Source organism: Pseudomonas sp. SDO5522_S412, assembly GCF_054071215.1.
This window is the reverse complement of sequence record NZ_JBSVWQ010000029.1, coordinates 1-49,223: the sequence shown is the minus strand read 5'-3', so window position 1 is coordinate 49,223 and position 49,223 is coordinate 1. Positions and strand designations below refer to the sequence as shown.

45 protein-coding genes are annotated in these 49,223 nt (G+C 61.2%); 16 read left to right on the top strand and 29 right to left on the bottom strand.

Annotated features, from left to right (window positions below; translation table 11 throughout):
• Nucleotides 1–101 precede the first annotated feature (101 nt).
• The 11 genes from ACW9I6_RS09715 to ACW9I6_RS09665 all read right to left on the bottom strand — a co-directional run bounded on the left by ACW9I6_RS09715 (nucleotide 102) and on the right by ACW9I6_RS09665 (nucleotide 11,155).
• Entirely contained in the window at nucleotides 102–1,079 is a 978-nt protein-coding gene (locus ACW9I6_RS09715) for a LysR family transcriptional regulator (protein ID WP_457339229.1), read from the bottom strand.
• Nucleotides 1,080–1,129: 50 nt separating this feature from the next.
• A complete protein-coding gene (locus tag ACW9I6_RS09710) occupies nucleotides 1,130–2,065 on the bottom strand; it encodes a peptidylprolyl isomerase (protein ID WP_457339228.1) in 936 nt (311 codons plus the stop codon).
• Nucleotides 2,062–2,544 carry a YbjN domain-containing protein gene (locus ACW9I6_RS09705; protein WP_134326873.1) on the bottom strand — a complete coding sequence of 161 codons (483 nt, stop codon included), beginning with the start codon at nucleotides 2,542–2,544 and terminating at the stop codon, nucleotides 2,062–2,064. The genes ACW9I6_RS09710 and ACW9I6_RS09705 overlap by 4 nt, the downstream gene beginning before the upstream one ends.
• A 20-nt stretch (nucleotides 2,545–2,564) precedes the next feature.
• Nucleotides 2,565–3,191 (bottom strand): hypothetical protein, encoded by a 627-nt coding sequence (locus ACW9I6_RS09700; RefSeq protein ID WP_008430322.1) that lies wholly within the window; start codon nucleotides 3,189–3,191, stop codon nucleotides 2,565–2,567.
• Nucleotides 3,192–3,208: 17 nt separating this feature from the next.
• Nucleotides 3,209–4,906 carry a putative porin gene (locus tag ACW9I6_RS09695; protein WP_177028761.1) on the bottom strand — a complete coding sequence of 566 codons (1,698 nt, stop codon included), beginning with the start codon at nucleotides 4,904–4,906 and terminating at the stop codon, nucleotides 3,209–3,211.
• Between the two features lie 41 nt (nucleotides 4,907–4,947).
• Complete coding sequence (locus ACW9I6_RS09690; RefSeq protein ID WP_457339227.1) at nucleotides 4,948–5,655, bottom strand: energy transducer TonB family protein; 708 nt, start codon at nucleotides 5,653–5,655, stop codon at nucleotides 4,948–4,950.
• Nucleotides 5,656–5,658: 3 nt separating this feature from the next.
• Entirely contained in the window at nucleotides 5,659–6,084 is a 426-nt protein-coding gene (locus tag ACW9I6_RS09685; RefSeq protein WP_003211540.1) for an ExbD/TolR family protein, read from the bottom strand.
• Nucleotides 6,085–6,095: 11 nt separating this feature from the next.
• Nucleotides 6,096–7,895, bottom strand: coding sequence for a DUF2341 domain-containing protein (locus ACW9I6_RS09680; protein WP_457339226.1), 1,800 nt, complete (start codon nucleotides 7,893–7,895; stop codon nucleotides 6,096–6,098).
• A 24-nt stretch (nucleotides 7,896–7,919) separates the two neighbouring features.
• Complete coding sequence (locus ACW9I6_RS09675; protein WP_008430334.1) at nucleotides 7,920–9,518, bottom strand: ShlB/FhaC/HecB family hemolysin secretion/activation protein; 1,599 nt, start codon at nucleotides 9,516–9,518, stop codon at nucleotides 7,920–7,922.
• Nucleotides 9,519–9,577: 59 nt separating this feature from the next.
• Entirely contained in the window at nucleotides 9,578–10,171 is a 594-nt protein-coding gene (locus tag ACW9I6_RS09670; protein ID WP_087694077.1) for a transposase, read from the bottom strand.
• A 519-nt stretch (nucleotides 10,172–10,690) separates the two neighbouring features.
• Nucleotides 10,691–11,155 carry an Lrp/AsnC family transcriptional regulator gene (locus tag ACW9I6_RS09665; protein ID WP_032899475.1) on the bottom strand — a complete coding sequence of 155 codons (465 nt, stop codon included), beginning with the start codon at nucleotides 11,153–11,155 and terminating at the stop codon, nucleotides 10,691–10,693.
• Between the two features lie 159 nt (nucleotides 11,156–11,314).
• Here ACW9I6_RS09665 and ACW9I6_RS09660 point away from each other — a divergent pair, with 159 nt between their 5' ends.
• The 4 genes from ACW9I6_RS09660 to dkgB all read left to right on the top strand — a co-directional run bounded on the left by ACW9I6_RS09660 (nucleotide 11,315) and on the right by dkgB (nucleotide 17,647).
• Complete coding sequence (locus ACW9I6_RS09660; RefSeq protein ID WP_178965288.1) at nucleotides 11,315–13,141, top strand: tyrosinase family protein; 1,827 nt, start codon at nucleotides 11,315–11,317, stop codon at nucleotides 13,139–13,141.
• Nucleotides 13,138–14,874 carry a hypothetical protein gene (locus ACW9I6_RS09655; protein ID WP_102606333.1) on the top strand — a complete coding sequence of 579 codons (1,737 nt, stop codon included), beginning with the start codon at nucleotides 13,138–13,140 and terminating at the stop codon, nucleotides 14,872–14,874. The genes ACW9I6_RS09660 and ACW9I6_RS09655 overlap by 4 nt, the downstream gene beginning before the upstream one ends.
• A 65-nt stretch (nucleotides 14,875–14,939) precedes the next feature.
• Nucleotides 14,940–16,550 carry a hypothetical protein gene (locus ACW9I6_RS09650; protein ID WP_457339225.1) on the top strand — a complete coding sequence of 537 codons (1,611 nt, stop codon included), beginning with the start codon at nucleotides 14,940–14,942 and terminating at the stop codon, nucleotides 16,548–16,550.
• Between the two features lie 293 nt (nucleotides 16,551–16,843).
• Nucleotides 16,844–17,647: a 2,5-didehydrogluconate reductase DkgB gene (gene dkgB / locus ACW9I6_RS09645; RefSeq protein ID WP_003211554.1), complete on the top strand. Its 804-nt coding sequence runs from the start codon at nucleotides 16,844–16,846 to the stop codon at nucleotides 17,645–17,647.
• On the opposite strand, the gene ACW9I6_RS09640 is transcribed toward dkgB, so the two are convergent.
• The 6 genes from ACW9I6_RS09640 to ACW9I6_RS09615 all read right to left on the bottom strand — a co-directional run bounded on the left by ACW9I6_RS09640 (nucleotide 17,644) and on the right by ACW9I6_RS09615 (nucleotide 25,022).
• Nucleotides 17,644–18,075, bottom strand: coding sequence for an ANTAR domain-containing protein (locus ACW9I6_RS09640; RefSeq protein WP_177019722.1), 432 nt, complete (start codon nucleotides 18,073–18,075; stop codon nucleotides 17,644–17,646). The two genes, dkgB and ACW9I6_RS09640, sit on opposite strands and share 4 nt — an antisense overlap.
• A gap of 135 nt (nucleotides 18,076–18,210) precedes the next feature.
• Nucleotides 18,211–21,846 (bottom strand): transporter substrate-binding domain-containing protein, encoded by a 3,636-nt coding sequence (locus ACW9I6_RS09635; protein ID WP_457339224.1) that lies wholly within the window; start codon nucleotides 21,844–21,846, stop codon nucleotides 18,211–18,213.
• Nucleotide 21,847: 1 nt separating this feature from the next.
• A complete protein-coding gene (locus ACW9I6_RS09630) occupies nucleotides 21,848–22,474 on the bottom strand; it encodes a response regulator transcription factor (protein ID WP_003211560.1) in 627 nt (208 codons plus the stop codon).
• Nucleotides 22,475–22,767: 293 nt separating this feature from the next.
• Complete coding sequence (locus ACW9I6_RS09625) at nucleotides 22,768–23,484, bottom strand: MgtC/SapB family protein (protein WP_003211562.1); 717 nt, start codon at nucleotides 23,482–23,484, stop codon at nucleotides 22,768–22,770.
• A 581-nt stretch (nucleotides 23,485–24,065) separates the two neighbouring features.
• Nucleotides 24,066–24,668 carry a GNAT family N-acetyltransferase gene (locus ACW9I6_RS09620; RefSeq protein ID WP_457339223.1) on the bottom strand — a complete coding sequence of 201 codons (603 nt, stop codon included), beginning with the start codon at nucleotides 24,666–24,668 and terminating at the stop codon, nucleotides 24,066–24,068.
• Nucleotides 24,669–24,680: 12 nt separating this feature from the next.
• On the bottom strand, nucleotides 24,681–25,022 hold the full coding sequence (locus tag ACW9I6_RS09615) for an FKBP-type peptidyl-prolyl cis-trans isomerase (RefSeq protein WP_003211564.1): 342 nt from the start codon (nucleotides 25,020–25,022) through the stop codon (nucleotides 24,681–24,683).
• Between the two features lie 234 nt (nucleotides 25,023–25,256).
• Here ACW9I6_RS09615 and ACW9I6_RS09610 point away from each other — a divergent pair, with 234 nt between their 5' ends.
• The 3 genes from ACW9I6_RS09610 (at nucleotide 25,257) to ACW9I6_RS09600 (ending at nucleotide 29,421) form a co-directional block, all read left to right on the top strand.
• The gene (locus ACW9I6_RS09610) at nucleotides 25,257–27,221 is read left to right on the top strand and encodes a flavin monoamine oxidase family protein (RefSeq protein ID WP_457339222.1); all 1,965 of its coding nucleotides are present in this window, start codon (nucleotides 25,257–25,259) and stop codon (nucleotides 27,219–27,221) included.
• A gap of 134 nt (nucleotides 27,222–27,355) precedes the next feature.
• Complete coding sequence (locus ACW9I6_RS09605; protein WP_032899456.1) at nucleotides 27,356–28,243, top strand: nitrilase family protein; 888 nt, start codon at nucleotides 27,356–27,358, stop codon at nucleotides 28,241–28,243.
• 14 nt (nucleotides 28,244–28,257) lie between these two features.
• On the top strand, nucleotides 28,258–29,421 hold the full coding sequence (locus ACW9I6_RS09600) for a hypothetical protein (protein WP_166742172.1): 1,164 nt from the start codon (nucleotides 28,258–28,260) through the stop codon (nucleotides 29,419–29,421).
• A gap of 39 nt (nucleotides 29,422–29,460) precedes the next feature.
• Here ACW9I6_RS09600 and ACW9I6_RS09595 read toward each other — a convergent pair whose 3' ends face one another.
• The 8 genes from ACW9I6_RS09595 to ACW9I6_RS09560 form a co-directional block, all read right to left on the bottom strand.
• Nucleotides 29,461–30,081, bottom strand: a complete 621-nt coding sequence (locus ACW9I6_RS09595) for a transglycosylase SLT domain-containing protein (protein WP_023658938.1) — start codon at nucleotides 30,079–30,081, stop codon at nucleotides 29,461–29,463.
• Between the two features lie 232 nt (nucleotides 30,082–30,313).
• Nucleotides 30,314–30,769 (bottom strand): RidA family protein, encoded by a 456-nt coding sequence (locus ACW9I6_RS09590; RefSeq protein WP_003211568.1) that lies wholly within the window; start codon nucleotides 30,767–30,769, stop codon nucleotides 30,314–30,316.
• Nucleotides 30,766–31,650 (bottom strand): PhzF family phenazine biosynthesis protein, encoded by an 885-nt coding sequence (locus ACW9I6_RS09585; RefSeq protein WP_102604867.1) that lies wholly within the window; start codon nucleotides 31,648–31,650, stop codon nucleotides 30,766–30,768. The genes ACW9I6_RS09590 and ACW9I6_RS09585 overlap by 4 nt, the downstream gene beginning before the upstream one ends.
• The gene (locus ACW9I6_RS09580; protein WP_008435866.1) at nucleotides 31,647–32,687 is read right to left on the bottom strand and encodes an ABC transporter substrate-binding protein; all 1,041 of its coding nucleotides are present in this window, start codon (nucleotides 32,685–32,687) and stop codon (nucleotides 31,647–31,649) included. The genes ACW9I6_RS09585 and ACW9I6_RS09580 overlap by 4 nt, the downstream gene beginning before the upstream one ends.
• 25 nt (nucleotides 32,688–32,712) lie before the next feature.
• Nucleotides 32,713–33,477 carry an ABC transporter permease gene (locus ACW9I6_RS09575; RefSeq protein WP_008435867.1) on the bottom strand — a complete coding sequence of 255 codons (765 nt, stop codon included), beginning with the start codon at nucleotides 33,475–33,477 and terminating at the stop codon, nucleotides 32,713–32,715.
• Nucleotides 33,474–34,292 (bottom strand): ABC transporter ATP-binding protein, encoded by an 819-nt coding sequence (locus tag ACW9I6_RS09570; RefSeq protein WP_003211576.1) that lies wholly within the window; start codon nucleotides 34,290–34,292, stop codon nucleotides 33,474–33,476. The genes ACW9I6_RS09575 and ACW9I6_RS09570 overlap by 4 nt, the downstream gene beginning before the upstream one ends.
• Nucleotides 34,293–34,425: 133 nt before the next feature.
• Nucleotides 34,426–35,229 (bottom strand): AraC family transcriptional regulator, encoded by an 804-nt coding sequence (locus ACW9I6_RS09565; RefSeq protein ID WP_003211578.1) that lies wholly within the window; start codon nucleotides 35,227–35,229, stop codon nucleotides 34,426–34,428.
• Between the two features lie 194 nt (nucleotides 35,230–35,423).
• Complete coding sequence (locus ACW9I6_RS09560; RefSeq protein ID WP_008435869.1) at nucleotides 35,424–36,392, bottom strand: hypothetical protein; 969 nt, start codon at nucleotides 36,390–36,392, stop codon at nucleotides 35,424–35,426.
• A gap of 175 nt (nucleotides 36,393–36,567) precedes the next feature.
• Between ACW9I6_RS09560 and ACW9I6_RS09555 the strand changes: the two genes are divergently transcribed.
• The 3 genes from ACW9I6_RS09555 to ACW9I6_RS09545 all read left to right on the top strand — a co-directional run bounded on the left by ACW9I6_RS09555 (nucleotide 36,568) and on the right by ACW9I6_RS09545 (nucleotide 38,729).
• Entirely contained in the window at nucleotides 36,568–38,064 is a 1,497-nt protein-coding gene (locus ACW9I6_RS09555; RefSeq protein WP_087694084.1) for a PAS domain S-box protein, read from the top strand.
• Nucleotides 38,065–38,196: 132 nt separating this feature from the next.
• The gene (locus tag ACW9I6_RS09550; protein ID WP_003211583.1) at nucleotides 38,197–38,448 is read left to right on the top strand and encodes a CsbD family protein; all 252 of its coding nucleotides are present in this window, start codon (nucleotides 38,197–38,199) and stop codon (nucleotides 38,446–38,448) included.
• Between the two features lie 11 nt (nucleotides 38,449–38,459).
• Nucleotides 38,460–38,729, top strand: a complete 270-nt coding sequence (locus ACW9I6_RS09545) for a DUF1652 domain-containing protein (protein ID WP_003211585.1) — start codon at nucleotides 38,460–38,462, stop codon at nucleotides 38,727–38,729.
• Nucleotides 38,730–38,819: 90 nt separating this feature from the next.
• Here the strand turns inward: ACW9I6_RS09545 and ACW9I6_RS09540 are convergent, their stop codons facing one another.
• Nucleotides 38,820–40,013 carry an MFS transporter gene (locus ACW9I6_RS09540; RefSeq protein ID WP_102369374.1) on the bottom strand — a complete coding sequence of 398 codons (1,194 nt, stop codon included), beginning with the start codon at nucleotides 40,011–40,013 and terminating at the stop codon, nucleotides 38,820–38,822.
• Between the two features lie 153 nt (nucleotides 40,014–40,166).
• A complete protein-coding gene (locus tag ACW9I6_RS09535) occupies nucleotides 40,167–40,475 on the bottom strand; it encodes an RcnB family protein (protein ID WP_003211589.1) in 309 nt (102 codons plus the stop codon).
• A 160-nt stretch (nucleotides 40,476–40,635) separates the two neighbouring features.
• Between ACW9I6_RS09535 and ACW9I6_RS09530 the strand changes: the two genes are divergently transcribed.
• A complete protein-coding gene (locus ACW9I6_RS09530) occupies nucleotides 40,636–40,986 on the top strand; it encodes a LemA family protein (protein WP_003211591.1) in 351 nt (116 codons plus the stop codon).
• Nucleotides 40,987–40,997: 11 nt separating this feature from the next.
• Here the strand turns inward: ACW9I6_RS09530 and ACW9I6_RS09525 are convergent, their stop codons facing one another.
• Entirely contained in the window at nucleotides 40,998–41,375 is a 378-nt protein-coding gene (locus tag ACW9I6_RS09525) for a nuclear transport factor 2 family protein (RefSeq protein WP_457339221.1), read from the bottom strand.
• 72 nt (nucleotides 41,376–41,447) lie between these two features.
• On the opposite strand from ACW9I6_RS09525, the gene ACW9I6_RS09520 reads away from it, so the two are divergent.
• From ACW9I6_RS09520 to ACW9I6_RS09505, 4 genes are all read left to right on the top strand, one after another.
• Entirely contained in the window at nucleotides 41,448–42,005 is a 558-nt protein-coding gene (locus ACW9I6_RS09520; protein ID WP_003211595.1) for a helix-turn-helix domain-containing protein, read from the top strand.
• A gap of 11 nt (nucleotides 42,006–42,016) precedes the next feature.
• Entirely contained in the window at nucleotides 42,017–43,363 is a 1,347-nt protein-coding gene (locus tag ACW9I6_RS09515) for a glutamine synthetase family protein (protein ID WP_008435874.1), read from the top strand.
• 50 nt (nucleotides 43,364–43,413) lie between these two features.
• On the top strand, nucleotides 43,414–44,511 hold the full coding sequence (locus ACW9I6_RS09510; RefSeq protein ID WP_178912940.1) for a DNA alkylation repair protein: 1,098 nt from the start codon (nucleotides 43,414–43,416) through the stop codon (nucleotides 44,509–44,511).
• A 150-nt stretch (nucleotides 44,512–44,661) separates the two neighbouring features.
• Entirely contained in the window at nucleotides 44,662–46,521 is a 1,860-nt protein-coding gene (locus ACW9I6_RS09505) for a DUF3857 domain-containing transglutaminase family protein (protein ID WP_457339220.1), read from the top strand.
• Here the strand turns inward: ACW9I6_RS09505 and ACW9I6_RS09500 are convergent.
• Nucleotides 46,518–47,408: a LysR family transcriptional regulator gene (locus tag ACW9I6_RS09500; RefSeq protein WP_003211603.1), complete on the bottom strand. Its 891-nt coding sequence runs from the start codon at nucleotides 47,406–47,408 to the stop codon at nucleotides 46,518–46,520. The genes ACW9I6_RS09505 and ACW9I6_RS09500 overlap by 4 nt on opposite strands.
• Before the next feature lie 129 nt (nucleotides 47,409–47,537).
• Here ACW9I6_RS09500 and ACW9I6_RS09495 point away from each other — a divergent pair, with 129 nt between their 5' ends.
• Nucleotides 47,538–49,181 carry a GMC family oxidoreductase gene (locus ACW9I6_RS09495; protein ID WP_003211605.1) on the top strand — a complete coding sequence of 548 codons (1,644 nt, stop codon included), beginning with the start codon at nucleotides 47,538–47,540 and terminating at the stop codon, nucleotides 49,179–49,181.
• Nucleotides 49,182–49,223: the final 42 nt, after the last annotated feature.

The following is a 49,223-nucleotide window of genomic DNA, read 5'->3' as shown; positions in this document are numbered from 1 at the left end:
CTTTTGGTTACTTTTGGGGCGTTTGCCAAAAGTGACCCGCTGTAAGAGCGGAACCATAGGTGGCCGTTACCGCAGCAACGGATATGTACTCAATCAATCAATCAATCAAACCACTCCCCCCGCTCAAGAAACGTATTCCGAATCATCTCCACCACCCACCCCACCTCCAGCGGATGCCGCACATCAGCACTCACCCCCATCCAGACCTGCCGCTGCATCCCCTCCAGAAATACCCCATCCAACGCCGTCAACCCACGATCAAAACAACTCATGTACCGCGGCAACAACCCAATACACGCACTGCACCGAATCATCTCCAGCATCAGCGGATACGCTTCCACCCGCACCACCCCCGCCAGCCGCTGCTCCACCAGGCTATTCCACGGCCGCAGCGCCTCCACCTGCCGGTCCGGCTGCCACTGCACCAACATATAATCCGCAAGGTCTTCAATGCTGTCCGGCCGCACCGCCAACCGCGAATACCGCTTGGCAATATGCGGCGAATAATCCAACCGCGCCAACACCTCTGGCGCCCCAATGGCAAAACTCGGCCCCGCCCCCGGCGAATCCATCCCCGACAACCACACCACCACATCCGCATCCAGCGCCTGCAACCCCAACTCGCTGTCGATGGAAATGATCTCCAGCCGCACACTCGCATTGCGCCGCAACAGCGCAATCAGGTCCCGCCCCAGAATGTCATGCAGGATCGACTCGGCAACCGCCAGCCGAATCAACGGTTGCTCCAGCACCGGCAAGCGTCGCTCATGCGCCAGGGCAATCAACTGCGCCTGCAACTGCTGCCCTTCACGACTCAGGGCCAGGACATTGCCCTGATAGCTGAACAGCGAACGCCGCAGTTGCTCTTCCAGCTGCGCCAGGCGCTTGCGCAACTGCGTGGCCTTGATGTTGAGGCTGCGAGCCGCCTGCATGAAACACCCACAGCGGGCGCTGATCAGGAAATACTGCGCCACCTCGGGCTCGATCGCGGCCGCCAGGGCCAGCCAGGCCTCGCGGGATTCGGTCGACGCACGATAAGGCGCGACGCCGCGGGGTACAGCCGGTTCAACAAATACCATGGGAGACTCCCTGTCTGTGGGTACTGTGCATCCAATGCGGTGATACGGTTTTACTCCAGCACCTTGTTCAGCTCGGCGCCGTCGATACTCAAGGTCGCGGTATTGAGCATGCCTTCCAGGTAGGCCTTGGCAATCTGCTCCTGGCGTTGCGCACGCAAGGCCTCGGTCAGGCGGCCACGCAGTTCATCCAGCGTGGCCGTGCGCGCCGGTTGTTGCCCAGTGAGTTTGAGCACGTGAAAACCCGCCGCACTCTGCACCGGCTCCGACACCCCGCCCGTCTTGAGCCGCGCCACCACACCGCGCATTTCAGGCACCAATTGCTGCAATGGCTGCATCCCGGAATCGCCACCGCGCCGGGCGCTGTCGGGGTCCTGGGAATACTGGCTGGCCAGGGCGGCAAACTCGCCTGGCGAGGCCTGCGCCTTGCGGCTCAACTCCTGGGCCTGGCGGCGCACATTGTCGACGGTTTGCGGGTCGCTCACGGCCAGGAAAATCTGGCTGACCTGGTACAACGGCGGCGTCACCCATTGTGCCTTGCCGCTGTCATAGGCTTGCTGCAATTCGGCGGCGCTGGGGTAATCCGTCGGCACCTGGCTGACGGACAACATGTAGTCGCGAAACACGATCTGCTCGGTGGCGGCGCGGGTCTGTTGCTCCACCTCCGGGCGCTGCCGCCAGCCCTGGGCATCGGCCTGTTCAAGCACAGCCTTTTGCGCCAGGCGTGAACGCAGCCAGGTTTCCAGGGCACTGCGGTTGCCACGCAACTGCTCGCGGGTTTCCGCCGGCAAGGCGGCCAACACCGACGCGAGTTCGGCGAGGTCGATCTGCTGGTTGCCCAGGCGCGCCACCGCCGGCCCGTCCTTCACGGCCACCGGCGCCGGCTGCTGGGCTGCGACCGGGTCACTGCCCGGCCGCAGGCTCAACCCCACCGCGACCGCCAGCACCACCAGGGCGCCAGCGCCGACCACCAGGGCTGGTTTCTTCACAGTGCAGGCGCCTCTTCGCGCGCGTCGACAGCAGGCGCGGACCCGGCCTGGAGCTGGGCGGCTTGCTGGCTGTATTCACGCAGGTAGACGATGAATTCCTGCAGCAGGCGGTCCCACAATTCCAGCTGATTGCGCAAGTACGGCGCACCCACGCCGGCGGCCACCACGTCCATCTCCATCAGCAGGAACTCACCCTGCAACGACAACCGCGCAAAACGTCGGGAAGCGTTCCAGACCTGGGCCAGCCCCTCGGGCAATTCGCCCTGCACCCGCAGCGCGCAGCTGTAGGTGAAGTCCACGTAGCTGCCCTGCTCTGCCGCCGGGTTGCCGAAACGCACGGCGAAGCCGATGCCCTGGCTTGCGCTGAGCAATTGCACGATGCCGTTCTGCTCGGTCTGGTTGACCCGGTAGCCGGCTTCCTGCAGCAGCTCGGTCAAGGCTTGCGGGGTCACGCTGGTGATCAGTTGTACGTCGCTCATAGGGGTCTCTTCCTTGTCGATCAATGATTAGTGACGGTCTGTGGAGCATCGAACCGATTAAGGTAAAGGCCGTCACCAAAACCCTGGGCGAGTTCCTCGAACTTGACCCGGGTGCTGCTGGCGAACGGTTGGCGGATGCTCATCACGTCGGCCACGTCGATTTTTTCGTAGGCCGTCAGCAACTGCTGGGCCACGTCGTACATCTGTTGATTCTTGACTGAACATTGCTGCACTTGTGTGTCACGTTCCGTGAGTTGCGCCTGCAAGCGTGCGCGCTCGGTTTCTTTGCCCCGGGCGATTACCAGCAAGTCTTCATAGGCTTTCTTGAACTTGCCCACCTGCTCATTGCTCGCGGCCACCTGGGCCTGGGCCTGGCTGTGCAGGCTCTGTTGCTGGCCCACCAGTTGCTCGGCCACGCCACGGGTCTTTTCCAGTTCGGCGGTCAGTTGCTTGACCTGCGCCTGGGCCTGCTTGGCCTGGGTTTCGGCGGCGATGCGTGCGGCACTGGCCTGGGCCTGCTCGCTTTGCAGCGCCTGCAACTGCTGGGTGGTGCTGCGCAGCTGAGTGCGCAGGCGCTCCTCCATGCCTTCAGCCGAAGCGCCGGTGGTGACGAGCAGTAGAAGCAGGCCGCAAATTCGCGTGTTCATGAGCTTTCTCCGGCGCATCAGAAGCGCGTGTTGAGTTCCAGTTGCATGACATCCACTTCAAACGGCGCGCCATACACTTCGGAGGCGCTGAGCCAACGGGCACTGGCGTAGATGTTCTTGTCGAGGCCGTAGTTGGCGCCGATGAAATAGCCCTTGGCGTTGGTGCCGCCGAGGTGGAACGAGGAGTCGTTGAAGCCGTCCGGCAAGGCATCCGGCTGGATGTATTTGTAGCCGGCCAGCACGTTCCAATCGCCCTTCTTGCGCATCTCCAGCGCACTGCCGAGGGTGAACTGCACCAGCAGCGCATTGCCGCCACTTTCAAACTGGCCGTCGCTGTTGAGGTTGTTGACGATCTGGCCTTCGCTGCGCTTGAGCATCTCGCCCTTGTCGTAGGCCAGGTTGTGGATGAAGTTGGTCTGGCTGCGCAGCTTGAGGTCTTCCGGCAGCTCGCTGTCCCAGGCCAGGTTGAGGTCCAGCACATTGAACTTGGAGGCCAGGCCGACGAATTGCGGTTGCGGGGTCAGGCCAGGCGTTGCCGGGTTGGGGGTGATGTCTCGCAGCAGGAACACGCTGTTGCCCTTCTGCATGAAGGCCAGACGCGTGCCATCGGTATCGCACGCCGGCTGGCCGGCCCACGGCGAGCAAGGGCTGGAGCGTTCGCCCTGGATATCGCCGAAGTGGTAGTAGGCCATCGAGCCCTTCAGGCTGTTGCTGCGGTTGATCTTCCAGTCGGCGCCGATCTGCCCGCCGAACAGCCATTTGTTTTCGCTCTCGTCCTTGTCGAAGCCGTTGGTGGTGGCGGTGTCGGGACTGTATTCCACCGGGAACGCGCCGAGGGTGCCGAACAGGCCCCAGTCGCTGTTGAGCTTGTGGTTGAAGATCGCCGCCACACCGTCGAAGTTGAGGTCGCCGGAATACATCATGTCGGTGGAATAGAACGGGTTGGCAAAACGTCCGGCGGTCAGGGTCATGTAGTCGGTGGTCTTCCAGGTGAGGTAGCCCTGGTCGAGCCAGATGTCTTTCTTGCCGAAGCCGCCGCCCAGGGTCTGGGTGGTGGACACCGGGTTGTTGTCGTTGCCGGTGCCGAGGCGGATGCCGGCGGTCCATTCCGGCGAGATAACGGCTTTCATGCCCAGGCGGGCGCGCAGGCGGAACAGGTTCTCGCGGTCTTCGCGGGTGTTGAGCAGCGGCGGCAATTTGGTGTTGGTGTTCTTGTTCACGTCGTAGGGGCCGCTGTCGTTGAGCTTGGCGTAATCGACGATTTCATTGCTGTTGTTGCCCGAGAAATAGCGCGACTCATCCCGCAGGCGAATATCGCCGTCGAAGCTGATGCGCGAGACCCACTCCGGGAACGTGTTGGGCTGGGCCCAGTTTTCCTGCTTGGCGGTGGCCATGACCTCGGCCTTGACCTGGTCGCGAATCTGGTCGCGCACCGCTGCCGGCACGTACTGCACCCGCACATCGCCGGGGGCCGCAGTTGGACCTGCCGCTACTGCCGTGGCGGTGCTGGCCTGACGTGCCTGCTGAGCCTCTTTTTCAGCCTGGGCGATCAGCCCGTCGGCCTGTTCCTGCTTGAGCACACCTTGCTGCACCAGCAGGCGGATCAGGTTGATCGTGGCGTTTTCCGAAGGCGCGGCGGCGGCCGTCGCCTGGCCGACCAGGGTCGCGATGACCATGCCGACCGCCAGGGTCAATCGATTCACGTGGGAAATCATCTGCACACAACTCCTGTAGAAAACTGCAAAAAAGGGTTCGATCAATCCGGGCGCCGGCCCTTGAGGGACAGGCGTACCGGCAGGGTCATTGAGGCGGGTGTGCGTTCCTTCAGCCGCGGTGTGGCACGCAATGCGGCCAGCACCTGGGCGTCGGTGTCGGCGTCGCCGCTGGACTTGGCCAGCTCCACGCGCGTCACCTCGCCGTCTGCGCTCAGCCACAGGTCGGCCTGCACCGTGTAGGCCTTCTTGCGCAGCTCCGGGTCTTCCCGCAGCAGGCGCTGGAACACCCCGGCCAGGTACTGCTTGAACGTCCCGGTGCCGAGCCCGCCACCACCGGAACCGGCCATGCCGCCGCCCTTGCCGGCACCGATGTTGAAACCGTCGGTACCGGACTGCGCGTCGCCGTCGATCTGCATCGGGTTGGCCAGGTCGTCTGCTGGCGAAGGCGGTGCCTCTTCCTCGGGCTTGACCTCGTCGGGGGTCGGCGTGGGTTCCGGCTCGGGGACTTTCTCCTGCACCTCGGGCTCCGGTTCCTTGGGTTTTTCCGGCGGCGGTGGTGGCGGTGGTGGCAACGGAATAATCGTCGGCACCTTGGGCGCTTCACGGCGCACGCCACTCATGTCATAGGCCCACTGCCAGAGAAACCAGGCAGCCACGGCGCCCAGCAGCAGGCCAATGCCCCACTTCAGCGGGCGCAATGGCGGCTTGTTCTTGAGGGGCGTCGGCGCGATCGGCATCTGTGCGGTCATGACTCAGCCCTGGCTCGGTTTGCCGGTGACCAGCCCGACCTGGGACAGCTCCAGGCGACGCAGCAGGTCGAGCACTTCGATGACCTTCTGGTACTGCACCATGGCGTCGCCGCGCACGATCACCGGGAAGTCCGGGTTCAGCGCTTTCTCGATGCGCAGGCGCTCTTCCAGCTCAGGCAAGGTCACCGGGTAAGCGTCGAGAAACACCTGGCCGCCATCGTTCACCGAGATGGCCTTGGTCTTGGCCTCGGACAGCGATACCGAAGCACTGGCCTTGGGCAGGTGGATCTGGATCCCCGAGACCTGGGCGGTGGCGGTGAGGATAAACATCACCAACACCACCATCAGCACGTCCACCAGGGGCGTGATGTTGATGCTGTCGACGGGTGCGTCATCGTCATCGTCGTGGGAGGCATTCACGGAAGCCATGCTGATTCTCCTCAGGCCGGGACGTGGGCGTGGTGGTCGCGACGGTGCGCCGCTTCACTGTGCTGGCTCTCGCCGTGCATCTCCGCCAGGCGGGTGATGAACTCGTCGACGAACACGCGCATGTCGGCGCTGACTTCCTTGTTGCGGGTAATCAGGCGGTTGTAGCCAAACAGCGCGGGGATCGCGACAAACAGGCCCATGGCCGTGGCCAGCAAGGCCGCCGCCATACCCGGGGCGATGGCGTTGATGTTCACGTCGCCGGCCATCGCCGTGCCGAGGAACACCACCATGATCCCCAGCACGGTGCCGAGCAGGCCGATATACGGGCCACCGGCAATCGCGTTGGAGAGGGTCGACAGCTTGGCGCCGAGCTGCTGATTTTCCCGGGTACGCACGCCGTCCATGGAGCAGCGGATGGCTTCGATGGTGGCTGCCGAGACCGACGAGGTGTCGGCGCCCTGGGCGCGGCGAGTGCGGATTTCCTTGACCGCGACCCGGTACAGGCGCCACAGCGAGGAATGGGTCAGGCGCTCAGCCAGCAACGCGTCGTCGTAGTACATCTCCAGGCGCGTACCGATCTGTGCGAATTGCTCGCGGAAGATATCGTTGGCAGCACTCACGCGACTGACCTGGCGGTTCTTGCGGAGCATGATGAACCACGACTGGAACATCATCCCCACCAGCACCAGGATGATCATCCAGGCATCCACCGGCACCGCCTTGAGCAGGAACCCCAGGCTGCCGAAGCCGAAGCCCGACTGTTCTTCATCCACGCCATAGGCCACCAGTTTCGATTCGGCGCCCTGGGCCGTGGCATCGGCCAGCAACAGGGCTGCCGGGCGCGCGACCTTGGACAAGCGCAGTTCGTCCATGGCCCCGGTAAACGGCAGGTGCCCGCCGGCGGCTTCCGGCAAATCGGCACCGATGGCCAGTGGCGAATTGAACGCCGGCATCGCCACTGCGAGGGTCGCGGTCTCACGGCCGTTGACGTACAGCGAGACCTTGTCGCCCTCGGCGGTGAACGCCAGGTGCTGCCATTGGCCGGGGTTCAGCGGCTGGGTCGAGACGGCGCGCTGGCCGTCGATTTCAATAAACGGCATGCCCTGGTTCAAGCCCAGCAACAGGCTGTGGGCGCCCTCGCGACGGGCCACCACCACTTGCTCGCCGCTGGCCTGGTCGACCCGCAACCAGGCGCTGAAAGTGAAGGCGCCGCCCGCTGCGTGTTGCAGCGACGGGCTGGCTGGCAGCAGCAACGGCTGGCCACTGAACTGCAAGGCCCGGCCGATCACGCCGTCGATGCTCGCACCGGTAGCGTTCACGGCAGTGTTGCCGTAGGCCGTGGTGTCCCGGGGCGGCGTGCCGTTGGCGCCGTCGAAGTGGTAGAGCGCGGTGTAGTTCGGGTCGAAGGTCAACTGGCCGTTGGCGGTGGCCGGCGCCTTCTGGTTGCCGTAGTACATCCACAGGTCCTGGCGCTGGCCGCCTTCGACCTTGGGCACATCGACCCAGATCAGCGCCATGCCCATCAGCGGGTCGAAGCTTTCGATCTGGTGGTTGAACACGGTCTTGTCGTCGGCGCTGACAAAGCGCAGGTCGGCGCCGTCGTCCTTGACCCCGTCAAAGCTGAAGTTGCCGGTGTGCAGGCGCACCAGCAGCGCGGTGCGGCCCAGGGCCTGGCTGATGGCTGCGCCCTGGGAGGTGGTGTCCACCGTGATCTGTTTACGGTAGTGCCAATCGTCCTGCCACCAGGCATGGGCGGTGGCCGGGAGCGCGAAGCCCAGGCAGATCAACAGGCTCAGAAATAGGCGTTGCATGTCAGGAGTCTCCGAAAAAAGGGGTCAGAAAGTCGCCTGCACACTGAAGTGCAGTCGCGAGTCCTGTTTCTGGGTATTTGGGCCTTCAAGCAGCGGGTAGCCCCAATCCAGGCTGCCGGACAACCACTTGCTCAAACTGGCGCGGGTGCCGAGGCCGACACTGGCCAGGCTGTATTCGTCTTCCTGCTCGGGCAGCGGGTCATGCAGGCGCAGGCGTGCGCCTTCGGCAAACGCATAGAAGCGCCACTCCTGCACGTAGCTGCCGAGGAACTTGGCCAGGGACGGCGTGCGCAGCTCCTGGGACAACAGGTAGCCTTCGTCGCCGGTGCGCTCGGCGGCGAGATACCCGCGTACCGACGTAGCGCCGCCAGCGGAATATTGCTCGTTGGACACCAGCGGCCCCGAGGCCAGCTGGAAGCCGGCCTTGGACGCCGACTGCCAGTCGTTGCCGAAGGTGTAGGTGTAATTCAGGTCACCCTTGAGCACCGCAAAACTCGGGCTGGCCTTGTCACGCTTGTACTGGAACTCCTCGGCGTCGCTGCCGTAGCCGAAGAACGCGCGGGTACCCACCACCAGGCTCAAGCCCAGCCCCAATTGCGACTGCTCGGTGTAGCGGTAGCCGTTGTAGCCGAAGGTCAGCGGTGCGTACTTGAGCGGGATATCGTCCGTGCTGCCGCCAAACTTCATCTGCTCCTTGAAGTCCTTGAAGTCGACCCCGGCAGAGAACGAATTGGCCCAATTGCCACTGGCCGGCAGGCTGTAGATCGCCGACACGCCGTAGGAATGGCCCTTGCCCAACACGTTGCTGCCGCCGATGGTGGCGATGTTGCTGTCGGACTGATAACCGGAGAACTGCAGGCTCCAGCGATCAGTCAGCGGCGCGGTGTAGGAGCCCGACCAGACCTTGGCGTTGTCGCTGTCCTGGGGTGCGGTGAAGTACGTCAGGGAAATGCTGTGGCCCAGTTGCCAGAGGTTGTCGTAACCCAGGGTCGCGACGCTGCGCAGCTCCTTGGTGTCGGCGCTGTAGTCGTTGTTCAGGCCGAGGCTGGCGTGCCAGGGGTTCTGGTCTTCCACCTGCAGGTCGACGTCCATGGTGCCGGGGCGCTGGCCTTCGCGGACCAGCGGCGTGACCTGCCGCCCGGCGCTGCGATTGAGGCCGGCGAGTTGGGTTTGCACGCTGGTGAAATCCGGAACCGCGCCCTCCTTCAAGCCGGGTACTTCGTCGCGGATTTCCACCGGCGAATAGTGCTTGGCGCCGACCACGCGGACGCGCCCGACCTTGGTTTCGCTGACCTGCAGGTAGACGATTCCGTCATCGACCTTCTGCTCCGGCAGTTCGACGAACACCGACTGATAGCCGCGTGCCTGATAGATCTTCTGCAAGGCATCCCGGGCGCCTTCGATGTCGGCGAGGGTCTTTTGCGGGCCGAGAAACGGGTACACCGCCTCTTCGATCGCACGAGCGTCGAGCACGGTGTTGCCGCGCACGAAGTACTCGTTGACGTCCACCAGCCGTGCCGGAGGCTCGGGCTGGGTGCCCTGCTCTTCGGCCTGTAGCGGTTGCGCCAGTGCACCCAGCGTCAGCCAGCACAGCGCCAGCGTTGATTTGAACAGATGCTCCACACCGCCCCCTGGTTTACTCAAGATGATTGCCGTCGCCGTTTGCCCGGCGTTTGGCCTGTTCAATTGCTGGATATCGAGGTGTTGCCGTGCCGGGCGAGCCAGGTGTGCAGCAGGGCGAAGTTCAGGGAGAACTCCGGCATGTGCAGCAAGGCGCCACAGAACACTTCACCGATGATTTTCTGGATCAACTGCACCGCCTGCGGGTTGTTCAGGAACGTGGCGATGTCGCGTTGCAGGAGGTTGATGCCCCAGACTTTCTGGTTCAGGTCGAGGCCGACGAACCAGCGGAACAGCAGGTTGTAGTTGAGTTGTTCGTGCAGTTGCTGTTCGTTGGGGACTGAGTACAGGAGTTGCAGCAGCAGGATCTGCAAGACGGTCTGGGGGGCGATCTGGGTGCCGGGTTGGGCCTGGAGCAGGTCGCGGTGGAGGTCGAGGATGTCGTCGATCTGCGGGCGCAGCAAGACCAGTGAATGGCCTGCGGGGATGTAGCTGGAGACTTCCTTGAGCGCGCCTTGCCAGTCGTCCTGGGAGACGATCCATACCCACGGTGCGCCATAGCGGTAGACCGAGACCGGTTTTTTGCGTGCGGCTTCGACGATCTTTGACAGGCGCTGGTCGAGCTCCTGCATGCCGACTTTCGAGTAACGTTCCATAGTTCCCATTCGCCCCACTCCTGGCATCCTGCTTGCGGCTCTGACGTCGCCTTTTTTGGCGGTGTTGAGCGCGTTACATAGCCAAGACGGGGGTCGCTGGGGACTACCGAACTTTTGTCATAAAAGCTTCTTTTTTGGGGCGGGGTGAGGTGGGCATATCCGTTGCTGCGGTCAGGGCTGGTATTGGTTCCGCTCTTACAGCGGCTCACTTTTGGAGTGTTGTGAAGCAAAATCAAAAGTCAAAGCGGGCACGGTTCAAATGTGGGAGCTGGCTTGCCTGCGATGGCATCGCCTCGGTGTATCTGAAAAACCGAGTTGTCTGCATCGCAGGCAAGCCAGCTCCCACAGAAAAGCAGAACCACGGAGTGCGGGCATGCCGAGCCTAGGCGAGGCATCGAGTGGTGGGGCAGAGACCTTTTGGTTACTTTTGGCTGGGCCGGCATTCCGGGCGTTTGCCAAAAGTGACCTGCTGTAAGAGCGGAACCATAAGCGGCCGTTACCGAAGAAACGGATATGTACTCAAACCAAAGACCCCGGCAACGGCAACTCATAAGACTTCTTAACCGTCCGCACCACCAAAGTAGACGAATAAGTACGAATCGGAATATCCCGATAAATCTCTAAAAACCGATAGATATAATCAGTGTACTCAGTGGCATCCCGAAACTTCGCCACCATCACAAAATCAAACTCCCCGGTCAGCAGATAACAGTCCTGAATCTCCGGATGACTCGCCAGGATATGCTGCATCTTGCGGTCGATATCATTGCTGTCCCTATCAAGCTTGATCAGGAAGAACGCCGTAACCTGAATCCCAAGCTTGCGCTCATCCAGCACCGCCACCTTGGCCTTGATAATCCCGACACTCTCCAACCGCCTGATACGCCGGTAACAACTGGTTGAAGACAGCCCGACACTGTCACTCAACAACTCCAGACTCTGACTGCAATCCCTTTGCAATTTCCCCAGAATCTTCAAATCCATGGCATCTGTCATTTTTTCCATATCTTCCTTGAAAAAACTGCAATGAATCCACCGTAAACACCCACCAATTTGCACAAATCCTGCGCGGTGGCGCACTAACATCAATCCAGCTTAGCAGCCCAGCCAAATCAGGCACCGGGGCCGCATGAGAGGGATCTTATGATAGTCGCGAAACCGACATGGGCCACCGATATCCACGGCCTATTCAGCGCCCCCTACTGGATCCCCCAAGAGCAACGCGCCGCCGTCGCCGCCTCCTGGGTGGGCTGCATGAACGCCTACTTCGTATTCCTCGAAGACCCCGCCTCCGTCAAGACCTGGTCCGAAACCATCTACCAGCACCTGGCCTCCCGTAGCATGCCGCTGACCCTCGACCAGCAGCAGTTCTGGCCCATCGACGCGCTGGAAACCTTCAGGCTGTGGGTCAACCAGGGCTGGCGCCTCACTCCCGCCTCACCGTTCGACGAGGCAGAACGCATCCCCCCACCCGACCTGCCTCACCCGGTCAAACGCGTGCGCCAGGACATTCGCGCACTGACACAGGAACAACTGAACCTGTACCGCTCACGCCTCGATGACGTAATGCAGGTGGCCAACGCCGACAGCGGCTCCCCGTGGCAGCGTTACGCCTATATCCACACCAACTGGTGCCTGCATTACCAGGAAGCGTTTGCCCTGTGGCACCGGGCCTATCTGCTGTACCTGGAAGCGCTGATCGACTGCCCCATCCCCTACTGGGACTGGATGGCCGAAGACGCCAGTGTCGACGGCAGCCCCCAGGCCGGCTTGCCCCAGGCGTTTCTCGATGAAACCTACGTGCACCCGCACACCGGCGAGGTTCGCCCTAATCCGTTGCGCTACGCCGCTGCCAAGGACGGCTGTTCGAAGGTCTGTGAAAAGGCCAGCATCCCGGGTGTGGACTGCCGCTTCGTGCAACGCAACCCGCTGTTCTACACCAAGGGCGAAACGCAGCGCGTCGAACGCACCCAGTTGTACGGCATGAGCCGGATTTTCCAGCAACAGGTGGTCGATGCCCTGAAGTTCAACACCTTCAGCCAGCCCCAGGGCGTGCCAGGTTATCCCTGGGCGAACATCCCGGTGTTTGATCCCCCCCAGGAAGATGACCTGTACCCCAACCGTGCGCTGAATTTCGACGGGCTCTACGAGCAGCCCCACGACAACTATCACGGCTGGATCGGCGGCGACATGGCCGACAACGCCTACACCGCGTTCGACCCGGTGTTCAGCTCCTACCACGCCAATATCGACCGGATGCTGGAGGTCTGGATCCGCGCCCATCCGGCAGCGCAGTACACCACCCAGTGCCTGCTCCAGCCGTTTGCCGGCAGCGAGGCCGACGATGTCACCTTCACCAGTGCCGACGCCTGGCGCTACACCACCCTGGGGGACATGGCCCAGGACAGTCGGCATATCGGCTATGACTACGGTGTGCCCGTCGCACCGCCCTTTGGCACCCGCCGCCCGGCCGCAAAAGCCTGCTGCCAGCAAAGTTCGACGCCGATGCAAGCGCAGGAACAAACCGCAAGCCTGGGCCCGTGGGTGGTGTTCGACCATGTGCGCTGCACCCACGACACCTACCTGATCGACGTATTCCTCAACCAGCCCGACGCCACGCCGCAGCAGGTGAGCGCCGACAATCCGCACTATGTCGGGCGCTTCAGTCGCATCGGCATGGGCCTGGTGGATGACAAGGGCCGCTGCATCACCCATGGCGTGTCACGCGCGCTGAATGCCGCGCGCACTGCTGCCGCATTGAACCTTCGCCCCACTGACACCACGCAGTTATCCGTGGTGGTGACCCATCTCGATAGTGCCCGGGTGTTGACGCCGCAGGAGTACGCGCCGCTGCCTGGCTTTATCGCCCAACTGGTGTGGGACGACCCGCGCCAAACCGTCGCCGGCCCTGCTCCCAGTGCCGGTTGCTGCTCCGTTTCCACCACAACAACACCTGGAGAATCGACATGAGCACACCCTTCAAACAATTCACCTCTCCCGCCGGGCAAGCTCCCAAGGACTACAACAAGCTGGGCCTGGAAAACCAGTTGCCGCAGTTTGAAACCGACTGGAACAACGACCTCACCGGCTGGACCCAGTCTGCGATCATCGGCAACCCGTGGTCGGGCCTCAATGACGCGCCGCGCTCGGGCTATTACAACCCACTGGTGGAAGGTTACGGCCCCACCACGCCGCCGGCGATTACCTGGGCGCCCTTCCCCAATCGGCTGTGGACGTTTTTCTACAACAACGGCACGGCGGTGATTCCACAGTTGGGCGGCAAGGCCATGTCCATGCAACAGGTGATGGAGCTGACCGACAACGGCCAGATTACGATCAACAACACCCTGTACATGCTCTACGACCCGAACAAGCAAGGCACCCTGCTGCAACTGCCCGTCACTCGCTGCCCGAGCATCGACTGGCAAGGCAAGTACAAGGATTTCTCGCCCTCGGGCCCCCGTGGCTGGCTTGACGAATATTGCGAGTGGTCCATCGTGCGCGATGCCGACGGCAACATGCGCAAGATCACCTTCACTTGCGAAAACCCGGCGTATTTCCTGGCCATGTGGCGCATCGATCCGACTGCTGTACTGGGGCTGTATCGCGACTACATCGACCCACAGGTGCAACTCGAAGACCTGTACCTGCGCTACACCGCCGACTGCCCGACCGGTAAGGCCGGCGACCCGGTCATCGACCCCACCACCGGTCAACCGGCCTACGACACCGTCAACAAATGGAACGCCGGCACCGCCTGTGTGCCAGGCCAATACGGCGGTGCGATGCACCTGACCTCCGGCCCCAACACCCTGAGCGCCGAGGTGTACCTGGCTGCCGCGGCGACCATCCTGCGGCCATTGAGCAGCAGCCAGAATTCCCAGGCGTTGATCTGCTGCGCGCAATACGGGCAGAACTACCGCAACTCCGATCCGCATATCGGTTTCTCGGCCAACAGCGTGGCAGTGAATAACCGGCTCTCCCTGACCAACCCCATCGGCCTGTACCTGCAACAACCCACCGACTTCTCGGCGTGGAAAGGCCCCCAGGGCCAGGACGTCAGCCAGTACTGGAAAATCACCCGTGGCACCGCCAAGTCCGCCGCCAACGGCTCCGACCAGATTCTGCAAGCGGTGTTTGAAGTGCCGGTCAGCGCCGGGTTCTCGATCAACGACATCACCATCAGCGGCCAGCCGATCGACTACGTGTGGGTGATTGCCCAGCAGTTGCTGGTGGGTCTAAGTGTGACAACCACGCCCATCAGCCCGACGCCGGATTCCTGCCCGTGCGTGACGGACCGGGTCAACGGCGTGCAACCCTGGCCGGTACAGCTGCTGCCGCTGGACCTGTTCTACGGGCAGTCACCCACCGACCTGCCGGCCTGGCTGGCACCCGGCACCAGCGGGCAGTTTGCCCTGGTGGTGCAAGGCGCCGACCTCAAGACCACCGCCGAGACGGCGCGGGTGCAATTCTCCAATCCTGGGGTGACGGCGCAGGTCACAAAGTTCCTGCCGGATGCCTCGGCCATCCCCGGGCAAACCAACTCCGGTGGCACCCAGGGCTACCTGCTGACCATCACCGTAAGCCCCACTGCCGCACCGGGGCTGGTGACAGTGCGCGCCCTCAACCCGGGCGAAGCCGATAACCCCAGCGCGGCGGAACACCCATGGGAATCCGGATTGGCGCTGGTGCCTGGCGCCTGACTGATACAGCCCATCAGCCGCACCCACCCAGGGTGCGGCTTTACCTGCTTGCAAGGAGCGCGATGATGTCCAGGTTACGCTTGAGTGTTTTATCGCTGCTGACCAGTGTGGTGCTGAGCCTGTTCGCCATGCAGGCCGCCTACGCATCCCCCACTTCCGACGCCGACGCTTGCGTGCAGCAACAGTTGGTGTTCAACCCGAAAAGCGGCGGCTTCCTGCCGATCAACAACTTCAACGCCACCGGCCAGAGCTTCATGAATTGCTTTGGCTGGCAGTTGTTCATTGCCCTGAACTGGCCGATGAATCCCGGTTGGCCAGCCACACCTGCCCTCGCGGGTGAGCCGGACATGAACAGTACCCTGGCGCAATTCGGCGTACCGACTGCCTCCGGGCAGCCGATGAGCGTGGCGCCGGTATGGGCCAGCTACAAGGACGCCAACGATATCTTCCTGCCCGGCGCGCCCGCGCCCACCGGCTGGGGCGTGCAAACCCTGGTGCCGTCCAATTGCAGCACCCAGGGCAGCCTCAGGGCGATGTCGGTGGGAGCGCGCAAGTTCATGACCGCCACCTCCGAAAGCGCGATCAACGCGCGGCATGGGTTTCACCTGTCCAGCGGCACCCTGGCCTCGATTCCGGACCCGATCATGGAAGCCTCCGGCGGCTGGCTGACAGACCAGTCGCAGAACCTGGTGTTTTTTGAACGCAAGGTGGGCAAGGCCGAGTTCGACTACATCGTCAGCAAAGGGCTGTACGACGCGGCCAACCAGCTGAAAGTCGCGCAGAACCTCGACAACCAGAACCCCGGCGGGCTGTCCTTGCCCATCGGTGAACCCATGCGCTCGCTGCCGCCCAACCCGGTGCCGCAGGAGCAACTGGGAGCTCTGGAGGTCAAGGCAGCATGGCGAATCCTCACCGGCAAACCCGAGCTCTACGGACGTTACCTGACCACCGTCGCCTGGCTCAAAAACCCGGCCACCTTGCAGTGCACCCAGCAGGTGGTGGGCCTGGTGGGCCTGCATATCATCAACAAGACCCAGGCCTCGCCCAACTTCATCTGGACCACCTTCGAGCAAGTGGACAACGTGCCGGAACCCAACCAGGTGCCGCCACAACAAACGCCGCCCGACAGCTTTGCCTTCAACAACCCGAACTGCGGCACCGGCCCCGAATGCACGCCGAACGTTGCGCGTATCCAGTGCAAGCAGCAGCATCCGGACCGCGACTGCACCGAGCCGTTTCCACGGGATCAACCCGTGCAGACCACCCGGGAACATCCGCTGCCCACTGAACTGCAGGCGCTTAACGGCGCGGTGCAGGCCAATTTTGCCCAGCAGAGCCAGGGCAAGTCGGTGTTCCAGTACTACAAACTGATCAACGTACTCTGGACCCTCACCCCCAACCCGCCCACCCAGCCGGAACCGGGTGTCAGTGCGCAAGTGCCGCTGTCCTACGGGCCATTTATCAGCCAGGGCAACGTACCGGTGGCCAACACCACCCTGGAGACCTACGTCCAGGGCGATAACTGCAATGCCTGTCACCAGTACGCGACCATCGCCGGCAGCTCGACCCTGGCCTCGGACTTTTCGTTCCTGTTCAACAGTGCCGATTCGGCCAGCAAGAAAAGCCTGGTCAAGCGCGTAAAAGCCTTCCAGACCCTCAAGGACGGTTCACCATAAACGCGACTGTTCAGACCACTGCTCAAGGTTTCTCGGTGCTGTAAGGCCTTGAGCATTTGGTCCTTGCGCTAGCTCCTGCTGGTTAAAAGAGGCGCCCCTTATCAAGTAACGCCCGAAATGTCCGACAGCCCCCCGCATCTACCCGGTAAGACCGCTCTCGAGGGATATCGTGTGGCCACCCGCCGGCCACTCATGACTTTTGGTAAAGAGTCCTTTTCGGATTCAGCGGTTTTTCCGAAGGAACGAGAGGCCGATACTCGACTCCATTGTTCACACCACTTCAGGAGTCACTCATGTCCATTCCCGCATTCGGCCTCGGCACGTTCCGCCTGCAAGGCCAGGTCGTCATCGACTCCGTCAGCACCGGCCTGGAGCTGGGCTATCGCGTCATCGACACCGCACAAATCTACGAAAACGAAGCCGACGTCGGCCAGGCCATCGCCGACAGCGGCATCCCACGGGACGAACTGTTCATCACCAGCAAGATCTGGATCGCCAACTTCGCCGAAGGCCAGCTGATTCCCAGCCTCAAGGAAAGCCTGCGCAAACTCCAGACCGACTACCTGGACCTGACCCTGATCCACTGGCCATCGCCGGAAGACCAGGTACCGGTCGCCGAGTTCATGGGCCAGTTGCTGGAAGCCAAGCGCCAGGGCCTGACCCGCCAGATCGGTATTTCCAACTTCACCGTCGACCTGATGAAGCAGGCAATTGCCGCCGTCGGTGCCGAGCACATCGCGACCAACCAGGTGGAACTGCACCCGTACCTGCAAAACCGCACCGTGGCGGAGTTTGCCAAGGCCCATGGCATCCAGATCACTTCCTACATGACCCTGGCCTACGGCGAAGTGCTGAAGGACCCGGTGATCCAGCAGATCGCCGAACGTCATCAGGCAACCCCGGCGCAAGTGACCCTGGCGTGGGCCATGCAACTGGGCTACGCGGTGATCCCGTCGTCGACCAAGCGCGCCAACCTGGCCAGCAACCTCAAGGCTCTGGACCTGACCCTGAGTGACGCTGACATGGCGCAGATCGCCGCCCTGGAGCGTGGCCATCGGCTGACCAGCCCCAAAGGCATCGCGCCGAACTGGGACTAAGCCGCAGGGCTGCCGGACAACTCCCGCAGCCACGGCAACACCCGCAACCCGTCGGTGGCTGACGGCGGGTCGATGATGTCCATGAAGTGTTCAAGGTTGATGCTGTCCGGCGTACCCGGCAGGCGCACCAGCAGGGTTGGTGCGGCGGCCGGCGTGCCCAGTTCGCGGCTATCGTAGACCAGCACATGGCGAATCTGCGGGTGCTGTTCCTGGAAGGCCAGCACCCCGCCGTCGCTGTCTGCCAGCCCGGCGTTGATGATCAGCACATCGAACGGCCTGGCCGGAATCGCCGTGAGGATCCGCACTTCTTCGAACGTCTGCACCGGAACGATGCGGTAGTAGCCCAATTGGTTGAGCATTTTTTCGATGTACAGTCGTTGCAGATGCTGTTCATCGGCGATCAGGAGGGTCAGTGCTTTGTTTGGCATGGCGAACACCTGAGCAAGAAGCGCTCGTGAAGGACTGGACGCACTATTTTCCAGACATATTCCGAAGACTAAATAAGGCTTGTTCCACCTTCACGTAGGAGTTGTCCCAAACAACTCAATACCCCTCCGCACCGGTCAAGTCTGATTGCAATACCCCGACAGCGCGTGGTGCAGGTGCGAGAGCGCTTCATCCATGCCATCGACGGCACTGGCCAATTCGTCGCGGGCCTGACGTTCACAAACGCTTTCCAATACCTCGCAGCAAACCATCAGTGCATGGGCCTTGACCATCTTTGCCCCGCCCTTGGTGCGATGGGCCAGGTCATGCAGGCCGGCAAAGTCTGCCTTGCGTTGCAGGTTCACCAGCTGCCCATGGTCTGCCTCGAGGCTGTCGAGCAAGGGCGCCAGCAGCTCCTTCACCGCGTCGATATCCCCGCCGGTCAGTTTCTCAAGGTGGCTCAAGTCAAAGCCTGCCGCCAGCTCATCCGTGGTGCCGGGCGCCACCGAAGGTGTGGCCGTGCGCCGCGCCAGGGCCGCATGCAAATCCTCAAGCCCGGTGGGTTTGAACAGGCAGCCATCCATGCCCGCCTGCCGGCAGCGCTCGGCTTCCTCGGGCTGGGCGTTGGCGGTAAACCCCAGCAACAGGCACGGCGCCAGGCCACGCTCGCCCTCAAGGGTGCGGATATCCCGCGCCAACTCATAACCGTCCTTGAACGGCATATTGCAGTCGGTAATCACCCCGTCAAAATGCCCGGACAGCCACAACTCAAGCCCCTCGACACCATCTTCGGCGGTGGTGATCCGGTGTCCCAGGAAGCTCAGTTGCCGGGCCAGCAGCAGCCGGTTGGCCGGGTAGTCATCCACCACCAGAATGTTCAGCGCGTGGGCCGGCGGAGTTTCCACGGCAACCGGTACGGGCGGCATCAGCGTGCTGTCGGCGACTGCCAGCTCCAGGGTGACATCCACCCGAGTGCCCTGCCCCAGCAGGCTGCTCAATTGCAATTGTCCCCCCATCATCTCGCACAGGTTGCGGCTGATGACCAGGCCCAGGCCCGAACCGCTGCGCGCCGATTGCGCAGTGTTGCTGCCCTGGATAAACGGGTTGAACAGGCGCTTCTGGTCTTCGACACTGATGCCGATGCCGGTGTCTTCCACCCACAGCCTGAGGTTCAAGTAGCCGCTGGCAATCGCCGACGAGCCGGACGCGCCAAGCCGCACCCGGCCGTGAGGGGTGAACTTGATCGCGTTGCTCAAAAGGTTCGACACCACTTGCTTGAAGCGCATCGGGTCCACCAGCACGTACCGATCAATCAGCGGGTCGAGCTCCACCTGCAGTACCAGGCCCCTGGCCCGCGCCAGCCCCTCGAAAACCCGCGCCACCGACGCCAGCAACTCGTGCAGGTTCGAAGGCTCGAGGGTCAGGGACAGGTAGCCCGATTCTATACGCGCGATATCGAGGATATCGCCGATCAATTCCAGCATGCCCCGCGACGCATCGGCGGCCACCTCCAGCGCATCGCGGTCGGCCCGGTTCTGCTCGGCGGCTTTCAGGGCCAGTTCGATCATGCCGATCACGGCGTTCATGGGCGTGCGGATTTCATGGCTCATGGTCGCGAGAAACGTGGTCTTGGCGCGGTTGGCCGCGTCGGCATCCTCCTTGGCCTCCTGCAACTGGCCGAGCAGTTGCTGCCTTTCGCTGACATCCACCCAGCCGGCGATCATGCCCACCACCTGCTCATTACCGTCGCGGTACGGCAGCATCCAGTGGTAGATGGTCAGGACCGCACCGCCCGGCACCTTGAGCACGCGGTCCTGGATCTGTGGCTCGCCCCGCTCCATCAAGCGCAGGTAATCCTGATGAAAAGACTCGGCCTGGGGGCGATTGCCGGTGTCGGTCTCGACCACGGTTTTACCGGTCACGTCCTCCAGCTTGAAACCGAACACATCAAGGTAAGCGCTATTGCACGCCATCAGCCGGCCCAGGCGATCACGCACATAAATCGGATGGGGTGTGCCGTCGATCAGCACGCCCATAAAGCGCATCTGATCACTCAGCGCTCGTTCGGCCTCGACGCGCTTGCGTATCAGCTGACGCAGATAAATCGCCCAGCCGAGGGTGATCAGCAACAGCAGCGCCGCCAGGCTGAAACCTTGAATAATCGCATTGCGGTGCCGCGCCCAGTAGCTGTCTTCAACCAATACCTCGCTACGCCAGTGGCCAGCCAATTCGTCCATTTCCTGGGGCGTAATACTCAGCAGCGCCTTGTCGAGGATCGAATACAACTCCAGTTGGCTGCGGTTGACGCCAAAGGCTATACGGGCCGGCTCGGACCCGACCGTGCTGGTGATCCGCAACCGGTCACGGTACTCGCGGGCAATCATGTAGCGGGCGCTGATCAAGGTATTGACGGCGGCATCGGCACCGCCATCGGCCACCAGCTCCATGCCGTGCTCGGGGTTCTCGACGTCCACGAACTTGATGCTCGGATAGTCCTGGGCGATGCCCTCCTGCAGGCTATTGCTGCCAATCAGCGCCAGGCGCTTGCCGGCCATGTCTTCCAGGGTAAGGGGGCTGCCGTCATCAATGCGACTGACCAACACAAACGGATTGGTCAGGTAAGGCCGGGTAATGCGTACCTTGTCCGTGCGCTCGACGCTGGGGGTGACCACCGCGATCATGTCTGCACCACCGGTGTTGACCCTGTCGATTTGCCGGAGCATCGAGGTGCCGGGAATGAAGTCAAACTTCAATCCCGTGCGCAAGCTGATGCGGGCCAGCACCTCGGCGCTCAACCCTTCGAACGCGCCCTGCTTGTCGATAAATGAAACCGGCAGGAACTTGTCGAGTACAGCGACCTTGATCCTCGGGTTCTTGTCCAGCCAACGCTGTTCACTGGCACTCAAGCGCAGCCGGTCCGCCCCCAGGAACCCCAGGTTGCCGGCACTCCAGCGCCGCAGGATTTCCATCTGCTCGCTGACCGGGATCACCGCCAGTGCCGCATTGATGATCGACAGCAAGCGCGCGTTGTCCCGGGAAAATGCAAACGCGAAGGGATTGACCTCAAGTGACGAGAAATCGGCCATGCGGACGTTGTTCAGGTGGTTCCTGTTGATCAGGTAGTTGGTGCTGATTGCATCGCCGAGGTAAACATCTGCATGGCCGAACGCAACCGCTCCGATGGCCTCGAAGGTTGAAGGGAACAGCTGGATCCGGGCATTGGGGTAAAACGCCTGCACCGCGTCAGGCTGCATGTAGTGATAAAACATCGCCACACGTTTATCGGCCAGGTCGCTGCTCAGGCCCTGGCTGTCACCCGTGCGGGTGACCAGGGTCGGTTGATCCATGGCATAGGAGCGCGAGAGTACCAGCTGCGGGTCTGCCGCCTCGTAGCCGTTGGCAGATCCCACAAAATCCACCTCGCCACGCTTGAGCGCGGTGATGACTTCATCGCGATTGTCGTAGCGGCGCACTTCTATCGTGATGTTCAGCGCATCGGCGATCAGCGACGCGTAATCCGCCGTAATCCCCTCGAGTTCATCGCTGGTGCTCAACTCGAATGGTGCGTAGTCGGGCCCAGAGATGCCCATCAACAACCGGCGCCGTTCGCGCAGCCAGCTCCACTGCGTTTCATGCAGCCGTACGGCGGGCGTTTCAATGACGGAATGCCCCAACAGATACAGGGTGCGCGGCTCGCCAAGCGCCAGGCCTTGTGTGCAGAGCGCGCCCAGCAGCACACTTGCGCTGAGCCACAAGACCCGAAAGTTGATCATTTCAGATCAGATGATTGCGCTGGGCGAACTTGGACAAATGCACCACCGACGACATCCGCAGCTTCTCCTTCAGTCGGGTTTTATAAGTGCTGATGGTCTTGTGGCTGAGCAACATGTCCTCGGCAATTTCCTTGTTACCCAACCCCAGCGCCAGCTTCTGCAGTACGGTCAGCTCGCGGTCGGAAAGCTCTGCCACCAGGTCCTGCTCGGTGGATTGCAAATCGTCGCGGCGCACCGAGCTGGTGGGCAGGCTCGGAAAGCAGCTGTAGTTGGACATCACGGCCTTGATCGCTTTTTGCAACTCATCCAGCTCGCCGGTCTTGGCGACAAACCCCATCGCGCCGGCACGCATGCAGCGGGTGGAAAAAAACACCGCCAGGTAGGACGTCAGCACCAGGATCTTGCACGGCAGGCCCAGCGCCTTGATCCGGCTGATCACCTCCAGGCCACCCAGCTTCGGCATCGCCAGGTCGAGGATGATCAGCTCGGGGCGCTCCTCCCGGGCAATCTGCATGGCATCGGCGCCGTTGCCGGCCTCGAAGATCGTGTCGAAGCCTTCCTGCTTCAGCAGATAGCGGACGGTTGCGCGGATAAATGGATGGTCATCCACGATTAAAGCTTTGCTCATAAGGCTCCCCTGGGAGGATTCAGTACCGTTACACATCACACGGGACCTATCTACCTGTGAGAAATGACAGTTCCGACGAACGGAACTGAACAGTCCTACAAGCAGCAGTCGGGTCCCTCCATTTGAACAGCGCATAACCCTAGGTAGGCGGCACCTGCGTGCCTGGCTAGTCGCAAGCGCGCAACCTTACCAATGGAACGGCGTAACAACTGAAGGGATAGTCCCAGCTGAATGTAGGATTTTTCCTCACCACAAGCATAGTAAAGAGCCGGTCCCGGGGGCGCCAAGGCGGCCTAGTCGGTGGTACTCGGACTCCAGAACGCTTGCACCACGAGGGCTGAAGTGGAAATACGCGCCACCAGCGCATCCAGTTCGTCACCGTCTACCGAGGTCACGGCCAGCGTCGCCTCGATTTCCACCTCTTCAGGACCAAAGGGACGTACGTCCACATCACTGGCCGGGTAGTTGCAGCGAGCAAGTTCGGCTTCGAGCAAGGCCAATACCGCCTTCTGCTGGGTACGCCGGGCCACCACATACAGAATGTTGGTCACCTCGGCCGACACCACGTCCAGTGGCTGGCGGTTGATGTTATTGACGATCGGGCGCAGCAGCGTGTTGGCCGCCAGCACAAACAGTGTACCGAGCAGCGCTTCGAGGATCAGGTCGGCACCGGCACAGGCACCCACCGCCGCCGACGCCCAGAGCGTGGCCGCAGTATTCAGGCCGCGCACGTTGCCTTCTTCACGCATGATCACACCGGCACCGAGAAAACCGATGCCCGAGACCACATAGGCCACGACCCGCACCGCCCCTTCGGCGCCGCCCAGGCGGTTGGCCATGTCGACGAAAATCGCCGCTCCCACCGCCACCAGCACGTTGGTGCGCAGCCCCGCTGTGCGCTGGCGGTACTGACGCTCAAACCCGATCAGGCCACCGAGAATGAAGGCCGCGGTGAGGCTGACCAGCGTGTCGATCAGCGAGTTGAGGTTGATGTTGTTGATTGCTTGCATAGGCGTCTTCCCTATTCATGACCAGCCAAACTTACGCGAGGAAACCTTCGGCCAGGTACGACCATCCTGGGCCGTGATTGAGTCACGGGCACGACAGGACAGGCCCGCCCGTCGCAAACGACAGGCGCGTCCGCAGTACCGCGATGCAAGGCATCACGTACTGTTAAGCGTCGATGAGAGGGAATTCGGAATCGGGCCAGGACTGGCCGCCATCGAAATGCCGCTTCTCGCTTCTGGGCGAGACAACGGCATCGGAAAAATGCGCGTTATCTTGCCAAGTATGTGCCGGTTATCGAGACCGGCCGACGACTGTCACTCGAACAAGTACCCACTGAGGGTCTCCGCTATTGATGAAAACGCGCGAAGCTTACGCTCCGAATTAATGAGAGTAAACCGTAGGAAAATTTACCCGATGGGTTTGGGCAGGTTCTTCAGGGAGGGTTCAGGTACGCACCACTGCGCAGCTATCCCCCCCGTAGCAGCTGTCGAGCCCAAGCGAGGCTGCGTCGGCCACACTGCGATCATCAAGCCAGACACTCCACCGAGTCGCCGAACGCAGCCTCTTCCAGGCTCGACAGCTGCTACGCAGAAGACGGTCGATCACGCTCCACCAGCGCCAAATACTCATTGATCGCCCCACCCGCCAACGCCTTCACCTGAATGGAAACCCGATTCACCTGCCGCCCCATCTCGATGCCATCCCGAGTCCGCACCTGAACATACCCAAGCCGGGGCCAGAACCGCTCAGCCTTGACGTTCCCCACCACCACCGTCAACCGCAACCAGCGTGCGCCCAGGCTCACTACCCAATCCTGGAAATCGGCATGCAACTGCCGCGCAAAACCGCTGCCATGCAACGGCGTGGCCACCAACAGCAACCCGATATGCCAAACCCCGACCGCCAACAGATCCGACGCCACATTCACCACCGCAACCAACTGCCCTTCGGCATTGCGGTAGCCAATCCAATACATCCGCGTGTAGCTCCAGGTGTCGGGCAGTTCAAGAGTCAACTCATCCCGAGCCTCCGTGGGTGTGGCTGGCTCACCGTTGACCGCGAGAAAATATTCCGGGGCTGCTTCGAAAAAGCGCTGCAACTCGGCTTCACCCTCAAGGGTCAGCTCAACTACCCGAATGCCCGCTATCGAACTGCGCGGCAACTCCCCTGCTTCAACAACATCCATGTTCACCGCCCCTCAATCATCCCGCGTCAGTACTTCCAGCAACTCAATCTCAAACCGCAAATTACTGTTGGGCGTGATATGCGCCCCCATCGAGCGCTCGCCGTAGGCCAGGTGCGCCGGCACGAACAACGTGCGAATGCCGCCAACTTTCATGCCCATCAGCCCCTGGTCCCAGCCCTTGATGACGCGACCGGTGCCGATCACGCACTGAAATGGCTTGCCGCGTTCCCATGAGGAGTCGAACACCGTGCCGTCTTCCAGAGTGCCGGTGTATTGCGTGGTGATCAGGGCGCCTTTGACCACGGTTTTGCCGTCGCCGAGGCGGATGTCGGTGATTTCCAGTTCGGTGCTCATTTTTTCTCGTTTTGTGTAATGCGCGGATCGCGCCAAATGGGCGTTTTCCCAGAGTCAAACGCATTTGGCAAGCCCACATACCTCGTTTTCTCCAATAGCCTGCCAGTTCGAATGCACCAACCTACAAAAAATCACGAAAACGTACGTAAAAAAAATACAAACCACCTATTTATCTTCTTCGATACAACGAGCAGCCTAACTATCCAGAAACATAGAACATCAAGGATGACTTGTATGACCATAGGATCAGACTTCAATTACCCGGCTGATATTGCTGCCCGCGCTTCCAGAGAAAAGAGATCTACCAGAAATAAATGGCGGGGCCGTTTTCCTGGCCCACCAGACTTATGCTTCGATTATCGAGCCTTAGTGGAGCAAAAAGGCGGAATTGCAAAGGCGCCTCATTTGGACCACAAAATATGTATCATCGGGGCAGGCATCACAGGCCTTACTGCAGCAAGAGAACTGTATCGCTGCGGCTTTAAAGACATATCCCTGATCGAGAAATCCAAAAGAATCGGAGGCAGACACCTTACCGTTCTTGGTGGACAGCGCTCCAACAATACAGGACGACCGCCCTTTGAAATGGGCGCGATGCGTATGCCCTTTTTTAATCGATCTGATGAAAACCCCACTGAAGGCCGATCCATGATGGCCTATTACACCAAAGCGTTTGATCTTGTTCATTCAAACTTCCCAAATCCGGGAAGCCCGTGGGTCACATCAACCGGGATCTACTTACGCGAAGGGAGTATAGATAATAGTAGTCAGCCCACCATGCTGATCTGGAAAAACAAAGATGGTATAACGCCTCCACCTGGCGAGACCCTGAGTGCAGTGTCTGCAAAATGGCGAAACTTTGCGAACCGTATGACTCAGAAAGTTTCGGAATTATACGGAAGCGAGCAATGGGAATTATTTTGGACCAGAGTAGTTGAAAAGTACGAAAGTATCTCGTTTAGGGATTTAGTGAAAATGCCGGCTATTGAGTCTTGGCACAAGGAACGCCCCGGTGACTTCGGTGGCATGGGCATGACGACGCAAGAGTCGGCTGTGTTCTATGCAATTGGAATAGGCGATGGCAGTTGGGGAGCATTTTATGACATTTGCTCGCTTTATCCCCTGCGGACTGCGATTTTTGGTTTCAGCAGTCACCTCCAGCTAATTCATGGCCGGGTCAAACTGGATGGCGAGGCAGTCGACTCGCCGCACCTGAGAAGTCCGGCCGTTTTTGACTCTCGGGGACTAGAGTTTAATAAGCCCAGCTACAAAGGTCTCGGGGCCTTGGCAGAATGTCTGCTCTTTATGAGTACTCCTGAAATAAGCGACTCCGTGTATGACCTCAGCCTCAAGAAGACGGATGGATTACTGACTGACTCTCCAGTAAAAAAACTGGAAAAGCTGAGAAATGGGAAAACGCGCGTTTATTATCATTGGAATGCTAGTAACCCCAAAAAAACTGAAGTCTGCCATGCCGACTTCGACTCGGTCATCATCACGCTCCCCTCCTGGATAATCGAAACACAAATACTGCTTGAGGGTTTCGATGAAGAGATGCTCCCTTACGACACGATAAATGCCTATAAAACTGCTCACTGGGAAACCAGCTGCAAAGTGTACGCCCCGTTAAAAAAAACCTTCCTGTCCAAAAACTTGAAGATCCCGCAAGCCATCGTTACCGACAGTTTCATACATGACGTATATACCTATCGCTATAACGAGCATCACACCTATGACTGCATACTCTTGAGCTACACCTGGGAAGATGACGCAACAAAGTTATCTTCACTAAGTGACAAAGAGTTAATAACCAAGTGCATAGAAGAGCTGGATAGAATCCTGGTTAAATCCACTAACATCCAAGAAAAAATCTCTCCATACATCGGCCACGAGCAGGCCATCGTGCAACGCTGGATGAATGACCAAAACTCATTGGGATGCGCAAAATTGTACAGACCAGGGACCTACTATGAGGCTGTCAGCTTAATGAAATACAATAAGGACTACTCATTCAAGTCTGGACTTTACCTCTGCGGCGAATCTTTTTCAGTAGATGCCGGATGGACAGAGCCTTGTTTCAGGGGCGCAATAGATACCGTCATAAATATCTGCAATAGAACTGGCGCCCTCTTCAATGGAGGATTCTCAATGCAAGACTATCCAGAATACAAAACAGAGTATTCACCCCCAGCAAAATAAACACACCATGCAAAAGCCTTGGCAGAAGCAAACTACATTGCTATCGGACGCGTCCGACTTTCATTTAAACATCAGGTCGCCTCTTATAAACATCCAGCCACTTCTGGCTGAATAAAAATAAGAGGTCACCCGCAATGAGCGATCCAACAAGCCCTGTTCGCATAGCTGTCGTACAGTTTGATCCCCAGGTCGGAATGGAAAACCGGGAGCGCAACCTGCGTCATAGCCTTGAGCTGGCGACGGAAGCAGTGAGCGGCGGTGCCAATCTGATCGTGTTGCCAGAGCTCTCTAACTGTGGCTATTTCTTCTCCAGCCGTCAGGACGCGTTTGATCATGCCGAGGCCATTCCGGGTGGGCCAAGTGTGCAGGCCTGGACAGATTTTGCCTGTAAACATCAGGTGTACCTGGTGGCAGGCCTCAGCGAAATTTCCGCTATGCAGCTGTTCAATACGGCTGTATTGCTGGGGCCGGATGGCTTTATTGGCAAGTACCGCAAGGCCCATCTGTGGAACCTGGAGAAGCTCTGGTTCACTCCCGGCGATACAGGATTCCCCGTTTTCGAAACACCCATAGGCCGTATTGGCCTGTTGATCTGCTGGGACATTTGGTTTCCCGAGGTGCCACGCATCCTCAGCCAGCAAGGCGCCGATATTATTTGCAGCCTCAACAACTGGGTGTGGACCCCGCCGCCGTTGTTCGACGACGCGGGGAAGTGCATGGCGTCGTATCTCACGATGACCGCCGCCCACGTCAATAACGTGTTTATCGCTGCCGCCAGTCGTATCGGCGAGGAGCGCGATGCGCGTTACCTGGGATGTTCGCTGATTGCCGGTACCAATGGATGGCCCATCGGTACGGTGGCGTCGGCGAATCGGCAGGAGATCCTTTTCGCCGATGTCGATCTCACCAGTGCCCGCAGCGCGCCTATCTGGAACAGTCTTAACGACTTGCAGCGGGACCGGCGTGCTGATCTTTACGACCAGATGCTCGGGTACACCCAGCACCCTGCCCTGCCACGCTGATCGGAGGGTGCATCATGGAAAGCCTCTTTGAAAAGCCGCGTGCAGGGCGCTCCCGGGCCGATAACACCGTCATAGTTCTGGGTCTTGCCAGTGCTTTGCTGATCCTATGGATAGCCCTTATTTACCCTTGGCCGGGATATGCCGATATGGTGACCAGCCTTCCACATCCCAGTGCGTGGCTGCGCTGGGTGTTGGGGGATATCAGCGAGGTCGCGTTCTACAAACACGAACTGGCGTCACTGGGCCTGCTGGGCGGTGCGTATCTGGCGTGGTGGGCCAGCCGCACGGGCAAGTCCTGGCAGGGCTTTGCTATCTCGTACGGCACAGGGCTGTGGCCGTGGCTGATAACCAGCTCCTTACTCGGCTTGCTGCTAAGCAACGCGTTATGGGGCTGGACGGTGACCGCTGACACTTGGCAACCGACGTTTGCAGCGTTTGTTTCACTGCCGGCGGCAATGGTGCTGATGTTCGGAGGTGGCTGGAAAGTGACGCTCAACGGCGCCGTACTGGGAGGTTTACTGGTCACGCCGATGTGTTTGTTGATCGTTAATTACGTCTGCATACCGCTGGGCTTGCCGGTGGTGATCGGAAATGTGCTTGGGATGGCGGTTGGCAGTGTGATTGCCTTTGTATTGTGCCGTCACGTGCCGGTCCTGGTACGAAGCGATTACACAGCGCCGCAAAGGCCCGCCCCGCTGAAGCCACCGACTTATGGTGTGGTGTGGAGCGTGCGGAGGGTATTGGCTGACTTTTCCGAAGCGCCGTTCTTCGGCAATGAGCTGGCCAGCCTTGGCTTGCTGGCGGGTGTGTTACTGGCTTACGCGCTGAACCCGATGAGCCCGGCCTATGGATCCGGCCTGATACTGCACCTGATCGGCGCGCAAGCGCTGACATCAGCGCTGGGCGTGGTGATCTGGCGACATCAGTGGATAAAACGAGGCTGGTATCCCACGTATGTCCCGCTGGTATCGGTAGTCCCGGCAGCCGTATTGACCCATGGCGGCAGCTGGATGGTGATGGGGTCCAGTGCGTTGCTCGGCGCGCTGATGGCGCCGCCACTGGCCTGCGCGATTGCAGGACGGTTACCACCGCACTTTCATCCTTATATCGGCAACGTAATCTCAATGGCGCTGAGCACGTTGGCGGTAGTGCCATTGGTGGGATGGTTAGCCGTTTAGCTCCGCTCTCCTACGCCGGGCAAAGGACTGCCCGAGCACTTAAAGCCAATGCCAGAACCGGCTCCAGAACCCACGCCCCAGATCATTCTTGCAGCCCGCATATTGCGCCGCATACATCTGCGAACGCGCCTGAACCTTGCCTGCCACCGGCATCAGCCAGGCTTTGCTCGCGTAGGTACGCTGCCGGTAACCGCCCCAGCCTTCGTGGTAATTCAGGTACTGGCCGTAGGCATCGTATTTGTATACGCCGTTGATGGTGTAGGTCTTGTCCATGTACCAGCCGACAAAGTCGATGGCGTCGTCAAAGTCCTGCCGGCTGGCGCCGTAGCGTCCGGTGCTTTTCTGGTAGTCGCTCCACACTTCATCCTTGGCCTGGGCGTAGCCGGAGGCCGTAGACACACGACCCCAGGGGATGATCCACAGCAGGTACTTGCGTGGGGTCTTGGCGTCCTGCCGGAAGCCCGATTCCTGATACATGATCGCGAACGGCACCTGGATCGGCACGCCCCAGCGCGCCTGGGTCACCTTGGCGGCGTCGTACCAATCGTCTTTTTCGCGGAAGATGCCGCAGATGTCGTTGGGGGTGCGGGGTGGCGAGGTGCCGCATCCCGCCAATAAGGCGGTGAGCAGCAACAGCCCTGCGGTTTTTCCTGCGTTCAAAAGCTCACCGTCTCGTCGTGAGAATAAAAGGCGGGCAGTTTACTCGTTCGCCGGGGTTCCTGCAGAGGTGAAAGCAACACGAATCCTGTGGCGAGGGAGCTTGCTCCCGCTGGAGCGCGAAGCGCTCCCGGACCGGTTGACGCGGTATGCCCGAGGCACTGCGATCATCGGTTTTGGGGCGGCTGCGCAGCCCAGCGGGAGCAAGCTCCCTCGCCACATTTTGGTGGGTGGTTCAGGCAGTGACGACCGCCGTCAGTTCCAGTTCCAGCAGGCCGTTGCTGGGTAATCCCGCCACGCCCACCGCCGAACGCGCATGCCGGCCGTGCTCGCCAAACAGCTCAATCAACAGTTGCGACGCGCCGTCGACCACCTTGGAGAAGCCCTGGAAACCTTCCCCGCCAAACACAAACCCGCGAACGAACAGGATGCGCTCGACGTTCTCCAGCCCTACCGCCTGGTCCAGCACGCTCAAGGCCCGCAGCACACAGGTCCGCCCTGCTTCGTTGACCAACTCCGTAGAGGTCTGGTCCGTCACCGGCCCGGTAATCACGCTGTCACCCTGCCGACAAACCTGCCCGCTGACATACGCCACGCCTCCATGAATCGTCACTGGCACGTAGTCTCCCTTGGGGCTCGGCGCCTCGGGTAATTCCAGCCCGAGGGCTTGCAGTTTTTCGCGCACGCTCATGCCGGTTCCTCGACAAATTCCACATGCCCACCCAGCCAGCAACCTTGCACCTGCCCCGCTTCATCCCGGCGAAACCGCAGGGAGATTTGCGAAGGTCGGCCCATGGCCCGGCCCTGGCGGATGTGCACCGGGCGATCATCTGCCGTCACCAGGCCATTCTCCAACAAGCCAAACGCCAACGCGGCAGCCGCGATGCCGGTGGCGGCGTCTTCCGGGTAACCCGAGGACTTGGGAAACTGCCGCGCATCAAACTGTCGCCCTTCCAGATCCGATGGCGCATAGGGGTACAAACCAGTGGAGCCGATGCGCTCGCACAGTTGCTGCATCCGCCGGTAATCCGGTTTCAGGCTATCCAGTACCGCCACGCTTTTCAGCGCGATCAGGGTTTTCACCCGGCTGGTGCAAGCGTTCTGGATCGGCAGCGGTGCCAGTTCGTTGGAAGTGATGCCGAGCACCGACAGAATCTCGGCCTCGACTTCGGCATCGTTCAACGCCTCGACCTGGCCCTTGGGCTGGCTGATTTCCACCTGGATATCCGGGGTGCCCGCAGCGGTGATCCGCGCATCCACCGGACCGCTCAGGGTCGATAACGTCAGGCGGTCCTTGTGCAGCATGCCCAACCGATCCAGCAGCCACACCGCTCCCACGGTGGCGTGGCCGCACATTTCCATCTCGTGGTTGGGCACCCAGAAGCGCAAGGCAAAATCGAACTCGCTGCCAACCGGTGCGGCGAACACGAAGCCGCACTCATGGCCATAGTCGCGGGCGACTTGCTGCATGTCGGCATCGCTCATGCCATCGGCGACGGCCACGGTTGGCGCGGGGTTGCCGCCACGGGCGGTGGCGGGAAAAACATTGACCAGGTGAACCTCGGGCGTCATTTCGCCTCTCCCTGAAGGGTGGAAACAGTCGGCGCCACGGCGTCGACGATGGAGTTGGTGTAGACCTGCTGCGGGTCGAGTTCGACCGGGTCGCTCTCCACAGCGTTCATGAAGCGGATGTTTTTCTCAACGCCGTCTTTCTCGATGCGCGGCGTGGCCGGGTAGGACGGTAGCGAAGCGGTCCAGGCAGCATTGAAGATGGCGGCGTCGGTGTTGGCGAAATACGGGCGCACCGACTCGCGAGCCTTGTCCGGGTCGCTGGCAATCAGGTGTTCGGCACGCCACAGGGCGCGGACCATTTTTTCGGCCGTGACCTTGTTGCTGGCCAGCCAGTCTTCACGGGCAATCATCGCAGTGAAGAGGAAGCCGTCCAGGGGTTTGTATTCGCCCTTGGCCAGGTCCATCAACACAAAGCCGCCTTGCTTCTCGGCGGTGGTGATGGTGGGTGGCGACAGCGAGAAGCCGTTGATGCTGCCCTGGGAAAACGCCGCGAGCATGTTTGGCGCGCCGCCGATGGGCATGATGGTGAAGTCTTTGTCCGGGTTGAGCCCCGCATCCTTGGCCAGGTAGCGCACCAGCATGTCGGTGGTGCTGCCAGGGCCGGTGACGCCGATCTTCAAGCCCTTGAGGGCCTGGGCACGGGCGGCCAGGGATGAGGTGGCCGACACGCCGGCCTTTTGCGCCGAGGCACCGTCGATCACCACGGTGCTGCCGAACTGGGTCTGCACGGCGGCGAACGCCTGGACATTCTGGCCTTTGGTGCGGGCGCGCACCGCGACGGCGGGCAGGCCGACGTAAGCATCCGCATCACGCCCCAGCACGGCGGTGAGTGCTGCCGAGCCGCCTTTCTGGAATACGATGACGTCCACATTCAGGCCTTCATCGGCGAAGTAGCCTTGCTTCTGCGCGACGTAGATCGGCACATAGAGGAAGCCTTCGCTGGGGAACGCCAGGGTGACTTTGGTCAGGTCCCGGGCCTGCGCGGCGGGCAGGCATGAGGCGAGTAAAACGCTGGCGATGAACAGTGGTTTGAACATGATCAAGCTCCGCAAAAATAAGGGGTTAAACCGCAACTTCACGTTCCGCTTCGTTGGCCTTCCACGGCATCAACTTGCGTTCTGCCAGCTTCACCGCCGTGTTCAGGATCAGCGCGAGGGCGATGATGCCCACCAGTGCGGCAAATACACCGGCGGTATCGAACTGCGAGGCTGCATCCGAGAGCAGGTAGCCCAGGCCCCGGTTGGCGGCGATGATCTCGCCCACCAGCGCGCCGATCAGCGCATAGGGCACCGACAGGCGCAGGCCGGTGAATACCCAGGTGAAAGCGGACGGGATGACCACCATGGTCAACAGGTCGCGCTCCTTGGCGCCCATCAGGCGCAGGATGGTCAGTTGCTCGCGGGACACGTTGCGCACGCCGCTGTAGGTGTTGAGGAACACCAGGAAGAACACCACGGCCGCGGTCAGGATGACTTTCATCGGCAAGCCGATGCCGAACCAGAGGATGAACAGCGGCGCCAGCGCGACTTTCGGCAAGCTGTAGAAGGCGGTCAGGAACGGGTCGAGAATATCCGCCAGCAGCTTGGCGCGGCCCAGCACCAAACCGGCGATCAAGCCTGCGAGGGAGCCGAAGAAGAAGCCCAGCACGGCCTCCAGGGTGGTGATGCCGGCGTGGTAGAAGAACACCCCGTTCATGAGGATTTTCCACAGGCTCTGCGCCACCGCCGAAGGCCGGCTGATGAAAAATTCCACGCCGAACCAGCGGGAGACACACTCCCAGAACACCAGCAGGAAAATCAGGAACAGCAAGCGATAGACCTGGATCATACGACCTCCAGCGAGTGAGCCAATGAGGCGGGATCGGCAGCACCGGCGACGTCGGGCGCCAGGCGTTTCCAGAGGGCGGCGCAGAGTTCCACGTAGCGTGGGTCAGAGCGCAATTGCACCAGGTTGCGTTCACCGCCCAAGGGAATATCGAGCACATGGTCGATGGTGCCCGGGCGACCGGCGAACACCACGCAGCGGTCCGCCAGCGCGATGGCTTCATCGACATCGTGGGTGACGAACAGCACGGTCTTGTTGAGCTTGCGGCACAGGCGCAAGAGTTCGGTCTGCAGGGTCAGGCGCATCTGCGCATCAAGGGCGCCGAAGGGTTCGTCCATCAGCAGGGTTTCCGGGTCGCTGGCCATCAAGCGCGCCATGGCCGCGCGTTTGCGCATGCCGCCGGAAAGCTGGTTGGGGTAGCTTTCGCCAAAACCGGTGAGGCCCACCAGCGCCATCAGCTCCTCGACGCGACTGTCGATCCGGGCCTTGGGCATGCGGCGGATTTGCAGCGGCACGGCGATGTTGCCGGCCACGGTGCGCCACGGCAGCAAGTGGTCGGCCTGGGTCATGTAGCCGACACGGGTGTTGACGCCCTTGACCTCGGCGCCGTCGTAATGCACCTGGCCCTCCGTGGGGCCGAAGAGCCCGGCGGTCATGTTGAGCAAGGTGGACTTGCCGCACCCCGAAGGGCCGACCAGGGTGATGATTTCGCCCCGCTGAACTTCAAGCGATACGTTGCGCACGGCCACAAACTGGCGGCCCTCGACTTTGAAGCTTTTTTGCACCCCTGCGAAGCTGATAAAGGGTTTTGCACTCACCGCCCCTCCTCGTCCGGTAGGCCGGACTTGTTTGTTGTTGACGGGGTGAGGATGAACGGATGACGGATTTGCGGCGCACGGGATCGGGCCGGATCATGCGCGGGATCGGGACATCAAAAAAGTTGAGGCGGTATCAGCCGCGGCGCCACTCATCCGGCGACACGCCCAGCACCCGGCGAAACACATGGGCCAGGTGTGACGGTGACTCATAGCCGACGTTATTGGCGATCTCCAGCACCGACATGCGGGTGTGCCGCAACAACGTCTGCGCGCGCTCCAGGCGCAGGCGCTGGACGTACGCCAGCACCGTCTCGCCGGTGTGCAGCGCGAACAGCCGGGTCAGATGGCGGCGCGACATGTGAAACGTCTCGGCGATTTCATCCAGCCCCGGCGCATGTTCGAGGTTGCCTTCCACGTACGCCTTGACGTCACGCACCAGCATGGCGCCGTGGCGCTCGGTAGATGAGCGTTGCAGGCTCGGCTGGCTGAGGGAAATCGCCAGGCATTCGAGCAGCAGCAAGTGATCGGCCTGGGCCACCTGGCGGCGGCGGTCGATGTACAGGTCGGGTTGGCTGAAGGCTTTTTTTGCCAGGAGCAGATGGTGCAACGGCGCGGAGGTTTGCCAGATGCCCAGGGTGGGCACGCGCAGCAAGCGGTTGGCATCACCGGACAGGTCACGCAAGGCGTAGTGCATGTAGTCGGGGTCGACGTAGAACGCCACGTGGCCCTGGCTGGCGGTGAGTGACGAGGAGGAATGGCTGGATTGCGGCGGCACCAGTACGAACTGGCGGTCGATCACCGAGGTGGTGCGCCCGCTTTCTTCATCCTTGAAACGCAACAGGCCGTGCTCGGGCACCATCAGCATGAATTCGTCGTGGGCATGGGCCCCGGTTTCATAGGCGCCGTTGGAGTTGAAGACGCTGTAGATGTCGCGCATCGCCAGGCACTGCCAGTGGATGTTGGAGTGCTGACACTAGCATGTTTGGTGCCAGCGAAGCATTGTGGCGAGGGAGCTTGCTCCCGCTGGACCGGGCTGGCGCTCCAGTGCGTAGCGCGCCCCTCTTTTTTGGGGCCGCTTCGCAGCCCAGCGGGAGCAAGCTCCCTCGCCACATAGATCACCTCAGGTCATGATCAGGCCAACGGTACACGACGGGTGGAAATCGCCAGGCGACCCACACCGAAGCTCAACGCTGCGCCCAGCAGCAACATCAACAAGGTGCTCCACGCAGCACGGGACAGTTGCTTGGCCGCGACTTCACCGGCTTCACGGGCTTTCTGTTCAGCCTGTTGCTTCAGTTCGTCAACCTTCTGCACGGCCTGCTGGTAGGCCTGGGCGTAGTTGTCGACAATCTGGGTGGCCTCAGCCTGGCTCTTGCCGGTACGGGCCGCAACAATATTGACCAGTGCCTGCTTGTCCGCCGCGTTCAACGCCGGCTCACCGGAAGCCTTGACCCGCTCGAACCACTGCTTCAATTCATCACCAGCCTGGGCTGGGTTGGTCGCGGCATCGTTGGCCGACTGCTTGCCGTCCGCCGCCGCCTGATCGGCTTTTTGCTCAACGTTGGCTGGGTCCAGTTCAGGTTTGCCGCTCTGCTTGAGCAGTGTGTCGAGCTGACCTTGCAGGCTGTTCCAGTCCAGCTTGATGCCCTGCTCATTCAGTTGCTGCTTGACGCTGTCGCTGATACCCGGCGCCACGGCGGCGATCCCGCTGCCGGCAGCCGACAGGCCCTTGCCGACGACATTGCCCGCCGCTCCCACAACGCTGGTGGCCAGCGCGGCCAGCAGCCAGGTGGTGAGCAAGGTGGTGATGGTCCAGCTCAGCACGCCGTGCAGGCCGCCGCGATCCGGCGCGGTGCGCCCGGCCACGAATGCACCGGTACCGATTGCCAGCAGCGTCGAGACAAACAGCCAGATCCCGGCACCGGTGCCGAAACCGCTCAGCGGGTTACCCGCGGCCATCGGGTCTACCGCGCTGGCGCCAATCGCGGTGCCAAGTACGCTCAATACCAGATAGGTCACCAGGGCAATTGCACTACCGGCCAATACCGAGCCCCAGGACACACGAAACAGCGAACGGTTGGTTTCATAGACAGTGGTCATGTTAAATCCTTTGAACAGTGGGTAGGTGGCCAGTTTGGCGAGGCACCTGCCCTGCGGTCTCGACACAATTGCACTAGGCGCACTGGTGCATTCGCACCCCGCGCCGGGCACTTTCTCTGCACTATCCTGAGCCTCAGGTGTCGTACTTCCCATGCGACTTACCCCAGGAGAAACCATGAGCCAGGCCGTCCTCGCCAAAGAAACCAACCGCCGCCAACTGCAGCAGATCATCTCCGGCTTGTCCGATGGGGTGATCCTCGCCGAGGCCGACCAGACCATCCTCTGGGCCAATGAAGCCGCGCTGCAGATGCATGGCGTGGATAAAGTCGAAGACCTGGGTGCCAACACCAAGGAATACGCCGCGCGCTTTGCCTTGCGGTATCGCAACAACCACCCGTTGGTGCTGGAGAATTATCCTCTGAGCCGGGTGGCAGACGGTGAAGAGTTCAGCGATGTGGTGGTGGAAGTCACCCCCACCGGCGACGAGGAAAAAGTCTGGGTGCATCGCCTGCGCAGCCTGGTGCTCGACGACGCGTCGGGCGAGCCGGAATTGCTGGTGTTGATCCTGAGCGACGCCACCGAATGGGCCAGCGCCGAACAGCGCTTCGAAAAGACCTTCAATGCCAACCCGGCGCCGGCGGTGATTTGCCGCCTGAGCGACCTGCGCTACATCAAGGTCAACCAGGGCTTCCTGGAGATGACCGGCTACAACCGCGACCAGGTGATCGGCCACTCGGTGTATGAACTGGACGTGCTGGAACAGGCCGAAAACAAGGACCTGGCCGTCAAGCGCCTGGGCGAAGGCGCGACCATTCCACAGATGCAAGCCGAACTGAAACTGCCCGAAGGCGGCAGCAAACTGGTGATCGTGGCCGGCCAGCCGCTGGACATGAATGAGGAAGACTGCATGCTGTTTTCCTTCACCGACCTGGAGCCTCGCCGCAAGGCCGAAACCGCCCTGCGTCAGAGCGAGGAACGCTTCGCCAAGTCGTTCCGCCTGACGCCGGTGCCGACCCTGGTGTGCAACGCCGCCAACCGCCAGGTGGTGGATATCAACGAAGCCTTCATGACCATCACCGGCTATACCAGTGAAGAACTGATCGGCAAATCCATCGAAGACATCGACTTTATCGACAGCCCCCAGGCCTGCACGCAACTGTTCACCACCCTGGAAAAAGCCGGCAACCTCGACGGCCTCGACCTGAAGATTCGCAAGAAAGGCAATGAGCTGATCGACTGTGTGCTGTCTGCCGACACCGTCAGTATCCAGGATGTGCCCTGCTACCTGCTGGTGCTGATGAACATCACCGAACGCAAGCGCTCCGAGCTGGAACTGGTGGCCGCGATCGAGGAAGTAATGCAGGACGCCTCATGGTTCAGCCAGACGCTGATTGAAAAACTGGCCAATGCCAAGAGCGTCAACAGCCCCAATGTACCGAACATTTCCTTCACCGACCTGACCGCCCGGGAGCGCGATGTACTGGGCTTGATTTGCGAAGGCCTGGCCGACAAGGAAATCGCTTCGCGCCTGAAACTGGCACCCAACACCGTGCGTAACCATGTGGCCACGGTGTACTCCAAACTGGGGGTGCATAGCCGTAGTGCAGCCATCGTGTGGGCCCGTGAGCGCGGGCTGTTTGCCGGTGAGTTGCGGGTTAAAAAGCCGAAATAGAGTGCAAATGCACTAGTGCGACCGGTGCAAATTCGCCTTATTGCACGGGGGTGCACTGCTTAACCTTGAAGGGTGGGCACAGGGCTTCGGGTCCTGTGCCGTTGAGATGTCATGCCCTTTAAGGAATCCATCATGAAAAGCGAACAAGTCAAAGGCGCTGTCGAAAAAGTGGCCGGCAAGGCTCAAGGTTTTCTGGGTGATCTGACCGGTGACGAACGTCTCCAGGCCGAGGGTGTAGCTCGCCAGGCCGCTGGCCAGTTGCAGCAAACCTACGGTGACGCGCTGGACACCGTCGGCGATTTCGCCAAGCAAAAACCCCTGGCAACGGTTGCGATCGTCGCCGGTGTCGGCCTGCTGCTGGGCCTGTTGCTGCGTCGTCGCTGAGGAGAACCCTGATGTTTACGCTCTCCCAACTGCGCAACTGCATCGAAGAGGCCCTGTCGCCCCTGACCTGCGAATTCACCCTGTGCCGTGACGCGTCGTTGACGCTCAAGGTCTTCGACGCCGAAAGCGGCCGGGTGGATTTGGTGGTCACCGGGATCAGCGTCAACAAGCTGCAGACCCCGCAGGAAGTGGAAAAGATGGTCGACGAGTTGCGGTACGAATTGCAGAGCAACACCGTCGGTAAACTCAGGCTGGATGACCTGCCGCTGCGCCCTTTGTAGGAGCGGGCTTGCTCGCGAAAAACGCCCGGGCACCGCGTTCATTCAGGCGTGGCGCGTTATCGTTAACGACCTTCGCGAGCAAGCGTGCTCCTACAGTATGTCGCGGGCTTTCAACGACGCCCCGATAAAATAGAACACCCCTCCCCCGACAATGAACGCTGCCAACATGTAGAACATGTAGTGGGCCGGCAGGTTGGCCAGCACCAGCCCGCACAGCACCGGCCCCAGGGCAGCACCGAGGTTGGAGAGGTTTTGCGCCCCGTAGTACATGCCCCGCAGGTTGTCCGGGGCGATGCGGTCGATGAACATGTACTCGGCCGGAAACACCACGATTTCGCCCACGGTGAAAATCGCCATCGCCAGGATCCACCACCACACGTTGCTCGCCAGAGCAAAGCCAATCACCCCCAGCATGAACATGCCCAGGCCGAAGATCAGCCACTGGCTCAGGTAGCGGTGGGAAATGCGCCGGCCAATCGCGTATTGCAGGGCAATCACCAACACCGCGTTGGTGGTGAGTACCGCGCTGATGATGGTGTAGGTGTATTCGGCGGTAGTGGTGGTCACCAGGTACTGCGACAGGTACGCGGTGAACTGGCCGAACACCACGGCACTGAGCAGGCCGCCGACGGTGAAGCACACCAGTCGGTGATCCCGCAGCAATACACGCCCCACCGCGAGGAACGACACCGGCTTTTGCGTGGTGTCTACCGTGGCCAGCGTGCGGTCGCCCCAACGCCAGTACAGCAGGAAAAAACCGAAGCCCAGGACCGCCGACAGGATAAACGGCAAGCTGATATCGAGCTTGGCCACCATCGCGCCAAAAAACGGCCCTACGGCATAGCCGATATTGGTCAGGGTGTACTTGATGGAAAACGCTTCGCTGCGCTCATCTTCCGGCAACAGGCTGGCAAACCCGGACTTGATCGCGATGTCGATCACCGCGTACGCCAGGTTGATCAGGATCAGGCAGCTGTAGAACGACCAGATTTCCCGGGCCAGCACCGTGCCGATAAACCCCAGGGCAAACACCACACTCAAGCTGAGCAATAGCCTGTAGCTGTTGATGCGGTCTACCAGGAAACCGCCGTAGACACTCAGCAGCGAGCCGACGATCAGCGAGCTGCCGATCACCAGGCCGACCTGGCTGATGTCGAGGGCAAAGTGGTTGGTGAGGTAGATCACCAGGTACGGAAAGGTGATGGCTTTGGCCAGGGTGAGGATCAGCGTGGCCGACAACAACAGGTTCACGGTACGCGGGTAATTTCTTATTGTGGCAAGCATCCTGCTCTCATTCCGGTCAAGGTAAAGGGACCATTGCGGCCCGCAGCGGACGTACCTTAACGCAAAACAAGAAGAAAAAAATGCTGGTTTATGCATTTATGCAAAAATCAAATCCAGCGGGATGAAGCGCGATCACCCATCCCGCCGAACGCTTTATTTTTTAACGGGGGTGATGTCGAGAATCGTGCCGTTGGTGGTTTTGAGCAATACGTACTTGTCGTTCACTCGAGCCCACTGGCTGTCTTCTTCCGGCTGCTTCAGGCCACGTTTCTTCCAGTCGGCAATGGCCGACTCCTTACGCATCAGAATGTCTGGCGCACGGTCTCCCGTCTTGAGGTCGCGGGTATTGATATTCGAAGGCTGCACGGTTTTTTGCGGGGTATCTGCGGCCTGGACGGTGAGACTCGCGGCAGAGAGGCTCGCGGCAACCAGCAGGCAGGCAACAAGGGATTTGGACTTCATGGGCACTTCCTTCAATGAATGACGCGTAAAGATTCCGACCGCAGCGGCGTGGAATCATTCAGCGCCGTGATGGAAGCGGCAGATGGATGGGCGGCCAGCGACCGGGCCGGCGATTAATCAGATAAGATTGGTTCCTTTTTCCAGCCGCTCAGGAATTCCAATGACTGGTACCCACGTCATCATCATTTTCGTGACCGTTGTCACCTTGCTCGCGCTCTACGTGTTCGGCACCTACAGGGAACTGGTGGCCCTGCTTGATCGCTGCAAAAAAGCCTTCGGCCAATTCAAGGAGGCCGAACAACAATTGGCGGCGGCGCAAAATGCCTCGTCACCCAGCGCAGAAATCGCCAGCCTGGAAAGCCGTGTCGCGTTCACCCGCCAGCTCTTCCACGACTCGGTCAACAACTACAACACCTACAAGCACAAGTCGCCGACCTCGGTGGTGGCCGAGCTGCTCGGGCATCGTGATGATGTCAGCCTGTCGGGGTTCGAGGCCAAGCGTACGGTCTGACCTGCCGGCGCTTACACAGGTGCACGCTGACGTGTCGGCGTGCCCTGATGAAACACCATCTGCCACTGCCCGCCGCTTTCGCGCCACAACGAACTGCGCAACGACTCCCCCGCCGCATTTGCATCCGTCGCCGCGCGCTGGCAGCGATACGTCACCAACGCCACGCCTTCGGCCAGCACCTTCATTGCAAAGTCACTGATGCTACGGACTGAAAACACCTCATCCTGCAGCCCCTCGATCACCTCGGCCTTGCTGCCCCACACATTGCCGCTGGCACCAAATTCGACGAAGTCATCCGCCAGCAGCACCGACAACCGCGCCGCATCTGCACGGGTGGTGCATTGGTGCAGCTCCTGTTCCAGGCGGCGTAAATGCTCTGCCAACTCCATACCCATTGCCCTCGTGAAATTAATCCTGTAATTTTTCATGAAATTTCCTGATAAGAATTTCACGAAGCGCCCATGGACAAGCAAGAAGAACTCGACGCCCTGGCGATCCTGATCCACGACCTGCGCAAGCACAAGAAGCTCACCCTGGCGCAACTGGCGCAAAAGATCGAGCGTTCCGTGGGTTTCCTGTCCCAGGTTGAACGCGGCCTGTCGCGCCCGACCGTGGCCGACCTCACAGCCATCAGCCACGCCCTCGGTGTGCCCACCACCTATTTCTACAGCCTGTCCAAACCCAAGGCGGTGGACTGGGTCACCCGCCCCAACGAACGGCGCACGGTGTATTACGCCAATGGCATCACCGACATCCTGGTGTCGCCGAGCATGCACGGCGCGTTCTCGATCCTCGACAGCCTGCTGGCCCCCGGTGCCAACAGCGGCGAACAAACCATGAGCGACCGTGCCGAACAGGCCGGTTACGTGCTGGAGGGCGAGTTGACGCTGTGGGTCGAGGGCGAGCCGGACTCGGTCACCCTGGGCCCCGGCGACAGCTTCCACCTGGCCAGTTTTGCCCACTGCCGCTACGGCAACCTGACCGACCTGCCAGCCCGCGTGCTGTGGGTCTACAACTAGGAGCAACACCCGTGAAAAGCCATGCTTCCACGCTTTTGGCCGAAGTCCGGACCTTTCGCCAGAACCATCCCGATGTGCGCTACGTCGACCTGATTGCCCTGGACATTCCCGGGCATTTCTACGGCAAGCGCTACCCGGTGGAGATGCTGGAAAAGGTCGCCGCCGGCAGCCCGTTGAAACTGCCGCAGAACGCGGTGCTGCTGGGTGCCCAGGGCGGCCTGTTCAAGATCGGCGACTATTGTTTCCACGACGGCGACCCGGACGCCAACCGCCGCCTGGTGCCCGGCACCCTCAAGCCGGTGAGCTGGGAGGCGCAGCCGCTGGGGCAGATGTTGATTACCTCCGACGGCACCGAAGCGCCCATCGAATTCGAACCCCGGGAAGTACTGGCCAAGGTGCTGGAACGCCTGCAGCGCAAAGGCATTCACCCGGTGGTCGCGTTCGAGCTGGAGTTCTACCTGTTCGACAAAAAGCTCAGCGACGGCCTGCCGCAATTTGCCCGCGACCCGCTGAGTGATGACGCGGACGACCAGCCCAACTTGCACATCGAGCGCCTGTCACGCTTTGCGCCGGTGTTGGACGATATGGTCGAGACGGCCAAGGCCCAGGGCATCGACATCACGGTGATCACCGCCGAACTCGGCCCCGGCCAGTTCGAAATCAATTTCGGCCACCTGGAAGACGGCCTGCGCGCCGCCGACTGGGCCGCCCTGTTCTGCCGCAGCACCCGTGGCGTGGCCCTCAAGCACGGCTATCGCGCCAGCTTCATGGCCAAGCCTTACCTGCAACACCCCGGCAGCGGCATGCATGTGCACGTCAGCCTGTACGATGCGGCGGGCAATAACCTGCTGGCGGCCCACCAGCAGCAACCGTTGCGCCACGCGGTGGCAGGTTGCCTGGAACTGCTGCCGCACTGCATGCCGATCTTCTCGCCCAACCACAACGCCTTCCGCCGCCTTGGTGGCACGGTCAACGCGGCAACCCGCGCGTGCTGGGGCTTTGAAGACCGTGACGCGTGCGTGCGAATTCCTGAATCCGACCCGCGCAACCTGCGCATCGAACATCGCCTGGCGAGTGCCGATGCCAACCCGTATCTGGTATTGGCGGCGATTCTGGTGGGGCTTGAGCATGGTCTTGAAGCAGCGAAGGAGCCCATCGCCCCGCTGAACGAAGACCGCAACAGCGGCGCGGACTTCCCCCTGGAAATGCTGGAGGCGGTGCGCGCCATGCAGCATCAGCCGACGTTGCGCGAAGGCCTGGGCGCGGAGTTTGTCGACGTGTATTGCGAAAACAAACGCCAGGACCACCTGGCATTCCAGCAGGAAATTCATGCGCGGGAATATCGCTGGTATCTCTAGGCACTGATGGTTAGCCTCGTGGGCATCTCTGGCTAACCGCGGACTTGCCCATGACCGACCAAAGCGCCCCGGCCCTGAAGGAAATCTTCAACGCCGAACGCCTGCAACACATCGCCAACGAAATGACCGCGGTGTATCCGGCGTTCGACGCCAAGGGTTTTCTCAAACACGCCAAGGCCGGGTTGGCAGACCTGTCGGTGATGCAGCGCATGGCGCGGGTCAGCGAAAGCCTGAACGCTGTGATCCCGCTGGATTATCCGCAAACCCTGAAGTTGCTGTATGCCCTGGCCCCTCGGCTGAACAGCGCCTTTGTCAGCCTGTTCCTGCCCCACTACGTTGCCAGCTACGGCGGCGATGATTTCAAGCGCTCCATGGCTGCCCTCAAGTATTTCACCACCTTCGGCTCCGCCGAGTTTGCCGTACGGCATTTCCTGCTGAGGGATTTCAAGCGCACCCTGGCCGTAATGCAGCAATGGTCGCTGGATGACAACGAACACGTGCGGCGCCTCGCCAGCGAAGGTTCACGGCCACGGCTGCCATGGTCGTTTCGCCTGGCCGAGGTGCAGGCCGATCCGAACCTGTGCGCTTCGATCCTCGACAATCTCAAGGCCGACAGCAGCCTCTACGTGCGCAAGTCGGTGGCCAACCACCTCAACGACATCACCAAGGACCATCCGGATTGGGTGCTGGGCCTGATCGAAGGCTGGTCCCTGGATAACCCACACACCGCGTGGATCGCCCGCCACGCGCTGCGCAGCCTGATCAAGCAAGGCAACACCCGGGCGCTGACGATCATGGGCGCCGGGGCCAGGGCCGAAGTGAAGATCCATCAACTCAAGGTCGAGCCGGCGGCGATCAAGTTGGGGGAGCGGATCAACCTGTCCTTCAGCCTGGAGTCCACTGCCGATTCGTCGCAAAAGCTGGTGGTCGACTACGCCATCGACTATGTGAAAAGCGCCGGTCACAGCGCGTCCAAGGTGTTCAAGCTCAAGGCATTTACCCTGGGTGCCGGAGAACATCACGCCATCAGCCGTGGCCAACATATCCGTGAATTGACCACGCGCAAGCACTATCCCGGCAAGCATGCGGTTCACGTGCTGGTGAACGGTGAGCGGCTGGGCAGCGTCGAGTTTGAACTCGAAAAATAATCCTTAAAACATTAACGAAGGCTCTAGATCGGGCCTTACAGCGAAATTAATTGTCGGACAATGCTAGGCATTCGTGTTGCGATCCATTATCATCCGGCGCCTTCTCGGTACCCCTAGGGTACTTGTGTCAATGTTCCACCTGAGGCGCCCATGCTCCGTTTTTCGTTTTACCGTCCCCTGATCTGCATCAGCTGGGGGCTTGCCAGTCACAGCGCGTTTGCCGCCCTGCAACCAATGGCCGAAGCCCCGCTGGCCAGCGACACCGAGCTGCATTGCCACTTCAACCGCGACGCCAGCGTCGACTGCACTACCCGCTTTCACTACACCATCCTCAAGCCAAGCGGCCGCGAAATGCTCTCGCGGATCGACTTCAGCTACCAGGAAGAAGACGGCTTCGAACTGATCAAGGCCGAGTCCACCCAGCCCGGCGGCAAACCTGTGCCCCTGGACCCGACGCAAATCGACACCCGCACCGCCCCCAACCCGGACCAGGGTTTCTCCCGGGAAAAACAGACCTCGCTGGCGTTTCCCAACCTGCGGGTCGGCACGCAAATCCGCTACACGGTGCGCGAACATCACCCGGCCAAACCGCTGATGACCGAGTTCTACTACGCCTTGCAGTTCGGCCCCAACGCCGCACGGCGCGACCACTTCAAGGCACGCTTCACCGCCGAGCGGCCGATCGAGTGGCGCAGCGAATTGATGGAGGGTTTCAGCATTACGCCATCGGCCAATCGCAAGACCCTGGACGTGGTGCAAAAGGCCCCGACCTACCTCAGCTACATCAACGAATCCGCCAACGCCTACATACGCCACGCCCCGCGTATCGAAGTCGGCAGCTCCCTGGATCGCCAGCAGTACTTCGGCGGCTTTGCCGAACGCTACAACCAGATCCTCGGCGCCAAGCTGCCGCCCCAGGGCGCCGCCGCCGTGGCCGCCGTTCGCGGCTTGCCACCGGCACAACAGGTGGCCGGCCTGATGCAGCACATCAACGACCACTATCGTTACTTGGGCGACTGGCGCGCCTCGGATCGCGGCTATGTGCCCTTCAGCCTGGCGGAGATCGAGCAGCACGGCTACGGCGACTGCAAAGACCTTTCGACGCTACTGGCCGCCATGCTCAAGGCCAGCGGGATCAAGGCCGAACCGGCCTGGGTCAGCCGTGGCGATGTGGTTAACCCGCTGCTGATTCCCGGCACCGGCGCACCGAACCACGCCATCGTCCGCGCCGAAGTCGATGGCCAGGTGTGGTGGCTGGACCCGACCAACCCGATCTTCGCCCCCGGCCAGACCCTGCCCGACATCCAGGACCGCTGGGTGCTGGTGACCAACGCCGAGGGCCAGGTACGTGAAGAACACATCCCGCTGCAACCCGCCGCCCCCACGTTGATCCTCGACAAACAGGAGCGCTTCGACGCCCAGGGCACCGCCCGGGTCTCGGCCACCGTTGATTTTCGCGGCATGCCGCTGATGCAACTGAGCGTCGCCGACCGCCAGCAAGGCGCCACCGCCAGCGACCAGAACATCTGCGACAACTTCGGCAAACAGATCATCGACTGCCAGGTCGAGCGCCCCGCCACCGCCTTCTTGATCCCGGCCAGCTACAAGGTCAGCGCCACGCTGACGGACATGCGGCCCCTGGAACCGCTGGGTAACGACCACATCTACAACGATGCCTTGCTGCAAGAGAAATGGGACGGTCTGCTCAACTACCGCCGCAATGGGCAACTGGCCGACTTGTACATAGGCAACCCCGAGACGCTGGATTACACCATCACACTGTCGGGTGGGCAGATCGACAAGGACATCAAGGCTTGCCAGGTACGCTCGCCGTGGTACGACCTGGACCTGACGGGTGAGCGCGTCAAGGGCGACTGGCGTTATCACTACGTCCTGACGCAGAAAATACGCTGGCTGACCCACGATGAAATTGTCAGCGCGCCGTTTGAAAAGATGATCAAGGAGATCCGTGCCTGTGGTGAACAGGTGCATCAGGTGGTGAAGCTCTAACCCTCCCCTAGCAAAACCCCTTGCTCCCGCGCGCAGAGTTCCACCAGGTAATCCCACAACACCCGCAACCTTACCGACTTGTGCAACTCGCGCCGGGAGCTGATCCAGTAGCTGCGCTGGATGCTCTCCGCCGGCAGCAGCGGCACCAGGTCCGGGTCGCTCGCCGCCATGAAGCACGGCAATACGGCAATTCCCAACCCCGAGCGCGCCGCCTGGTGCTGGGCGATCACGCTGGTGCTGTGGAACACCACCTTGGGGTTGCGGCAGAAGCTGCTGAGGAATTTCAATTCCTGGCTGAACAGCAAATCATCGACGTAATCGATCCAGGCGTGCACCGCCAGGTCCTCGCGTTTTTCAATCGGCGGTGTGCGGTCCAGGTAGCTGCGGCTGGCGTAGAGCGCCAGGCGGTAGTCGGTGAGTTTGCGGGTCACCAGTTGGTCGACGCTGGGGCGTTCGAGGTGGATGCTGATTTCCGCTTCGCGGTTGAGGATGCTGACAAACCGTGGCACTGCCAGCAGTTCCACTTCCAGGCCCGGGTAGCGTTCGAACAGGCCGCCCATGCGACTGGCCAGGAACATCACGCCCAAACCCTCGGCCACCCCCAGGCGGATCTTGCCCAGGGGCGCGGCGGAATGAGTCAGTTCTTCTTCGGCCAGCAGCGCCACGTTTTCCATGGCTTCGGCATGTTTGAGCAGGGCTTCGCCGGAGGGCGTCAGTTCGTAACCCTGGGCGTGCTGCACGAACAGCGCAGTGCCCAGGCTTTTCTCGATGGCCTCGATGTGCCGGGCCACGGTGGCGTGGGTGGTTTTCAGGCGTTGCGCCGCCGTGAGCAAGCGTCCGCTACGCTGTAACTCAAGAAAGAACCGCAGATCATTCCAGTCGAACATGCCTTCCCCTTCTTCCCCTGAACAGCAGCGTTGTCTAAAAACGCACAGCAGCTGGGTAAAAACTAACATTTTTAAGACGAAAACTAACAACTAGGATGGGACCAATAAGAAAAACAAGCGAGGTCACAGATGCATTCTGCAGCTGCTGAATACGATTACGTGGTGGTAGGCGCCGGCCCGGCGGGCTGCCTGCTGGCCAATCGACTGTCTGCCAACCCTGCCCATCGCGTGTTGCTGCTTGAAGCAGGCGGTCGCGATAACTACCCCTGGATCCACATTCCCGTCGGCTACCTGTTCTGCATCGGCAACCCGCGCACCGACTGGTGCTTCAAGACCGAAGCCCAGGAAGGCCTGCAAGGCCGAGCGCTGAGCTACCCGCGCGGCAAGGTGCTGGGCGGGTGCTCGTCCATCAACGGCATGATCTACATGCGCGGCCAGGCCCGGGATTACGACGGCTGGGCCGAGGACAATCCCGGTTGGGCGTGGAAGGATGTGCTGCCGCTGTTCAAGCAGAGCGAAAACCATTTTGCCGGTGCCTCGCAATTTCACAGTGACGGCGGTGAATGGCGGGTTGAGCAACAGCGCCTGCACTGGCCGATCCTCGATGCGTTTCGTGACGCGGCGCAGCAAAGCGGTATCGACAGCATCAGCGACTTCAACCAGGGCGACAACGAAGGCTGTGGCTATTTCCAGGTCAATCAGAAATCCGGCGTGCGCTGGAATGCGGCCAAGGCGTTTCTCAAACCGATCCGCCAGCGGCCCAACCTGACGGTGATGACCGAGGTTGAAGTCGACCGCGTACTCCTGGAGAACGGCCGCGCGGCGGCGGTGGTTGCTCGCCGGCAAGGCCAGCCAGTCACGTGGCGGGCGCGCAAGGAAATCATCCTGTGCGCCGGCTCCGTCGGTTCGCCGGGCATCCTGCAACGCTCCGGTATCGGCCCCTCCAGCGTGCTCAAGCCTTTGGGCATCGATGTGCTGCACGAGTTACCCGGCGTGGGCGGCAACCTGCAGGATCACCTGCAACTGCGCCTGATCTACAAGCTGGAAAACGCCCGCACCCTGAACCAGATCGCCGGCACCGTGTGGGGCAAGATGGGCATGGGCCTACGCTATCTGTATGACCGCAGCGGCCCACTGTCGATGGCCCCCAGCCAGCTTGGCGCGTTCGCCCGCTCCGGGCCGGAGCAGACGTCGGCCAACCTCGAATACCACGTGCAACCGCTGTCCCTGGAGCGCTTTGGCGAACCACTGCACGGGTTCCCGGCCTTCACCGCTTCGGTGTGCGACTTGCGCCCGCAAAGCCGTGGCCGCATCGACATTCGCTCGGCCAACCCGGCAGACGCACCGTTGATCCGCCCCAACTACCTCAGCCATCCGGAAGACCTGCGGGTGGCCGCCGACGCCATTCGCCTGACCCGACGCATCGTCTCGGCGCCGGCCCTGAAGCAATTCAACCCGGTGGAGTACCTGCCCGGCGCAGAACTGCAGACGGACGAACAGCTGCAGGAAGCCGCCGCCCGCATTGGCACCACGATTTTCCATCCAGTGGGCACCTGCCGCATGGGCAGCGACAAGGACGCGGTGGTCGACGCCCAACTGCGAGTGCACGGGGTTCCCGGCCTGCGCATCGCCGACGCGTCGGTCATGCCCCGCATCACTTCAGGCAACACCTGCTCACCGACGCTGATGATCGCGGAAAAAGCCGCGCAGCTTATCCTTTCGCCGAACACAAGGAGCCTCGCCCCGGAGAAAGAACTGACCTTACCGGCTTGACCTGCAGGAGCCCGGCTTGCCGGCGGTGGCGTTTTCAAGTGT

Excerpts from the sequence above, each read along its gene's own strand:
- ACW9I6_RS09545 (WP_003211585.1), top strand. The coding sequence starts at position 38,460 with ATGTTTACGCTCTCCCAACTGCGCAACTGCATCGAAGAGGCCCTGTCG.
- ACW9I6_RS09640 (WP_177019722.1), bottom strand. The coding sequence starts at position 18,075 with ATGCCAAACAAAGCACTGACCCTCCTGATCGCCGATGAACAGCATCTG.
- ACW9I6_RS09700 (WP_008430322.1), bottom strand. The coding sequence starts at position 3,191 with ATGAACACGCGAATTTGCGGCCTGCTTCTACTGCTCGTCACCACCGGC.
- ACW9I6_RS09680 (WP_457339226.1), bottom strand. The coding sequence starts at position 7,895 with ATGCAACGCCTATTTCTGAGCCTGTTGATCTGCCTGGGCTTCGCGCTC.
- ACW9I6_RS09560 (WP_008435869.1), bottom strand. The coding sequence starts at position 36,392 with ATGACCACTGTCTATGAAACCAACCGTTCGCTGTTTCGTGTGTCCTGG.
- ACW9I6_RS09635 (WP_457339224.1), bottom strand. The coding sequence starts at position 21,846 with ATGATCAACTTTCGGGTCTTGTGGCTCAGCGCAAGTGTGCTGCTGGGC.
- ACW9I6_RS09655 (WP_102606333.1), top strand. The coding sequence starts at position 13,138 with ATGAGCACACCCTTCAAACAATTCACCTCTCCCGCCGGGCAAGCTCCC.
- ACW9I6_RS09610 (WP_457339222.1), top strand. The coding sequence starts at position 25,257 with ATGACCATAGGATCAGACTTCAATTACCCGGCTGATATTGCTGCCCGC.
- ACW9I6_RS09630 (WP_003211560.1), bottom strand. The coding sequence starts at position 22,474 with ATGAGCAAAGCTTTAATCGTGGATGACCATCCATTTATCCGCGCAACC.
- ACW9I6_RS09530 (WP_003211591.1), top strand. The coding sequence starts at position 40,636 with ATGACTGGTACCCACGTCATCATCATTTTCGTGACCGTTGTCACCTTG.
- ACW9I6_RS09535 (WP_003211589.1), bottom strand. The coding sequence starts at position 40,475 with ATGAAGTCCAAATCCCTTGTTGCCTGCCTGCTGGTTGCCGCGAGCCTC.
- ACW9I6_RS09685 (WP_003211540.1), bottom strand. The coding sequence starts at position 6,084 with ATGGCTTCCGTGAATGCCTCCCACGACGATGACGATGACGCACCCGTC.
- ACW9I6_RS09505 (WP_457339220.1), top strand. The coding sequence starts at position 44,662 with ATGCTCCGTTTTTCGTTTTACCGTCCCCTGATCTGCATCAGCTGGGGG.
- ACW9I6_RS09565 (WP_003211578.1), bottom strand. The coding sequence starts at position 35,229 with ATGCGCGACATCTACAGCGTCTTCAACTCCAACGGCGCCTATGAAACC.
- dkgB (WP_003211554.1), top strand. The coding sequence starts at position 16,844 with ATGTCCATTCCCGCATTCGGCCTCGGCACGTTCCGCCTGCAAGGCCAG.
- ACW9I6_RS09715 (WP_457339229.1), bottom strand. The coding sequence starts at position 1,079 with ATGGTATTTGTTGAACCGGCTGTACCCCGCGGCGTCGCGCCTTATCGT.
- ACW9I6_RS09585 (WP_102604867.1), bottom strand. The coding sequence starts at position 31,650 with ATGACGCCCGAGGTTCACCTGGTCAATGTTTTTCCCGCCACCGCCCGT.
- ACW9I6_RS09525 (WP_457339221.1), bottom strand. The coding sequence starts at position 41,375 with ATGGAGTTGGCAGAGCATTTACGCCGCCTGGAACAGGAGCTGCACCAA.
- ACW9I6_RS09625 (WP_003211562.1), bottom strand. The coding sequence starts at position 23,484 with ATGCAAGCAATCAACAACATCAACCTCAACTCGCTGATCGACACGCTG.
- ACW9I6_RS09665 (WP_032899475.1), bottom strand. The coding sequence starts at position 11,155 with ATGGATTTGAAGATTCTGGGGAAATTGCAAAGGGATTGCAGTCAGAGT.
- ACW9I6_RS09705 (WP_134326873.1), bottom strand. The coding sequence starts at position 2,544 with ATGAGCGACGTACAACTGATCACCAGCGTGACCCCGCAAGCCTTGACC.
- ACW9I6_RS09615 (WP_003211564.1), bottom strand. The coding sequence starts at position 25,022 with ATGAGCACCGAACTGGAAATCACCGACATCCGCCTCGGCGACGGCAAA.
- ACW9I6_RS09510 (WP_178912940.1), top strand. The coding sequence starts at position 43,414 with ATGACCGACCAAAGCGCCCCGGCCCTGAAGGAAATCTTCAACGCCGAA.
- ACW9I6_RS09605 (WP_032899456.1), top strand. The coding sequence starts at position 27,356 with ATGAGCGATCCAACAAGCCCTGTTCGCATAGCTGTCGTACAGTTTGAT.
- ACW9I6_RS09600 (WP_166742172.1), top strand. The coding sequence starts at position 28,258 with ATGGAAAGCCTCTTTGAAAAGCCGCGTGCAGGGCGCTCCCGGGCCGAT.
- ACW9I6_RS09650 (WP_457339225.1), top strand. The coding sequence starts at position 14,940 with ATGTCCAGGTTACGCTTGAGTGTTTTATCGCTGCTGACCAGTGTGGTG.
- ACW9I6_RS09620 (WP_457339223.1), bottom strand. The coding sequence starts at position 24,668 with ATGGATGTTGTTGAAGCAGGGGAGTTGCCGCGCAGTTCGATAGCGGGC.
- ACW9I6_RS09500 (WP_003211603.1), bottom strand. The coding sequence starts at position 47,408 with ATGTTCGACTGGAATGATCTGCGGTTCTTTCTTGAGTTACAGCGTAGC.
- ACW9I6_RS09690 (WP_457339227.1), bottom strand. The coding sequence starts at position 5,655 with ATGACCGCACAGATGCCGATCGCGCCGACGCCCCTCAAGAACAAGCCG.
- ACW9I6_RS09550 (WP_003211583.1), top strand. The coding sequence starts at position 38,197 with ATGAAAAGCGAACAAGTCAAAGGCGCTGTCGAAAAAGTGGCCGGCAAG.
- ACW9I6_RS09555 (WP_087694084.1), top strand. The coding sequence starts at position 36,568 with ATGAGCCAGGCCGTCCTCGCCAAAGAAACCAACCGCCGCCAACTGCAG.
- ACW9I6_RS09695 (WP_177028761.1), bottom strand. The coding sequence starts at position 4,906 with ATGATTTCCCACGTGAATCGATTGACCCTGGCGGTCGGCATGGTCATC.
- ACW9I6_RS09580 (WP_008435866.1), bottom strand. The coding sequence starts at position 32,687 with ATGTTCAAACCACTGTTCATCGCCAGCGTTTTACTCGCCTCATGCCTG.
- ACW9I6_RS09670 (WP_087694077.1), bottom strand. The coding sequence starts at position 10,171 with ATGGAACGTTACTCGAAAGTCGGCATGCAGGAGCTCGACCAGCGCCTG.
- ACW9I6_RS09575 (WP_008435867.1), bottom strand. The coding sequence starts at position 33,477 with ATGATCCAGGTCTATCGCTTGCTGTTCCTGATTTTCCTGCTGGTGTTC.
- ACW9I6_RS09520 (WP_003211595.1), top strand. The coding sequence starts at position 41,448 with ATGGACAAGCAAGAAGAACTCGACGCCCTGGCGATCCTGATCCACGAC.
- ACW9I6_RS09495 (WP_003211605.1), top strand. The coding sequence starts at position 47,538 with ATGCATTCTGCAGCTGCTGAATACGATTACGTGGTGGTAGGCGCCGGC.
- ACW9I6_RS09590 (WP_003211568.1), bottom strand. The coding sequence starts at position 30,769 with ATGAGCGTGCGCGAAAAACTGCAAGCCCTCGGGCTGGAATTACCCGAG.
- ACW9I6_RS09660 (WP_178965288.1), top strand. The coding sequence starts at position 11,315 with ATGATAGTCGCGAAACCGACATGGGCCACCGATATCCACGGCCTATTC.
- ACW9I6_RS09540 (WP_102369374.1), bottom strand. The coding sequence starts at position 40,013 with ATGCTTGCCACAATAAGAAATTACCCGCGTACCGTGAACCTGTTGTTG.